The 55,734-nt window shown below is 58.9% G+C and carries 54 protein-coding genes, 1 other RNA gene, 1 pseudogene and 1 other annotated feature (1 of these 57 only partly in view); of the genes and pseudogenes, 33 read left to right on the top strand and 23 right to left on the bottom strand.

Translation table 11 applies throughout. The annotated features are described in order from the left end of the window. Positions 1–270, bottom strand: the 5' portion of a protein-coding gene (locus ACN0RV_RS13610; RefSeq protein ID WP_417348315.1) for a type II toxin-antitoxin system RatA family toxin. Its footprint begins 165 nt before the window's first position; 270 of the gene's 435 nt are visible here — the first part of the coding sequence; its start codon is at positions 268–270; its stop codon lies beyond the left edge, outside the window. A gap of 94 nt (positions 271–364) precedes the next feature. On the opposite strand from ACN0RV_RS13610, the gene smpB reads away from it, so the two are divergent. Continuing rightward, the gene (gene smpB / locus ACN0RV_RS13605) at positions 365–853 is read left to right on the top strand and encodes an SsrA-binding protein SmpB (RefSeq protein ID WP_286341746.1); all 489 of its coding nucleotides are present in this window, start codon (positions 365–367) and stop codon (positions 851–853) included. A gap of 66 nt (positions 854–919) precedes the next feature. After that, positions 920–1,282: a transfer-messenger RNA gene (ssrA, locus tag ACN0RV_RS13600) on the top strand. A gap of 61 nt (positions 1,283–1,343) precedes the next feature. Here ssrA and ACN0RV_RS13595 read toward each other — a convergent pair. Beyond that, the gene (locus tag ACN0RV_RS13595) at positions 1,344–4,070 is read right to left on the bottom strand and encodes a cation-translocating P-type ATPase (protein ID WP_417348371.1); all 2,727 of its coding nucleotides are present in this window, start codon (positions 4,068–4,070) and stop codon (positions 1,344–1,346) included. A 189-nt stretch (positions 4,071–4,259) separates the two neighbouring features. On the opposite strand from ACN0RV_RS13595, the gene acsA reads away from it, so the two are divergent. From acsA to ACN0RV_RS13525, 14 genes are all read left to right on the top strand, one after another. Then, complete coding sequence (gene acsA / locus ACN0RV_RS13590) at positions 4,260–6,020, top strand: acetate--CoA ligase (protein WP_417348313.1); 1,761 nt, start codon at positions 4,260–4,262, stop codon at positions 6,018–6,020. Then, positions 6,017–7,012, top strand: a complete 996-nt coding sequence (pdhA, locus tag ACN0RV_RS13585) for a pyruvate dehydrogenase (acetyl-transferring) E1 component subunit alpha (protein WP_417348311.1) — start codon at positions 6,017–6,019, stop codon at positions 7,010–7,012. Before acsA ends, pdhA begins: the two co-directional genes overlap by 4 nt. Then, entirely contained in the window at positions 7,009–7,992 is a 984-nt protein-coding gene (locus ACN0RV_RS13580) for an alpha-ketoacid dehydrogenase subunit beta (RefSeq protein WP_417348309.1), read from the top strand. The genes pdhA and ACN0RV_RS13580 overlap by 4 nt, the downstream gene beginning before the upstream one ends. Continuing rightward, positions 7,989–9,164 carry a dihydrolipoamide acetyltransferase family protein gene (locus tag ACN0RV_RS13575; RefSeq protein ID WP_417348307.1) on the top strand — a complete coding sequence of 392 codons (1,176 nt, stop codon included), beginning with the start codon at positions 7,989–7,991 and terminating at the stop codon, positions 9,162–9,164. The genes ACN0RV_RS13580 and ACN0RV_RS13575 overlap by 4 nt, the downstream gene beginning before the upstream one ends. Then, entirely contained in the window at positions 9,161–9,409 is a 249-nt protein-coding gene (locus tag ACN0RV_RS13570; RefSeq protein WP_417348305.1) for an acyl carrier protein, read from the top strand. Before ACN0RV_RS13575 ends, ACN0RV_RS13570 begins: the two co-directional genes overlap by 4 nt. 370 nt (positions 9,410–9,779) lie before the next feature. After that, positions 9,780–12,680 (top strand): TonB-dependent receptor domain-containing protein, encoded by a 2,901-nt coding sequence (locus ACN0RV_RS13565; protein ID WP_417348303.1) that lies wholly within the window; start codon positions 9,780–9,782, stop codon positions 12,678–12,680. Between the two features lie 398 nt (positions 12,681–13,078). Next, the gene (locus ACN0RV_RS13560; RefSeq protein ID WP_417348301.1) at positions 13,079–14,434 is read left to right on the top strand and encodes a Na(+)-translocating NADH-quinone reductase subunit A; all 1,356 of its coding nucleotides are present in this window, start codon (positions 13,079–13,081) and stop codon (positions 14,432–14,434) included. Then, positions 14,434–15,633 carry an NADH:ubiquinone reductase (Na(+)-transporting) subunit B gene (locus tag ACN0RV_RS13555; RefSeq protein WP_417348299.1) on the top strand — a complete coding sequence of 400 codons (1,200 nt, stop codon included), beginning with the start codon at positions 14,434–14,436 and terminating at the stop codon, positions 15,631–15,633. The genes ACN0RV_RS13560 and ACN0RV_RS13555 overlap by 1 nt, the downstream gene beginning before the upstream one ends. Next, positions 15,623–16,387, top strand: coding sequence for a Na(+)-translocating NADH-quinone reductase subunit C (locus ACN0RV_RS13550; RefSeq protein ID WP_417348297.1), 765 nt, complete (start codon positions 15,623–15,625; stop codon positions 16,385–16,387). Before ACN0RV_RS13555 ends, ACN0RV_RS13550 begins: the two co-directional genes overlap by 11 nt. Before the next feature lies 1 nt (position 16,388). Further along, positions 16,389–17,012 carry an NADH:ubiquinone reductase (Na(+)-transporting) subunit D gene (locus tag ACN0RV_RS13545; protein ID WP_028108627.1) on the top strand — a complete coding sequence of 208 codons (624 nt, stop codon included), beginning with the start codon at positions 16,389–16,391 and terminating at the stop codon, positions 17,010–17,012. Between the two features lie 9 nt (positions 17,013–17,021). Continuing rightward, positions 17,022–17,630 (top strand): NADH:ubiquinone reductase (Na(+)-transporting) subunit E, encoded by a 609-nt coding sequence (gene nqrE, locus ACN0RV_RS13540; protein WP_417348295.1) that lies wholly within the window; start codon positions 17,022–17,024, stop codon positions 17,628–17,630. 32 nt (positions 17,631–17,662) lie between these two features. Further along, positions 17,663–18,883, top strand: coding sequence for an NADH:ubiquinone reductase (Na(+)-transporting) subunit F (nqrF, locus tag ACN0RV_RS13535; protein WP_417348293.1), 1,221 nt, complete (start codon positions 17,663–17,665; stop codon positions 18,881–18,883). Between the two features lie 42 nt (positions 18,884–18,925). After that, positions 18,926–19,156 carry a (Na+)-NQR maturation NqrM gene (gene nqrM, locus ACN0RV_RS13530; RefSeq protein WP_028108630.1) on the top strand — a complete coding sequence of 77 codons (231 nt, stop codon included), beginning with the start codon at positions 18,926–18,928 and terminating at the stop codon, positions 19,154–19,156. Between the two features lie 133 nt (positions 19,157–19,289). Beyond that, the gene (locus ACN0RV_RS13525; RefSeq protein WP_417348291.1) at positions 19,290–19,646 is read left to right on the top strand and encodes a hypothetical protein; all 357 of its coding nucleotides are present in this window, start codon (positions 19,290–19,292) and stop codon (positions 19,644–19,646) included. Positions 19,647–19,705: 59 nt separating this feature from the next. Here the strand turns inward: ACN0RV_RS13525 and ACN0RV_RS13520 are convergent, their stop codons facing one another. Then, a complete protein-coding gene (locus ACN0RV_RS13520) occupies positions 19,706–23,176 on the bottom strand; it encodes a zinc-dependent metalloprotease (RefSeq protein ID WP_417348289.1) in 3,471 nt (1,156 codons plus the stop codon). Positions 23,177–23,199: 23 nt separating this feature from the next. Then, positions 23,200–23,829, bottom strand: a complete 630-nt coding sequence (locus tag ACN0RV_RS13515) for a hypothetical protein (RefSeq protein ID WP_417348287.1) — start codon at positions 23,827–23,829, stop codon at positions 23,200–23,202. 1,074 nt (positions 23,830–24,903) lie between these two features. On the opposite strand from ACN0RV_RS13515, the gene ACN0RV_RS13510 reads away from it, so the two are divergent. Continuing rightward, positions 24,904–25,248 carry a hypothetical protein gene (locus ACN0RV_RS13510; RefSeq protein ID WP_417348285.1) on the top strand — a complete coding sequence of 115 codons (345 nt, stop codon included), beginning with the start codon at positions 24,904–24,906 and terminating at the stop codon, positions 25,246–25,248. A gap of 56 nt (positions 25,249–25,304) precedes the next feature. On the opposite strand, the gene ACN0RV_RS13505 is transcribed toward ACN0RV_RS13510, so the two are convergent. Then, entirely contained in the window at positions 25,305–25,694 is a 390-nt protein-coding gene (locus tag ACN0RV_RS13505) for a hypothetical protein (protein WP_417348283.1), read from the bottom strand. A gap of 207 nt (positions 25,695–25,901) precedes the next feature. Between ACN0RV_RS13505 and ACN0RV_RS13500 the strand changes: the two genes are divergently transcribed. Genes ACN0RV_RS13500 through ACN0RV_RS13480 form a run of 5 tightly spaced genes read left to right on the top strand, consistent with a single transcriptional unit; the run spans position 25,902 to position 29,539 of the window. Next, positions 25,902–26,228: an HMA2 domain-containing protein gene (locus tag ACN0RV_RS13500; protein ID WP_417348281.1), complete on the top strand. Its 327-nt coding sequence runs from the start codon at positions 25,902–25,904 to the stop codon at positions 26,226–26,228. A 13-nt stretch (positions 26,229–26,241) separates the two neighbouring features. Next, entirely contained in the window at positions 26,242–26,919 is a 678-nt protein-coding gene (locus tag ACN0RV_RS13495) for a hypothetical protein (protein ID WP_417348279.1), read from the top strand. Then, the gene (locus ACN0RV_RS13490; RefSeq protein WP_417348277.1) at positions 26,912–27,223 is read left to right on the top strand and encodes a hypothetical protein; all 312 of its coding nucleotides are present in this window, start codon (positions 26,912–26,914) and stop codon (positions 27,221–27,223) included. Before ACN0RV_RS13495 ends, ACN0RV_RS13490 begins: the two co-directional genes overlap by 8 nt. Next, entirely contained in the window at positions 27,207–27,479 is a 273-nt protein-coding gene (locus tag ACN0RV_RS13485) for a YtxH domain-containing protein (RefSeq protein ID WP_417348275.1), read from the top strand. Before ACN0RV_RS13490 ends, ACN0RV_RS13485 begins: the two co-directional genes overlap by 17 nt. After that, entirely contained in the window at positions 27,479–29,539 is a 2,061-nt protein-coding gene (locus ACN0RV_RS13480) for a heavy metal translocating P-type ATPase (RefSeq protein WP_417348273.1), read from the top strand. Before ACN0RV_RS13485 ends, ACN0RV_RS13480 begins: the two co-directional genes overlap by 1 nt. 46 nt (positions 29,540–29,585) lie before the next feature. On the opposite strand, the gene ACN0RV_RS13475 is transcribed toward ACN0RV_RS13480, so the two are convergent. Continuing rightward, entirely contained in the window at positions 29,586–31,256 is a 1,671-nt protein-coding gene (locus ACN0RV_RS13475; RefSeq protein ID WP_417348271.1) for a methyl-accepting chemotaxis protein, read from the bottom strand. Positions 31,257–31,547: 291 nt separating this feature from the next. On the opposite strand from ACN0RV_RS13475, the gene ACN0RV_RS13470 reads away from it, so the two are divergent. Further along, a complete protein-coding gene (locus ACN0RV_RS13470) occupies positions 31,548–31,799 on the top strand; it encodes a hypothetical protein (protein WP_417348268.1) in 252 nt (83 codons plus the stop codon). On the opposite strand, the gene ACN0RV_RS13465 is transcribed toward ACN0RV_RS13470, so the two are convergent. The 7 genes from ACN0RV_RS13465 to ACN0RV_RS13435 all read right to left on the bottom strand — a co-directional run bounded on the left by ACN0RV_RS13465 (position 31,792) and on the right by ACN0RV_RS13435 (position 36,846). Next, complete coding sequence (locus tag ACN0RV_RS13465; protein WP_417348250.1) at positions 31,792–32,982, bottom strand: methyltransferase; 1,191 nt, start codon at positions 32,980–32,982, stop codon at positions 31,792–31,794. The genes ACN0RV_RS13470 and ACN0RV_RS13465 overlap by 8 nt on opposite strands. 63 nt (positions 32,983–33,045) lie before the next feature. Then, positions 33,046–33,417: a glutaredoxin family protein gene (locus ACN0RV_RS13460; protein ID WP_417348249.1), complete on the bottom strand. Its 372-nt coding sequence runs from the start codon at positions 33,415–33,417 to the stop codon at positions 33,046–33,048. Between the two features lie 144 nt (positions 33,418–33,561). Continuing rightward, entirely contained in the window at positions 33,562–34,395 is an 834-nt protein-coding gene (locus ACN0RV_RS13455) for a mechanosensitive ion channel family protein (protein WP_417348248.1), read from the bottom strand. Between the two features lie 5 nt (positions 34,396–34,400). After that, the gene (locus ACN0RV_RS13450) at positions 34,401–34,913 is read right to left on the bottom strand and encodes an OmpA family protein (RefSeq protein WP_417348246.1); all 513 of its coding nucleotides are present in this window, start codon (positions 34,911–34,913) and stop codon (positions 34,401–34,403) included. A gap of 53 nt (positions 34,914–34,966) precedes the next feature. Beyond that, positions 34,967–35,563, bottom strand: a complete 597-nt coding sequence (locus ACN0RV_RS13445) for an SOS response-associated peptidase (RefSeq protein WP_417348244.1) — start codon at positions 35,561–35,563, stop codon at positions 34,967–34,969. Between the two features lie 25 nt (positions 35,564–35,588). After that, entirely contained in the window at positions 35,589–36,194 is a 606-nt protein-coding gene (locus ACN0RV_RS13440; RefSeq protein WP_417348242.1) for a DUF924 family protein, read from the bottom strand. An 82-nt stretch (positions 36,195–36,276) separates the two neighbouring features. Next, positions 36,277–36,846 (bottom strand): DUF4136 domain-containing protein, encoded by a 570-nt coding sequence (locus ACN0RV_RS13435; RefSeq protein ID WP_417348241.1) that lies wholly within the window; start codon positions 36,844–36,846, stop codon positions 36,277–36,279. A gap of 217 nt (positions 36,847–37,063) precedes the next feature. Here ACN0RV_RS13435 and ACN0RV_RS13430 point away from each other — a divergent pair, with 217 nt between their 5' ends. Continuing rightward, entirely contained in the window at positions 37,064–37,603 is a 540-nt protein-coding gene (locus tag ACN0RV_RS13430; protein WP_417348239.1) for a YSC84-related protein, read from the top strand. 58 nt (positions 37,604–37,661) lie between these two features. Here ACN0RV_RS13430 and ACN0RV_RS13425 read toward each other — a convergent pair whose 3' ends face one another. Then, the gene (locus ACN0RV_RS13425) at positions 37,662–38,423 is read right to left on the bottom strand and encodes a sporulation protein (RefSeq protein ID WP_417348237.1); all 762 of its coding nucleotides are present in this window, start codon (positions 38,421–38,423) and stop codon (positions 37,662–37,664) included. A gap of 71 nt (positions 38,424–38,494) precedes the next feature. Between ACN0RV_RS13425 and yciH the strand changes: the two genes are divergently transcribed. Genes yciH through ruvX form a run of 3 tightly spaced genes read left to right on the top strand, consistent with a single transcriptional unit; the run spans position 38,495 to position 39,814 of the window. Next, positions 38,495–38,824 carry a stress response translation initiation inhibitor YciH gene (gene yciH / locus ACN0RV_RS13420; RefSeq protein ID WP_417348236.1) on the top strand — a complete coding sequence of 110 codons (330 nt, stop codon included), beginning with the start codon at positions 38,495–38,497 and terminating at the stop codon, positions 38,822–38,824. Positions 38,825–38,834: 10 nt separating this feature from the next. Beyond that, complete coding sequence (locus ACN0RV_RS13415) at positions 38,835–39,398, top strand: YqgE/AlgH family protein (RefSeq protein ID WP_417348234.1); 564 nt, start codon at positions 38,835–38,837, stop codon at positions 39,396–39,398. Next, positions 39,395–39,814 (top strand): Holliday junction resolvase RuvX, encoded by a 420-nt coding sequence (ruvX, locus tag ACN0RV_RS13410; protein WP_417348232.1) that lies wholly within the window; start codon positions 39,395–39,397, stop codon positions 39,812–39,814. Before ACN0RV_RS13415 ends, ruvX begins: the two co-directional genes overlap by 4 nt. A 56-nt stretch (positions 39,815–39,870) precedes the next feature. On the opposite strand, the gene thrC is transcribed toward ruvX, so the two are convergent. From thrC to ACN0RV_RS13390, 4 genes are all read right to left on the bottom strand, one after another. Next, positions 39,871–41,142, bottom strand: coding sequence for a threonine synthase (gene thrC, locus ACN0RV_RS13405; protein WP_417348230.1), 1,272 nt, complete (start codon positions 41,140–41,142; stop codon positions 39,871–39,873). Between the two features lie 5 nt (positions 41,143–41,147). Next, positions 41,148–42,083 (bottom strand): homoserine kinase, encoded by a 936-nt coding sequence (gene thrB, locus ACN0RV_RS13400; protein ID WP_417348228.1) that lies wholly within the window; start codon positions 42,081–42,083, stop codon positions 41,148–41,150. 1 nt (position 42,084) lies between these two features. Further along, positions 42,085–44,535 (bottom strand): bifunctional aspartate kinase/homoserine dehydrogenase I, encoded by a 2,451-nt coding sequence (gene thrA, locus ACN0RV_RS13395; RefSeq protein ID WP_417348226.1) that lies wholly within the window; start codon positions 44,533–44,535, stop codon positions 42,085–42,087. A gap of 242 nt (positions 44,536–44,777) precedes the next feature. Next, a complete protein-coding gene (locus ACN0RV_RS13390; RefSeq protein WP_417348224.1) occupies positions 44,778–45,458 on the bottom strand; it encodes a tRNA/rRNA methyltransferase in 681 nt (226 codons plus the stop codon). 198 nt (positions 45,459–45,656) lie between these two features. On the opposite strand from ACN0RV_RS13390, the gene aceK reads away from it, so the two are divergent. After that, on the top strand, positions 45,657–47,354 hold the full coding sequence (gene aceK / locus ACN0RV_RS13385) for a bifunctional isocitrate dehydrogenase kinase/phosphatase (RefSeq protein WP_417348222.1): 1,698 nt from the start codon (positions 45,657–45,659) through the stop codon (positions 47,352–47,354). 99 nt (positions 47,355–47,453) lie between these two features. Then, entirely contained in the window at positions 47,454–48,029 is a 576-nt protein-coding gene (gene slyD / locus ACN0RV_RS13380) for a peptidylprolyl isomerase (RefSeq protein WP_417348221.1), read from the top strand. A gap of 69 nt (positions 48,030–48,098) precedes the next feature. On the opposite strand, the gene ACN0RV_RS13375 is transcribed toward slyD, so the two are convergent. Beyond that, a complete protein-coding gene (locus ACN0RV_RS13375) occupies positions 48,099–48,953 on the bottom strand; it encodes a universal stress protein (protein ID WP_417348219.1) in 855 nt (284 codons plus the stop codon). Positions 48,954–49,062: 109 nt separating this feature from the next. Between ACN0RV_RS13375 and ACN0RV_RS13370 the strand changes: the two genes are divergently transcribed. Continuing rightward, complete coding sequence (locus tag ACN0RV_RS13370; protein ID WP_417348217.1) at positions 49,063–50,286, top strand: cation:proton antiporter; 1,224 nt, start codon at positions 49,063–49,065, stop codon at positions 50,284–50,286. A gap of 9 nt (positions 50,287–50,295) precedes the next feature. On the opposite strand, the gene ACN0RV_RS13365 is transcribed toward ACN0RV_RS13370, so the two are convergent. The 3 genes from ACN0RV_RS13365 to trpR form a co-directional block, all read right to left on the bottom strand. Further along, on the bottom strand, positions 50,296–50,532 hold the full coding sequence (locus ACN0RV_RS13365; RefSeq protein WP_417348215.1) for a hypothetical protein: 237 nt from the start codon (positions 50,530–50,532) through the stop codon (positions 50,296–50,298). 143 nt (positions 50,533–50,675) lie between these two features. Continuing rightward, positions 50,676–51,932, bottom strand: coding sequence for an amino acid permease (locus ACN0RV_RS13360; protein ID WP_417348213.1), 1,257 nt, complete (start codon positions 51,930–51,932; stop codon positions 50,676–50,678). A gap of 21 nt (positions 51,933–51,953) precedes the next feature. Then, positions 51,954–52,241, bottom strand: a complete 288-nt coding sequence (gene trpR, locus ACN0RV_RS13355) for a trp operon repressor (protein ID WP_417348211.1) — start codon at positions 52,239–52,241, stop codon at positions 51,954–51,956. Between the two features lie 180 nt (positions 52,242–52,421). Between trpR and ACN0RV_RS13350 the strand changes: the two genes are divergently transcribed. Beyond that, on the top strand, positions 52,422–52,877 hold the full coding sequence (locus ACN0RV_RS13350) for a c-type cytochrome (RefSeq protein ID WP_417348209.1): 456 nt from the start codon (positions 52,422–52,424) through the stop codon (positions 52,875–52,877). Between the two features lie 55 nt (positions 52,878–52,932). On the opposite strand, the gene ACN0RV_RS13345 is transcribed toward ACN0RV_RS13350, so the two are convergent. Further along, the gene (locus tag ACN0RV_RS13345) at positions 52,933–53,577 is read right to left on the bottom strand and encodes a cytochrome b/b6 domain-containing protein (protein WP_417348207.1); all 645 of its coding nucleotides are present in this window, start codon (positions 53,575–53,577) and stop codon (positions 52,933–52,935) included. Between the two features lie 274 nt (positions 53,578–53,851). Between ACN0RV_RS13345 and hpf the strand changes: the two genes are divergently transcribed. Together hpf and ACN0RV_RS13335 are read left to right on the top strand one after the other, a co-directional pair. Further along, positions 53,852–54,190, top strand: coding sequence for a ribosome hibernation-promoting factor, HPF/YfiA family (hpf, locus tag ACN0RV_RS13340; RefSeq protein WP_417348205.1), 339 nt, complete (start codon positions 53,852–53,854; stop codon positions 54,188–54,190). A 100-nt stretch (positions 54,191–54,290) separates the two neighbouring features. After that, positions 54,291–54,413: a sequence feature (Phe leader region), on the top strand. A gap of 39 nt (positions 54,414–54,452) precedes the next feature. Then, positions 54,453–55,592 (top strand): annotated as a pseudogene (locus ACN0RV_RS13335) (chorismate mutase); the annotation flags it as partial. Positions 55,593–55,734: the final 142 nt, after the last annotated feature.

Genomic DNA, 55,734 nt, shown 5'->3' with positions numbered 1-55,734 from the left:
CCAGGTCCCTTTCAGGGCCTGGAAGGGACCCTCTTTCAGGCTCATGGTGATCGCATCCGGTGCCTGCAAACTGTTTACCGTGGTAAAACTCTGGGCAATGCCAGCCTTCTTGACCGAGACGGTTGCTACCATCTCCTCTTCAGTATGGCTATGGACCTCTCCGCCAATGCAACCAGGCAGAAACTGCGGATATGACGCCACGTCATTGACCAGGTCATACATCTGCTGCGCACTGAAGCGGACCAGCGCGCTGCGGTTTATCTGCGGCATCGATTCACTCTCCCAACTACAATTCCCGGGCATTGTAACAATCCCTTGCCCAAGGTCATACCAAATCTACGGCAGACGGGTATAATACGCCGCTATGGCTAAGAAAAGTTCTAAAAAATCCAAGCCCACCTCCTCGACCATCGCCCTGAATAAGAAGGCGCGCCACGAGTATCACATCGAGGAGAAGATTGAGGCAGGTCTGTCCCTGATGGGATGGGAAGTGAAATCCCTTCGCGAAGGCAAGGTAAACCTCACCGAAGGCTTTATTCAAATTAAAGATGGCGAAGCCTACCTTCACGGCGTCACCATTACTCCCCTTAACACCGCCTCCACCCACGTGGTGGCCGATCCCCTGCGTCTGCGAAAGCTGTTGCTTAAGCGCCGGGAATTGGATCGCCTCATTGGTCAGGTGGAGCGCCAGGGCTACAGCATGATCCCCACCGCCCTCTATTGGAAGAAGGCCTGGGTGAAGCTGGAGTTCGGTCTGGGTAAGGGTAAGAAACAACACGACAAGCGCGATGATGCCAAACAGCGTGACTGGGACCGTGAAAAAGCCCGGGTCATGAAGGGTTCCAAGCGCTGATCGCCTAATGCTTATCCACACTGGCCTTGGCGTCCTCTGTGGATAAATGGTATAGTAGTTCTACCTGGGGTCGATTTTGGATTCGACGGGATTCTCGAAACCCAAGGTGCATGCCGAGGTGCGGTTGGCCTCGTAAAAAAGCCGCATTTTAATAGTCGCAAACGACGAAACTTACGCAATCGCCGCCTAATAAGCGGTAAGATCGCCTACCTCCAATCCCCCGCCTATTGGGAAAGGGTCAAGGTAGTCAAGCCATATAGGATCGCGCGGCGTCTTCTCCAGTAGACAAAGCGTTAAACTCAATCTGGATCGCCCAGGTGAAGCCTGCCGCTCGGCGCCACTATGGGTTAACTAAAAGAGCCGGCTAAGCATGTAGGACCGAGGATGTAGGTTTTTCGGACGGGGGTTCAACTCCCCCCGACTCCACCAAACATCATTAAAAGCCCACCGCAAGGTGGGCTTTTTTGTGCCTGGTCGATGGTGCGTCGTCCTACCTTTGCCGCCAGAGCAACCACCCCTTATGCATCTCCATCACCACCAGCAACAGCAGCGCCGCCAGTAGCAGAGATGTCCACTGGTCCAAGGTGACCGGTGCAGCCTGCAGAATTCCGGCAAGCCAAGGGGTATGCATCGCCCACAGGTGGACCAATTGTGCCGCCAGGGTGCCAAACACCAGCAGAGGATTGCCCAAGATGGGATGACGGAACAGCGACAGAGTCTCTGAGCGACTGTTGAACACCTGAACATTCTCAAACAGGACCATCATCAGCAGAGTGAGATTTCGTGCCTCATCCACACTGGCACCCAGAGCCAGTTGCCACTGGAACAGCAGGAAGGCCATGGGCCCTATGGTTAACGCCGACAGAATCACCCGTTCAAGCATCAACCGGTTGAAAATGGTCTCTTGGGGATCCCTGGGAGGGCGTATCAACTCGTTGCCCTCCGCCGGCTCGAACGCCAGAGCCACATCCTGGATGCCGTTGGTGACCAGGTTGAGCCACAGTAACTGCACCGCAGTCAGGGGCAGAGGCAACCCGGCAAGCAGAGCCAGGGTAAACAGCACCAGCTCGGCGGCGGCAGTGGAGATCAGCAGGAACACCACCTTACGCACGTTGGCGTAAGCCACCCGGCCCTCCTCCACGCCCGCCAGTATCGAGCTGAAATTGTCGTCGGTAACAATGAGATCACTGGTTTCCTTCGCCACCTCGGTGCCACTTTTGCCCATGGCCACGCCCACCTCCGCCGCCTTGAGAGCAGGAGAGTCATTGGCACCGTCACCGCTGACCGCCACAAAATGGCCCAGGCGCTGCAGTGAGTGAACGATGTCCAGCTTCTGTACCGGCTCCACCCGGGCAAACACCCGTCCCCGGTCGACGATGGCGTCCATCGCCTGCGCCCCACCTGCTTGCCTCAGTGACTCGCCGGTCACAATCTCATCGGCCCGCTCCGCCAGCTCCAGATTTCTTGCCACCGCCAGGGCGGTAATGGGGTGATCCCCGGTGACCATCACGACCCGGATCCCCGCCCTCTTGCAATCGGCCACCGCCTGGGCTGACTCCGGCCTGAGGGGGTCCACCATCCCCACAAGGCCCAACAGGGTCAGCCGATTCAGGCTGGCATGCTCCAGTTCACCATCACTGTGCAGCTGCGACGGCGCGGTTCCCTCCGCCACCGCCAGCATACGAAAACTCTCCGAGGCCAGCGATTCCGCCACCCTGCGCAGCTCCTCATCTTCCAGAGGCACATCCCCTTCCGAGGTCGCCATGGTGGCGCACATGGGCAATATTCGCTCTGGCGCCCCCTTTACCGACACCTGAACCCGGTCACCGCAACGGTTGGCACTGGCACAGAACATCCGTTCAGACTCGAACGGCAGGCTGGCCACCTCCGGGCATTGCCCAAGTAGGGCTTCCTTCACCAACCCCAGTTTTTTGCCCATCACCAGCAGTGCCACGTCGACCGCGTCGCCCTGTCCCTGCCAACTGCCGTTGTGATGAAGCAGATGCGCGGGGTTGCACAGGAGTGCCGCCCGCGCCAGTCGCTGCAGCCTCTGCTGTTGGTTTTCGGTCAAGGGTTCCTGGCCTTCGACCCTTCCCGTCGGCTCCAGACCCTCACCGCTGACCGTCAGGATCTTATCTCCGGGCAGCACAACCCTTTTGACCGTCAGGCGATTGACGGTCAGGGTGCCGGTCTTGTCGGAAGCGATGCAGGTGCAGGAACCCAGCGCCTCCACGGAGATCAGGCGCCGGACGATCACCTGCCGTTTGGCCATACGCCCCTGACCAATGGCCAGTGCCACAGTCAAGGCTACGGGCAAACCTTCAGGAATCACCGACACAGCCAGAGCCACAGCAAGGAGAATAATCTCCATCAGGCCAGCCCCTTGATAGAAGGCCACCATCGCCATCAGCGACACCGTCCCTGCCACCATCAGCGCCACACGGCGGACAAAGATTTCCATCCTCACCAGCAGCGGCACCTTGGCGTCGGGGTCCCCCATCACCTGGGCGGCAATCCGCCCGATCTGGGTGTCCAGGCCGGTGGCCACTACCACGCCCCTCGCCCTCCCCCTTCCAACCAGAGTACCGGCAAACACCATATTGCGACGGTCCCCCAGGGCTGTCTCTTCCGGTAGGGTGGTGTCATGCCGCTTGGTCACAGGCAGAGATTCTCCTGTCAGCAAAGACTCGTCGATGGCGGTGTCATGGCAGCTCAACAGCCTCAGATCCGCGGGAACCCGGTCTCCCGATTCCAGCAGCACAACGTCCCCGGGTACCAATTCCTCGGCCAGCAAATCGTAGGGTTCGCCACTTCTGAGTACCCGGGTCCGGGTTGCGACGACCCGCTGCAGCGCCTCGGTGGCCCGCTGGGCGGAAAATTCCTGAACCGTGCCAATGGCAGCGTTGATCATCAGGATGGCGGTGATGAATAGGGCATCGGTCAACTCCCCTGTCAGCAAAGACAGCAGAGCCGCCAGCATCAGAATGTAGATAAGAGGGCTCTTGAACTGGCGAAGGATGATCTCCAGCACCCCAGGTGATGGGGGTTTCGGCAAACGATTGGGGCCATAGCGGCGCAATCTCAGCGTCGCCTCATCAGACTCCAGTCCGGTGGTGGAGGTTTCCAGGCGAACAAACAGGGCCTGGGTCTCTTCCGCCCAGGGGCAGGCGTTGGCGGCACCTCGGTTCCCTTCCCTCTCCCTTTGCTCAATAAACATGTTCACCTTCAGCCCTCCCTCACCTCCTAGGTATAGGTCAGAGGCGATGACAGCAGCCAGTGACTTCGGCAGAAAATCACCGTGAACCACTGATCTAGGTCAAATAACTTCCAGACAGGCCCCTGCAACACTTCGGGACAACTATGCTTTGGAAGACCCGTAGCCAGGTGTGGGAGGGACAGGCCTGTCATGAGCACAGATAGCGGCATCATCAGCAAGGTGGGCCAGCCACCGTCAGCCAGCAACCTGGGCAACTACACCGAACAACGCCGCCAGTTCAGCTGGCGATCGCCGCCGATGACCCCCATGGGGCTGCCCGAAGGGGGACTCAACATCGCCTACGAGGCCCTGGATGCGCACCTTTACGATGGCGAAGGGGAGCGCACCGCACTGCGTTGGCTGGGTAAGTCGGGAGAGCAACTGAGCCTGAGTTACCGTGAACTGATCCAGCTAAGCGCCCGCTTTGCCAGCGCCCTGCCCACCATAGGTGCCGGCCGCAACAGCCGGGTGTTCAGCCTGCTCGGTCGCCGCCCGGAGCTCTATTACACCGCTCTGGGCACCCTGCGTGCCGGTGCGGTGTTTACCCCGCTGTTTTCCGCCTTTGGTCCTGAGCCGGTGCGCGCCAGGATGGAGATTGGCCAGGCCAATCTGCTGCTGACCACCGAAAAGCTCTACCGCAAGAAGGTGGCCTCCTGGTGGCGGGAGTTGCCCCAGATGCAAGGGGTGATCCTGGTGGATGTCGACCACACAGAGGAGCCGGGCTGCATCGCCCTTGGTCCGCTGCTGGCCCAAGGGGACCCCAACAGCCCCTGCGCCAAAACCGGACCGGAAGATATGGCATTGCTGCACTTCACCAGCGGCACCACGGGCCAACCCAAGGGGGTAATTCATGTCCACCAGGCGGTGCAGATGCATATGCTCTCTGCCCACTTTGCCCTGGATCTGCGCCCCGGCGACATCTATTGGTGCACCGCCGATCCCGGCTGGGTCACCGGCACCTCCTACGGCCTGATAGCCCCCCTGTGCCTGGGGGCAACCCTGGTGGTGGATGAAGCGGAATTTGATGCCCTGCGCTGGTACCGCATCCTCGAGGATCTCAAAGTCAACGTCTGGTACACCGCTCCGACCGCCATCCGGCTGCTGATGCGAGCCGGTGCGCCTTCGCCTCAGTGTGACCTGTCGGCACTGAGGTTTATGGCCAGTGTCGGTGAGCCGCTGAATCCTGAGGCGGTGGTGTGGGGCCAGCACAGCTTTGGCCAGCCCTTCCACGACAACTGGTGGCAGACCGAGACCGGCGCCATCATGATCGCCAACTACGCCGGGGAAGCGGTCAAGCCCGGCTCAATGGGACGCCCCCTTCCCGGCATTGAGGCTGCCATCCTGTGCCGCCGTGTCGATGGCACCCTTGAAGAGTCACACCAAGCCGGTGAAGTGGGGGAACTGGCCCTGAAGGTGGGCTGGCCCTCCATGTTTCGTGGCTACCTCAATCAGGAGGAGCGCTATCGGCGCTGCTTCGAACAGCAGTGGTACTTGAGTGGTGATCTGGCCAGCCGGGATGAGGATGGCTACTACTGGTTTGTGGGGCGAGCTGATGACCTGATCAAATCCTCCGGCCACCTGATCGGCCCCTTCGAAGTGGAGAGCGCCCTGATGGAACACGAAGCGGTGGCTGAAGCTGGCGTCATCGGCAAGCCAGACCCGGTGGCAGGCGAGGTGGTTAAGGCGTTTGTGCTGCTTAAGCCCGGTGTCGAAGCCGATGAGACTCTGCGCCTCGCCCTGATGGGGCACGCCCGCAAGCGCCTGGGCGCCGCCGTGGCGCCCAAGGAGATCGCCTTTTGCCAGCAACTGCCCCATACCCGCAGCGGCAAAATCATGCGCCGATTGCTGAAGAACCGGGAATTGGGCCTTCCCGAGGGAGACACCTCGACCCTGGAGAGGGAGGAGCGATGAGCAACAAACTTCATATCGGTCGGGATCACCTGATGCGGCAGCTCAGGGAGATGATGCGCATCCGCCGCTTCGAAGAGCGCTGCGAAGAACTTTATGGCCAGGAGAAGATCCGAGGCTTCCTGCACCTGTGCATCGGCGAGGAGGCTATCGCCGTTGGGGTAATGGCGACGCTGCAACAGAGCGACTCTGTGGTTTCCACCTATCGGGAGCATGGCCATGCGCTGGCGCGGGGCGTCCCCATGGGCTCCGTGCTCGCCGAGATGTATGGCCACAGCAACGGCTGTTGCCGGGGCCGCGGCGGTTCCATGCACCTGTTCCATCGCCAGCACAACTTTTGCGGCGGCAACGCCATCGTTGGTGGCGGTCTGCCCCTGGCGGCAGGACTGGCAATGGCCGCCAAACGGCAGGAGCGCCGTGACGTCGCGGTCTGTTTCTTCGGTGAGGGCGCCGTGGCTGAAGGGGAGTTCCATGAAGCCCTCAACCTGGCTGCCCTTTGGCAACTGCCGGTGCTGTTTGTCTGTGAAAACAACCAGTACGCCATGGGTACCGCCCTGAGCCTCTCCGAATCAGAGACCGACATCGCCCGCAAGGCCACCGGCTACGGCATTGTCTCTGCCAGGGTAGACGGCATGAACGTAGTCGATGTGGAAACCGCCGCCCGCACGGCGGTGGAAGCGATCCGTTCTCAGGGCCAACCCAGATTCCTGGAGTGCCTGACATACCGTTTCCGGGGTCACTCCAGCTTCGACGGCCAACTCTACCGCGATAAGGCCGAGGTAGAACAGTGGAAAGAGAAGGGGCCGGTGCGACGCCTGGTCGGTTGGCTCAGGGAAAACAATCACCTCCAGAGTGAGGAGCTGCGGCAGATGGAGCAGGAGGTGGACCAGGAGATTGACGATGCCGTCCGCTTTGCCGAAGCCGGAGAGCCGGAGGCAGTGAATGACCTCTATCTCGATCTCTACAGTCCGTCTCAGCAGGGAGAGAGCCAATGAGCGAACAGCTGACCTATCGTGACGCCCTGAGAGCCGGCCTGGATCATGCCCTTTCTACCGATTCCCGGGTCCTGCTGATGGGAGAGGACGTGGGCCGCTACGGCGGCTGTTTTGCCGTCAGCAAGGGGTTGCTGGAGCGGTATGGACCCGAGCGGGTGGTCGATACCCCCTTGTGCGAGTCCGGGTTTGTTGGAGTGGGAATCGGCGCCGCCATCGGTGGCCTGAGGCCCATCGTCGAGGTAATGACGGTCAACTTCAGCCTGTTAGCAATGGACCAGATCGTGAATACCGCCGCTACCCTGAGACACATGTCCGGGGGCCAGTACCATGTGCCTCTGGTGATCCGCATGTCCTGTGGTGGCGGCCGCCAACTGGCGGCGCAGCACTCCCATAGCTGGGAAAACCTCTATGCCCACATCCCCGGCCTCAAAGTGATTTGTCCCGCCACCCACACCGATGCCCGCCATATGCTGGGCCAGGCCCTGGCGGATCCGGATCCGGTGATCATCTTCGAACACCTGATGCTGCTTAACGACAGTGGCGAGGTGGCCCCCGAGCCTGAGGCGCCCATGGAGCAGGCGCTGGTGCGCCGACCCGGCCGCGATCTGACCCTCATCAGCTATGGAGGCAGCCTGCCCAAGACAATGGAAGCCGCCCTTCGGTTGGCCTCAGAAGGGATTGAAGCAGAGGTGATAGACCTGCGTTGCCTACGGCCGTTGGACCGGGAAGCGATACTGCATAGCCTCAGTCGCACCCATAGGGCCGTGATTGTCGACGAAGGCTGGCAAAGTGGCAGCCTGGCTGCCGAGATCAGCGCCAGCATCATGGAGCAGGCCTTTTGGGAGCTGGACGCCCCCATCCGAAGAGTGTGCTCCGCCGAAGTGCCCTTCCCCTATGCCGCCCATCTGGAGCAGGCCTGCCTGCCTCAGGTAGCCGACATCCTTGAGGCCGCCAGAGCCGTGATGGAAGCCCGCCCATGAACTCACATCACATCGACATCACCCTACCCTCCTTCGGAGCCGACATGGCAGAAGGTCAACTGGTCAAGTGGCTGGTGAAAGAAGGCGACAAGGTCCACCGTGGCGATGTGGTGGCGGTGGTCGAAACCCATAAGGGGGCCATCGATCTGGAAGTATTCCAGGATGGGCGCATCCTGGAGTTGCTGCACCAGCCCGTGGCCACCCTGCCAGTGGGCACAGTATTGGCAAGGATGGAGAGTGACCAGCCAAAGAAGAGCGTCGACGTCCCGCCCCCAGGGATATCAGCACCATCGCCGGTCAGGGGTGAATCAACACCAGCGCCACCACCTGTGGACGCCTCCCGCTCAACTCCCAGAGTGATCGCCACCCCCCTTGCCCGCCGCCTGGCAAGACAAGCCGGTATCAACCTGGCCGAGGTGCACGGAAGCGGCCCCAAAGGAGAAGTGCTACAGCGCGATCTGGCGGATACAGAAGGCACCCGCCAGCCAGTCGAAAAGAGCATGATGGAAGCGGACCCAATGCGGGCAGCGATCGCCACCGCCATGACCCGCTCCAACCGGGAGATCCCTCACTACTACCTCTCCCTTGAGCTGAATCTGGACCCTTGTCTGACCTGGATGGAGCAGCGCAACGCCGAGCGAGAGCCCGAGCAGAGGCTGTTGTTGCCGGCCCTGCTGATGCGGGCCTCCGCCTTGGCACTGGTGGACTTCCCCCAGATGAATGGCCATCTGTTGCCACAGGGCTACCAGCCATCGAACCAGGTCAACGTGGGCCACGTCATCAGCCTGCGCCAAGGGGGCGTAGTAGTACCAGCCATCCGTGGGGTGGAATCTCTGTCGCTGGATCAGGTGATGGAGACTCTAAGGGACCAGGTGCAACGGGCTCGCGGCGGTCACCTTCGCAGCTCGGAACTCAATTGCGCCACCGTGACAATCACCAGCCTGGGAGATCGGGGCTGTGACAGTGTATTCGGGGTGATCTATCCCCCCCAGGTGGCCTTGCTGGGGTTTGGCCGCGTGCGTCAGCAACCAGTGCTTCAGGAAAATCAGTGGCGTCCCGGCCGAATACTGACCGCCACCCTCAGCGCCGACCACAGAGTCAGCGACGGCATGAGCGGTGCTCGCCTGCTGGCGGCCCTGGCAGACCGCCTGTTGAAACCGGAGGAGTTATGAGTGCAGACAACATCGAACAATGGATCTTTAATGCTCTGGCTCGGGTAGCCCCGGAGGTAGAGGGGGACCAGCTGGATCCAGAAGAGGACATCAGAGAGGCGTGCGACTTGGACTCCATGGACTTTTTGATCCTGCTCACCAATCTCAAACAGGAGTGCGGCATCAGCATACCGGAGCGGGATTACCCTCAGGTGATGACCCTCGCAGACATGCGTCGCTACCTGGCCCGGCACCTGATCCGCTGATCCCGCCGGAAGTTTTAGCCATAACCCGCCAAATCACCATTTCTTACCGGTATCTACCCCAAATACCGCGTGATCTTGCCCACATTTTCACCACTTGGATAAAGGTCACTTTTTAACCTTGAAAAATCTTCATTGTTAACATAACCCCAGCTTACAACGCCTGCAGCACGGGGGATTGAACGTATAGGGAGAGTAAACTCCTTCAATTAACGTCAATTTTCCATCACAACTCTAGATATGAAATCAACAACGAGTTAACATCCGGAGTGTCAGGAGCAACACACATTAACAGCCCCTAAACAAGGTTCAATTGCTCTTATCTCTGCCTGGGGCTGCAATCCAATAATAAATCGACTTTAGGGAGAACAGAATGTTCGTGAAGTCTAGCTTGGCCAAGTCCGTTAGGTTGGCTGTAGTATTTGGCGCAGCCGCATCTTTGGCTCAGCCTGCTGTAGCCGCCGAGGAAGGCAATGACGAGGGAAGCGAAATAGAGAAGATTACCGTTACCGGTTCTCGTATCGCCCGTCCTGAATTTACCCAACCCGCCCCAATCGTAAGCATCGGATCCGACGAAATTGCCAAATTTGGTAACGTCGACCTGGGTTCTATCCTGGCCGAACTGCCTGCAGTGGGTGCAACCGACACCATCATTGGTAACAACAACAGTAACGCCCTGGCCGGTATCAGCTCCGCTGACCTGCGCCGCCTGGGTGCCAACCGTACTCTGGTACTGGTCAACGGCAAGCGTCACGTAGCCGGTGCCCCTGGCTCCGCTCAGGTTGACTTGACCACCATCCCCGCCTCCCTGATTGAGCGCGTGGAAGTGGTAACCGGTGGTGCGTCTGCGATCTACGGTTCCGATGCGGTATCCGGTGTTGTAAACATCATCCTGAAAGACAACTTCGAAGGTTTCGAGCTGGATGTGGGTTACGGTAACTCCATGGAAGGCGTGGACACCGAAGGTCACGTGATCAGCCTGCTGGGTGGTGCTGACCTGTCTGACGGCCGTGGTAACGTGACTTTCTTCGCCAACTACGACCGCACCAAAGAGGTGATGTCCACTCAGCTGCGTCAGCTGGATGGCTGGGGCACAGTGGGCAACCCTGACAACACCGGCGAAGAAGACGGGATTCCAGATCGTCTGCGTGTACCCCGCGTATACTCAGAGATGATCAACGACACCGGTGTGATCAACCCCTTCGGTGGCGATGCTGGTCGCTGGACCTTCGATCAGAACGGCAACCCCATGTTGCAAACCGAGCGTGACCTGTCTAACAGCTTCGCATTCGGTAACTTCCCCAACGGTTGTGACACCTGCTTCAACCCTGAAGAGTACGAGAACTACATCCCGGGTGTTGAGCGTATCACCGTAGGTTCTACCTTTAACTACGATCTGACCGACAACGTTCAGTTCTTCTCAGACTTCAAATACGTAAGCTCCGAGATCAAGCAGCAGTTCCAGCCCTCCTTCCGCTTCGGCAACATCACCATCGATGTAGAGGACAACCCATTCCTGGATGAAGGTCTGCGTACCACCCTGCTGGATGCCGGCCAGACCAGCGTCAGCATGGCCAAGTTCTTCGACGAACTGGGCAACCGCTCTGCCGACAACCAGCGTGACCTGTTCCGCTTCGTTGGCGGCTTCAAGGGTGACTTCACCCTGAGCCAGACCGACTTTAACTGGGAGGTGTTCTACGTTTGGGGCGAAACCCGCAACGAGCGTAAGACTCTGAACGACCTGATCCCCGACAATCTGGTTGCAGCCATTGATTCAGTGATTGATCCTGAGACTGGCGAAGCCGCCTGTCGCAGCCAGGTGCCCAGCGAACAGGGCGAAGGCTACCAGGATCCAGCCTCTGTTAACGGCGATCAGTGTGTGGCCTACAACCCCTTCGGTTTCGGTCAGGCTTCTGAAGCGGCACGTGACTTCGTCTCTGCCGACGTAACCCGTAACGACAAGATCACTCAGCAGGTGATGGGCGCCACCCTGGCTACCGACTCTTCCGAGCTGTTCGAACTGCCTGGCGGTCCGGTAGACGTGGTTGTGGGTTGGGAATATCGTGAAGAGACCTCCGAAACCACCACTGACGAGTTCACCAAGGCTGGCTTCCTGACCAACGCGGCAACTCCGGACTCCTACGGTGAGTACGACGTTACCGAATACTTCATCGAAGTTAACCTGCCCATCATTCAGGGCATGACCGGTATCGAAGAGCTGACTCTGGACGCCGCCTTCCGTGGCGCGGACTACTCCCACGCCGGTAACGCCGATGCGTGGAAAGTGGGTGCCTTCTACTCTCCATTCGACGGCCTGAGCTTCCGCGGTACCATTGGCGAGGCAGTACGTGCGCCTAACGTCGGCGAAGCTTTCGATCCTCTGTCTCCTGGTTTTGCCCGTGTATCCGATCCATGTGACGCGGACAACATCAGTGACGATCCGGATCGCGCCGCCAACTGTGCTGCCCTGGGCATGCCTCCTGGCTTCGAAGCCAACGACAACGTGAGTGTGGACCTGCTCTCCGGTGGTAACCCCAACCTGGAGTCCGAGACCTCCAAGTCTAAGACTGCTGGTATCGTGTGGAGCCCCAACTTCATCGAGAACCTGTCCATCACCGTTGACTACTACGACATTGAGATCGAAGACGCGATCATCTTCGTAGCAGCTCAGGACGTTGCCGACAACTGTGTTGACGCCACCGGTGGCCCAGACGCCAACTTCTGTTCTCAGGTTGACCGTGACCCCAACACCTTCGACATCACCCTGGTGCGTTCCGGTTACCTGAACGCCGCTGCCTACAACACCCGTGGTATCGAGCTGCAAGCCAGCTACTCCATGGACCTGGGCCCAGGTGAACTGGACCTGAACCTGGTTGGTAACCAGCTTCTGGAACTGGAACAGTTTGAGTTCCAGGATCGTCCAGACGAGGTGAACGACGAGAAGGGTGAGGTTGGTGATCCAGAGCTTCAGTTCCGACTGAGCGCCAACTACCGCTGGGATGACATGACCGTAAACTGGGTGACTCGCTTCATCGATAACTCCGTTACCTATGATGTGTCCCCCAACGGCGGATCTCCAGAGGACGTAAGCCCTCACTACGTACCAACCATCGTTACTCATGACCTGGGTGGTACCTACAACTTTAACGACACCGTACAGCTGCGTGCCGGTATCCGTAACCTGTTTGACAAACTGCCCCCAGGTTACACCGTTAACCCGATCTACGATCTGGTTGGCCGTCGCTACTACGTAGGCGTTAACGTTAGGCTGTAATCTCCCTGCCTAAACTTGAAAGGCGCAGCTCAAGCTGCGCCTTTTTTATCTTCTGGCGATCCAGCTCTCATCCACCGCCTCCTCCCTGTGACACCGCATCACGAACATCACTACGAAAGTGGCGGATTTCCATACAGAAAAAGTCATTTGCTGATCAAGTAACAATGGTCAGACCTGGACGGCCGCAATAGAGCTCGCCAAGAAATAACGAAAAAATATATATAATTCATGCGCATGACAAAAAACAAACACCTTTTGGGAATATGCTGCATGTAACTTTATTCCGTTTTATTATTAGAATTTGCTTCACCTTTTACTACAAAGTGTGACCTCCCTAAAGGAAGTTGAAGCGATGAAGTTCTATCCTTGTCACAATTTTTTTGTAATCGAAGACTGCAATGGCGACGACAACTAAGGTAACGACCGTAAAACGGGGGCTGGATGTGCCCCTGGCCGGTGAACCCCGGCAAGAGATCGACGGCCGCCTGTGTCCCTCCCATGTAGCCCTGCTCGGCGAAGAGTACGCCGGCCTCAAGCCCACCATGCTGGTGGAGCTCGGGGACAGGGTGAAGAAGGGCCAGCCGCTGTTTGAGGATAAGAAGCAGAAGGGTGTGCTGTACACGGCCCCCGCCGCGGGGGTGGTCAGCGCCATCCACCGGGGCGAACGCCGAGTGCTGCAGTCCGTGGTGATCGACATCGAAGGGGACGAACAGATGCTGTTCGACTGCTTCGACGATCTCGACGGCCTTACCCGGGAGCAGGTACAGACCAATCTGCTGGCCAGTGGCCTGTGGACCGCCCTGCGCACCCGTCCCTTCTCCCGCGCTCCTAAGCCCGGCAGCACCCCAGCGGGCCTGTTCATCACCGCCATGGACACCAACCCGGTGGCGGCAGACCCCAGGGTCGTCATCGCCGAAGAGGCCCAGTCCTTCGCCGACGGCCTCAAGGTGCTCAGCACCCTGACCGACGGCAAGCTGTACCTGTGTCACGATGCTGGCGAGGATCTGCCCGGTGCCAACCTGCCCCAGGTAGAAACTCACCGCTTCGACGGTGTGCATCCTGCAGGCCTGGTGGGCACCCATATCCACCACATTCTGCCGGTCAGCCTGGAGCGTCAGGTGTGGCACATCGGCTACCAGGATGTAATCGCCGTGGGCAAGCTGTTTACCACAGGTGAACTGTACACCGACCGGGTGATTGCGCTGTCCGGGCCGGACATCCTCGATCCCCGTCTGGTGCGCGTCCCCCTAGGGGCAGAGCTTACTCGCCTTCTTAGGGGCGAGCTCAAGCCCAGCCACTCTCGCGTGGTCTCCGGTTCCGTGCTCTCCGGCCATACCGCCGACGGACCCCACGACTTCCTGGGTCGCTTCCACAATCAGGTGACCGTGCTCACCGAGGACAGTGAGCACGAGCTGCTGCCCTGGGAACGGCCTTCTCGGAAAGCATTCTCCATCGCTCGCAGTCTGGTCTCCCTGTTTGCCGGCAAACAGAAGTTCGACCTGACCACCCAGACCGGGGGCTCCAAGCGCGCCATCGTGGCCTTTGGCCAGTTTGAGAAGGTGATGCCGCTGGATATCCTCCCCACCCTGCTGCTGAGAGATCTCATCTGCCAGGACACCGATGAAGCCCAGGCTATGGGCGCATTGGAACTGGATGAAGAGGACTTGGCACTGTGCACCTTTGTCTGCCCGAGTAAGTATGACTTCGGCAAGGAGCTGCGCACCTGTCTGGACATTATTGAGAAGGAGGGCTGATGAGCGGTTCCAACCCCAAAAAACGCCAAGAGGCGTATTACGCCCACGGCAACTCCATGAAGGCCTTCATGCGGTCGCTGTTTGTTGCCCATGCCCGTCCGACTTCGGGTAAGGTACACATCCGCGACGGCATCGATGTAAAACGCACCATGTGGGTGGTGATGTGGTGCCTGGTGCCAGCCATGCTGTTTGGCCTCTACAACCAGGGCCTTCAGGCGCAGATCGCCATAGCCAGCGGTGCCGAAGCGGCCAATGGGCTGTTCAGCGCCCTGTTTGGCGGGCTGAACGCCGACAGCGGCGTCCTGGCCAAGTTTACCTACGGCGCCTGCCTGTTCCTGCCCATCTACGTTACCGCTCTGGCGGTCAACCTGTTCTGGGAAATAGTCTTTGCCCGAGCCCGTGGTCAGGAGCTGCATGAGGGCTTCCTGGTCACCTCCATGCTGTTCGCCCTGATCCTGCCCATCTCCACCCCGCTGTGGATGGTGGCCCTGGGCGTCACCTTCGGTGTGGTAATGGCCAAAGAGGTGTTCGGTGGCCTGGGCTGTAACTTCCTCAACCCGGCTCTGGCGGGCCTGGCGTTCCTCTACTTCGCCTACCCCACGGTGTTTGCTGCCCCGGAACAACTGGTGGCCGTAGACGGCTACACCGGTGCCACTGACCTGGCTCTGGCCGCCAAGGGCAAGCTCGCCTTTGCGGATTACCCCTGGTACCAGGCGTTCACTGACTCAGCCTGGTGGGATGCGTTCCTGGGACTGACCCCGGGCGCCATTGGCGAAACCAGCACCCTGGCCCTGCTGATTGGCGGCGGTCTGCTGATGCTCTCCAGCCTCTCCTCCTGGCGAATCGTTGCCGGCGTGTTCATCGGCATGGTGGCCACCGCCACCCTGTTCAATGTGATCGGCTCCGACTCCAACCCCATGTTTGCCATGCCCTGGACCTGGCACCTGGTGACCGGCGGCTTCGCCATCGGCATGCTGTTTATGGCCACGGATCCTGTGACCAGTACTTACACCCGTAAAGGACGCTGGGCCTACGGCATCCTCATCGGTTTCATGGTGGTTCTGGTTCGTGTGGTCAACCCCAAGATGGCCGAAGGGATGATGCTGGCAATTCTGTTCAGCAACCTGTGGGCACCGATTTTCGATTATCTGGTGGCACGCGCCAACATCAAGCGGAGGCTGTCACGCAATGGCATTTAATAAAGATTCCGTGCTGGGAACCATGGTCTTCAGCGTGGTTCTCTGCCTGCTCTGCTCCTTCATGATCACCGGCACCGCCGAGGTCCTGAAAGAGCGCAAACTGGCGAAGAAGCGCAGCGAACTCAAGCGCTACGTGCTGGTCGCCGCCAATATTCAAGGCGACAACATCGAGGAGCTGTTCGACAGTCGTGTCACCCCGATGCTGGTCAACCTGGACAGCGGCACCACTGAAGATCTCAGCGCCAACGAGATTCTGGACTTCGACGACCGCATGGCGGCCATCAACCCTGAGACCTCCATCAAACCGAAGAAGGACACCGCCCGCATCAAGCGCCGCGCCAACCAGGCCCGGGTGTTCAAGGTTACTGACGAAAGCGGCCAGCTGGCCAGTGTGGTGTTCCCCATCCATGGTAAGGGCCTGTGGTCCGTGGTGTATGGTTATGTGGCCATTCAGCCAGACCTGAACACCATCGAAGGACTGGTGATCTCCGAGCACGGGGAAACTCCGGGCCTGACCGATTTCCTGAAAGACACCAAGTGGCTCTCGGGTTGGCACAACAAGCAGATCTTCGACGACAGCGGCAAGCCTGTACTGGCGGTAGTCAAAGGCGGCGCCAAGAAGGGCGACGTTCACGGTGTCGATGGCGTCAGTGGCGCCACCAAGACCGCCCGGGGTCTGCAGAAAGCGGTGAAATTCTGGTTCGGTCCAGAGGGCTACCAGAACTTCCTGAACACCATTAAGAAGGAGGCTTGAGATGAGCAGTCGCAGTAATGCAGCCAAGCAGGTGCTGACCTCTCCCATCTTTGCCAACAACCCGGTCGCCATGCAGGTTCTGGGTGTCTGTTCCGCCCTGGCGGTGAGTAACTCCATGGAGACCGCAGTGGTGATGACCCTGGCGGTGACCTTTGTACTGGTGTTCTCTAACCTGTTTATCTCGCTGATACGCAACTTCATCCCCAACAGCGTGCGCATCATCGCCCAGATGACGGTGATCGCCTCTCTGGTGATTGTGGTGGACATGGTGCTGCAGGACGTGGCCTATGAGCTGTCCCAGAAGCTGTCGGTGTTTGTGGGTCTGATCATCACCAACTGCATCGTAATGGGACGGGCGGAAGCCTACGCCATGAAGAGCGGACCGCTGATGTCGGTCATCGACGCCCTGGGCAACTCCCTGGGCTATGGCGTCATCCTGGTTGGGGTGGGCTTCGTTCGCGAACTGTTGGGCGCAGGCACCCTCTTCGGTCATGAGGTGATCACCACCACAGAGAATGGCGGTTTCTACCTGGCCAATGAGATGTTCAAGATGGCCCCCAGCGCCTTCTTCCTTATCGGCCTGATGATCTGGGGCCTTCACGTGATTCAGAAGCGCAAAGGCTAAGGAGCGAATATGGAACACTATATCAACCTGTTCGTTCAGGCTGCCTTTATCGACAACATGGCCCTCTCCTTCTTTATGGGGATGTGTACCTTCCTGGCGGTGTCGAAGAAGGTCTCCACCTCCTTCGGCCTGGGCGTCGCGGTGGTGGTGGTGATGGCCCTGGCCGTTCCGGTTAACCAACTGATCTACGTGAACTTCCTTAAACCTGGCGCCCTGGCGTGGGCGGGGATGCCGAATCTGGATCTCAGCTACCTTAAGCTGATCACCTTCATCGGTGTTATCGCCGCCCTGGTACAGATCCTGGAGATGGTGCTGGACAAGTACGCCCCGGCGCTCTACCAGACACTGGGGATCTTCCTGCCGCTGCTGACGGTAAACTGCGCCATCTTCGCCGGGGTGATCTTCATGGCTAACCGCGAATACAACATGACCGAGTCCGTGGTGTTTGCACTGGGCTCCGGCTCCGGTTGGGCCATGGCCATCGTACTGCTGGCCGGCCTGAGAGAGCGGATGAAGTTCTCTGCCATCCCCGAGGGGCTGCAGGGTATCGGCATCACCTTTATCTCCACCGGACTGATGGCACTGGGCTTTATGGCCTTCGTGGGCATCGCCCTGTAACCCAATTTGTGACGATTTAAGAAGGTAACGCGATGGAAATGGCAATCGGCATCAGCATGTTCACCATTGTGGTGTGTCTGCTGGTCGCGGTGATCCTTATCGCCAAAAGCAAACTGGTCGCCTCTGGCGACGTCACCATCGGCATCAACGGCGACCCGGATAAAACGGTCAATACGCCAGCCGGTGGCAAACTCCTGGGTGCCCTGGCGGGCCAGGATATCTTTATACCCTCCGCCTGCGGCGGCGGCGGCACCTGCGGCCAGTGCCGGGTGCATGTGAAGTCCGGTGGTGGCGAGATCCTGCCCACCGAGCGGGACCACATCACCAAGAAGGAGGCCAAAGAGGGCTGTCGTCTCGCCTGCCAGGTGGCGGTGAAGGACGATATGGAGCTGGAGATCGAAGAGGAGATCTTCGGGGTGAAGAAGTGGGAGTGTGAAGTTATCTCCAACGACAACACCGCCACCTTCATCAAGGAGCTGCGCCTCAAGGTGCCCGAAGGGGAAGAGGTGCCCTTCAAGGCCGGTGGCTACATCCAGATTGAAGCCCCGGCCCACAAGGTGAACTACGCCGACTTCGACATCCCGGAAGAGTACCGCGACGACTGGGAGAAGTACGAGCTGTTCCAGTTGGAGTCCGTGGTCGAAGAGGACGTACTGCGCGCCTACTCCATGGCCAACTACCCGGATGAAAAGGGCCTGATCATGCTTAACGTGCGTATCGCTACGCCACCGAGCAACGACCTGCCCCCGGGCAAGATGTCCTCCTACATCTTCAACCTCAAGGCCGGTGACAAGGTGGTGATCTCCGGGCCCTTCGGCGAATTCTTCGTCAAAGAGGAGAGCGAGGCGGAGATGATCTTCATCGGTGGTGGTGCCGGCATGGCGCCCATGCGCTCCCACATCTTCGACCAGCTTAAAGCGAAGAAAACCAAGCGTAAGATGAGCTTCTGGTACGGTGCCCGCTCGGTGCGGGAGATCTTCTACCAGGAGGACTTCGATGGCCTGGCAGCGGAAAATGACAACTTCCACTGGAACGTGGCCCTGTCCGATCCCCTGCCCGAGGACAACTGGGATGGCTACACCGGCTTCATCCACAATGTGCTCTACGAGAACTACCTGAAGGACCACAAGGCCCCTGAGGATTGCGAGTTCTACATGTGTGGCCCACCGGTGATGAACGCCGCGGTGATCAAGATGCTCAAAGACCTGGGCGTCGAAGACGAGAACATCCTGCTGGATGACTTCGGTGACTGATTAGGGGGCACCCTGCTGGGTGCCCGGATTTGGAGACAAGCTATGACCGCCTTTGCCACCACCTTTGCCATCATGCTGCTGGTGATCCTGATGATGTCCGTCGGCTACCTGTTCAGGCGCAAGACCATTGCCGGTTCCTGCGGTGGCCTGGGAGGCGTCGGTATCGACAAGGTGTGCGACTGCCCTGAGCCCTGCGACAAACGCAAGGCGAAGATGGCCAGGGAGGCGGAACTGGCGCGCCGGGAGCGCTTCCTCAAGGAGCGCATTCTCTGAATCTGCCCCGAATGAAATAAGGCACCTTGCGGTGCCTTTTTTATTACTTAATCAATGGACTTCATTTCTGACGTCGATGGATTTCTGATACCCTGACCTCTGATTTTCGCCACCTTTGTCCTCTGGAGACCCAATGAAGTTTGCTGTGCCCCTGCTGTTGTCGCTGACTGCCCTAAACGCTGCGGCCCAGGTGCTGGACCTCTCCATCGAAGTGGTGCTTCCCGGTACCCTACCCATGCAGCTGGACGCCCGAGTGCCCATCAATCAGTGGAGCGATCACCAGTTGGGCGACTACCGCCTCTCTCTGCAACCCAGCACCCACAACGAACAGATCACCGTAGACGCGGTGCTGACCAGTGGCGAAGGCGAACGCCTGAACCAGCTGCTGATGCCAGCGGTGGTGATCAAGGTGGGCGAACAGGGGAAGATGGAGCTGGGTGAACCGCCCAGGATGCTGAGCTTCAGTGTCGGTGCCGAACTGGCGGAGTGATTCAACTGACCAGATAAAAAGGGCCGCATCATGCGGCCCTTATCATTAGCGAGTGTTCTTTACAGCACTGGCAGGTAGGTCAGAACGCGGTAGTCGCGCTCCAGTTGTCCATCCAACAACTGTTGTACAGTTTCACCACTGCCCAACTTCTGATCCATCAGTGCCGCATGATCTGTCTTAAACGTCTCGATCTGCATGATCCGAGTCATCAACTTCATAGCTAAAACGTTTTGAGAAGTTGCGGCATAGATACGACCGTTATAGGCAACTTTGGCTTTTACATCCAGGTAGGAATCATCCCAGTGCACACCCACATATTCACGCCACTTGCGCGCCTTCTCATAGCCCTGGTAATCACTATCACGTGACGCGTGCTTGACTTGGCGTAGTATCATCTCCAAAAGATTGCTTTTGCCCTTGGGGTATCCATAGCGATCGGTGTTGAAGCCGAAGTAGCGAGCGACGCTGCGAGCATAGTTGGGCAGAGGCTCAATGCTCTGGTCGGCAAAGTCAACAAACTCAGGCAGGTACTTGTCCAACTGGCCGCTGGCGCCACAAAACTCGGTTGCTACAGGCTGGCCACCGTAGGTCAAACCTGGTCCATCGGCCATAACCATCTTACACAGCATGTCCTCAAACACAGGTTGTACCGCAGGCAGGTCCACCAGAGCCTTATAGCCGCGGCTGGTGCTGCTGCGTGGCGTAGTCCGGGACACCAGGGCGCGCACCGCCAGCAATTTGTCCGGCCATACCCCCAGGACATCACGCTCGTTCACATAGGGGTGATTGGGTGAAGACTTGGGGGCCTTCATACCGTTGAGCAGGCGACCGGAGAACTGTACGTCGCTGATGTACAGCTGAGTCTGGAAGTTGGGATTGATCTTGGACTTGAGGATCAGCTCCTTCAGCGCCTCGGGAGAGTCGGAGTACTGACTGATCACTTCGCCAGGCTGAAGCTTGAACTCCAGGTCATTGGAGTTGAAACGGTAACTCTCCAGCACATCGGCAAAGTTGTAGCTGGTTTGCAGGGCGACGGCATCACCGTCGATCCAGTTGTAGGTTACCTTAACCGTGGCATCGTTCTCTCCCATCAGGGTCAGGAACAGGTCACTGGCGTGGTCTACCGCGCGCTGACGCTCACAGTACCAGGCGTCCTGACCGGCAGCGGCTTTCTCGGCGCAATCCTTGGCAAAGTAGTTCTCTGGCAGGCTGAAAATCTCTTCCAGGAAGCTCACATCCTCGACGAACTGACGAATGTCATCAAACAGACGCTTGCGACGAACCGCGTAGCTCAGAGAATGATCCTCATAGAGGTACTGGCGGTTATGACGCAGGTTGCTGGTCTCGTAGCTGTCCTGATAGCGCTCAATGTAGAAGTCGGCAATCTCCTCCAGGGTACCGCCAGCGTCGCTGCGGTTACAGTTGGAGTTGAGGGTGACGTGACCATCGGTACAGAAGTTGTAGCTGCGCAGGTCGTACTGCTGAGCCACATTGTACAGTGCACCGAAGCGGGTTTCGCCGTTGACGATGCCCTGGGCCAGCTCATCACGTCGCTTGGCGTCCTCCTCTTTGAGGGAGACAAACTCGCCGTCCTTCTTCTCCACCTCACGAGCGTAGGCAAAGCGCAGGGCCGCCAGATCGTAGGGCTCGAAGGTAGTGGCAAAGCGGTTGACGTTGTAGTCCATCTGGCTGGAGAACTCGGCATTCACCGTCAGGTCCGGGTAACCGGCTGCGGTAAAAGCCTCATCCATCATCGCCATCTGCTCTTCGGTGAACAGATTCTCCTTGTCAGTGCTGCCGGAGAAGTTGTGGCGCAGACCAAAGTTGTGACCCAGTTCGTGGGTCAGGGTGCCGGCGAAGGCCTGAGCCGCCAGCTTGGTGGTCAGCTCATTCTGCAGGCCCACAGGCAGGGTTTCGAAGGCAACCAGCTTGCTGCCCACTTCACCGTTCTCCCACAGCTCGGCGCGCTTCCAGTCGATTTTGTGATCCTTGATGCCCGCCGGCAGCTGACGAGCGGCTCCGCCCACAGCATAGACATTGTCCAGGTGCATCATGGTGTTTTCAGACCAGTAATCCCGTGTTTCGCGATCGTAGTCCACCAGCTCATCGAACTCCTGGCTCTCCTTCACCAGCTTGGGCAGAGTGGTGGCCTTGGCCAGCAGAGTCTCCTCGGGCTGTTCGAAGTTGGCGGCCTCAACCTTATCCGCAGGCGCCGGCTTGCCAGCATCAACGTCGTTGCTGTTCTTGTACTCAACACCGGTCAGGGCGGTGGCGGTTTCCGCGTCCAGGCGGCCACGGTTGTAGTCCAGACGCACCTGGCGGTAGTAACGCACCGCACCCTGCTTCAGGTTGGAGCTGTACTGGTTCACCCGGCCACTGACGATCTCACCGGTCAGGGGGTTGGCCGCAGAGGGGCCGTAACCGGCCAGACCGTTGTCCAGGGGCTGATCGAACAGGGTGATGTGGCTGTAACGCAGGTCGCCGTGACGCTTGTCATTGGCCTGCTCCAGCTTGATCTCCGGGAAACCGGTCTTGAACAGCTTGTTCTGAATGTTGATGGCGGTGACACTTTCGTTGGCCGCATCCAGATACGCCTTGTTCTTGGCATCGAAGAAGTTGTTGCTCAGGTAGTAGGTGATGCTCTCCTTGGCAGGGTTGAAGCGATTCATGTAGGTGCGGACATAACCATCCACACCATCGCTGTCGGTGGCATCACGATAGTGATGATCCGAGGTGAAGTAACCGTAGGTACCCCGCTCATCCTCACTGTAGGGAATAGCCTGATAATCAGGACTGGCCAGCTTGTCCACCGCCACAATGGAGATGTACTCGGTGGTGGTGAAGGAGAGGTTGTCCAGGCTGCCGTTGTAGAACTGGTTGATACAGGACATGGTGGCCTGATAGGTGTGCTCAACCTCAAAGTTGATCACACCGGAGTCCAGGTCCATCTCATACCCTTTCCAGCCATCGGCACGAACCAGGCGAGGGTCCTCTGTTTCGGTCACGCACTCACCGAAAGTGAAGATATCCTCGATGTTCATCTCGGCCACTTTGGCATCTTCAAACTGAGGAATAAAGTAACGCTTCTTGTCCCAGGTCAGGTCAGCGTCCTTGTTCTCTTCCTCTTCGTTGATGCACTCGCGCCACTTGTCCTCGGTGCACTTAAAGTCGATGTACTTACCAGGGATGGTCAGCACTGGCGCCTGGTTGATGTCGGTCTGCCAGCGGCTGTCGTGCCCCAGACCAATGCTGTCACGATCGATCTGACGAACCTGGATGCCGTTTTCGGTTTTTGCCAGGCTCACCAGTTTTGGGTCGCCCTGGGTAAATCCGCGGATAGCGGCAGCATAGCGAGGGGCCTGCCCCACGCTTCGGATGTAGAGATACTGGCGCTCACCGGCTTTTTCAATGGCCGCAGTGGTTATCTGCTTCTCATCTTTGGGCAGCTCCTTGTAGGGCTCCTCGCCCGCCCCGCAACCAGACAGCGCCAGGGCACTGGTGATCGAGAGGCACAAAAGAGATTTATTCATCATATCCTCTTAGCTTGATTGCCTTAGAAATATTGTGTTATCGAAAGAGTGAAAGTTGAGCTTCGTTTATTGAAGATCTCAAACTCCTGAGAGGGCCCCCTATCGGGGTTATAGAATCGGCCACTGTTGTTGTGAGCCACAGCAAGAATCAGATTCTTATTAATCTCCCAACCTAACTCCTGAGCGAAGAAGAACTGATCATCCAGTTGCCTGCCATAATAGTTCTCACTCCAGATATGCTGATAGGTCATCTCCAGGTACCAGTCAGGGTGGAATTGCCATAGGGCGTCTGCCACAACATCATAGCGATGCTCGGTTAAAACCCGCCCGCCTGAGGTCTTATATTTGTAATCGTTATACCTGTATCTTGGAGAGACATAGAGATACCAGTTATCACTGGGATTCCAATATAAGTAACCGGCAATTCTGAATGCGTATTCAAAATGATCCAGTTTGGAATAGTGGTTACCGGGAAGAATCGCAGCAAGACTTCCTCTTAGAGACCACTTATCATCAAACTCATATTTGTTGGTCCGAAACTCGATCATCGGGTCATAGAAAGTCGACTCCTGTCCATGCAGAGTTTCCTGCTCGCCGCCCACGGTAAGGCGGTACTGGCCATAATCTGTCTTATAGCCCAGCCTGGCGTTCATATAGAAGGACTCATACGCATGGTATGAGTCTGAGCTATATACGTTTCTGGTGTATCCACCACCAACATATCCGGACCATCGAGAGGGCTCATCCTGAGGCAGGTCATAATCAATGGCCGCGGAGACTGCGGCCGTCCAAAGCAGCATGGCTCCAGCCAGCAGTCGGCCCCCCACAAGGCTCCGGCGTCTGGCAGAGACGAGTAACTGTGTTGATTGCATAGCTCAACCTATTATTGTGAATATTTAGTACAAACAGAACCGTCAAAACGCGATGGCAAGCCTTCAGTTGACAGCAAATTTGATATTTTTTGGGCGCAAAAAGCCGGGCAGCAGCCCAAGAAAGACCACTGTCTAAAATATGATTTATCTTCATTTATGAATCAGCAACCCAATGAGGACAGCGAGACCACAAGATAAATATTATCGTGTGGCTGACCAGTTGAAGATCGTCGAGCGTTCAGCCTGACTAAGCCGATTACTATTTGAAGCTCAAACAAACAGCGCAGACAAAATTTCGCTCCACGCCTACATTAATAAGATTTTTCTAAACAACATTAAGATTGATTATCTGAATCTAATTTATTGGCTGGGGAATATATCATTGTTACCTTTATTAACATTTTATCTTATGTAATAAGGTAGACCATCTGTTACTCACCAATAATTAAATTCATTTCAATGCTTTTTTAACCTCAAAAAAAACAGCAGTTTTGAATTCTAGTTTGCTGCACAACAAAGCGTCAAGACAACTGCATCCCCTGCCGCCTTTATTTCACATCAAGTTCCAAATAATGTGAGCATTCGCACCAAAATACCGCAACATAGTAAGAGTTGGTAAGGGGCAGGCAACATCGAGGACACCCAGCCGCAACCAAAAACAAACATGAGAGATGGAAACACCGGATCAACATACGATTTTCGAAGGAAAAGCGGACGACCGCTTTCTCACCTTAAGAGCTCGGACCTTTGTCAGGGCCCCTCCCTTCCCCTTGGGTGGATCACTCTGGAAAACCAGCACGAAAGCCCTTAAGATAAATGAGAATCAATATCACCTGGGCATGTACAGTGTCATCATTGAAGAAACTAAAGAAGCTGGTCAAAGCGGGTAAGTTTCAGAAACGCATCGCCAGGGCCGAACAGCCTCTGCGGAAGCTCCATCCCGAGCTCAGGGCGATCACCCTGCAAGCTGGACAAAGCGCAGTGCGAGAACTGATGGCACCACTGACCCCATTGCTCAGTTGGTTTGATGAAGGAGGCACAGGCCGCTCCTTTGCGGACTCACACTCTCCTCGAATTCAGTCAATACAGCAGCCGGCCCGTACCCTGTCCATGCTGCCGCTGAAATCTCCGCCCTGTAAGCACTGTCCCGCGCTGATGGGTGGGCATTGCAAATGTGCCGTCAAGAAGTTTGCCGGCTAAGATAGGAGCAGGCACAAAAAAACGCGCTACTCGGAGCGCGTTTCTTCAACTCAGTCTCAGGCAAATGCCAGGGCCTTTATCATGCCCGGCCCCACCAGGCGTTTCAGCGCCAGAACCGCCACCCCTTTCATCAGGGAACGTGACCCACTGCGCACCGCATTCTCCACAAAGGCGTTGCGACTGTCTGAGCGCAGCCACCCATGACTCTCCACCGTCTCCAGCAGATCATCTGCGGTCAGCTCGTTGTGATCGAACATCAGGGTCACCGAACCGGCATAACGACGATGTCTAACCTCAAGCACCGCATCGATCTGACGCAGTTGATCTGCCAGCGCCTGCACTTCGGCAGGGTTGTTCAGAATATAGTCTGAGCGAATTCGCAGGCGACGATCCGTTTTGTGGATATAGGTCGACATCACAACACCATGAATGAGACTGATTTTCATTTAATGTATCTCATCATTCCCTGAAACTCAAAGAAAAATCGACAGCCTTGGGGCAATATCACAAAGCCAGTGATGAGATTGATTTTTATTTGCCATTCGGCCTTGTTTGCAGCAAAACAAGAGGGTCTTTTTGACCTCGCGCAATTTTCTCTGGATATCCACATGCCAGAATCGAGCCCTTGCCACTAGCGAAAGTGATTGAACATCATGCCTAACACGGCCACAGAAATAGTAAAGCTCAGGCAGTGGGTCCACGTCGCCCACCACATTCCTGGCCGAATTCGGCTTAAGTTCAACTCGGCACTGGTCACCCAAATGGCCAGGTTTAAAACCGAGCAGATTATGGAGCAGGCGGATCGCCTGCCCCCACTGAAACGGTTCCAGCTCAATACCGGCTCCAACAGCCTGATCCTGGAGTATGACCACAGCACCATTCATCCCGGTTTACTGGACAGGCTCTTCGGCGAATGCCAGATGGGCGCCGAGCAGGCGTGCCAGGAACTGATCGACCTTTTAGCGCCACACTACCAATAAGGATGGTTGCATCATGAATAACAAAGACGAGCAAAACATGGCTTACCCCCCATACGGTTATCCTCCTGTGTGGCCCCCTCATCCCATGCATGGCTACCACCCCCATCCCATGCACGGCTATCACCCCCATGCCATGCCACCCCAGGGCTATGGTGTGCCGCCTCAGGGCCAGCCACAGATGCCCCATGGCTATCCGCCGCACCACCATGGCATGCCTCCACACGGCGGCCACCATGATCACCACCACAGCGATCCACTGATGGCTCAGTCTCAGCAGATGCTGGAGGGGCTGATGGGTGACCAGGCAGGCATCTTCAAGGATCTGCTGCACAAGCTGGGTGTGGACGACAAGGAGTTCTGGAAAGGGGCGATGATTGGCGCCGCCGCCGCCCTGATCCTCAGCAATGAGAACGTCCGCGGCAATCTGATGAGTATGCTGGGTAACGCCGGTGACCTGCTGAAAACCGGCACCGACAAGGTAAAGCAATCCGCTACCCAGACCGCCTCCAATGTCAGCAGCAACGTCTCCATGGGCACCGATGTATTTAAAGACACCCTGGCCGCCGGTAAGGCTGGATTCAAAGAGTCCGTCGAGCGCCACCGTTCTCCCGAGCCTCAAGCCGCACCGCAGCATGAGCCTGCCCCTGAAGCCCCTGCGGAGCCTCAGGTAAAGGCTGAAACCAATGAGTAACAGCTCTCGAGAGCTGAGTCCCGCCAGCCGGGCGATGATCGCCAGCGCCCTGCTGGGAGGCACCGCCTCCGCCGCAGGGCAGTGGAGCGCCTATCAGCGCGGCGAGCTGCAAGTGAATGAGCTTGCCGCCAAGACGCTGAAAGATGCCGCCAAAGCGGGAGTTGCAGGAGGCATGGCCACCGCCGTTGCCGGTCACATGGCCGGACGCCCCCTGTTGTCGCTGGCCACTGTATTGTGTGCCGGGGCCGCCAGCCTCTACCTCATCGATGAATTAACGGACAACTCCAATGAAGAAAGTGCCTAACCCTTACTACCCCTACGGCTATCAGCCGCAGCAGCCCTATCCGCAGCAGAACACTCGCACCCACTTCGTCTCTGGCCTGGTGGCCGGTGCCGCCGTGGCCTACCTGCTCTCCAACAAGAAGGTACAACAGGGCGTGGCCTCGGCGGGCAACCGTGCCTGGTCCACGGTGCGTGGCGAAGTGGAAGAGCTCAAGGAGCGCCTGGAAGACACTCAGGCAGAGCTGGAGTACTACCGCAACCTGCACAAGGAGCAGTGATGACTCAGTTTGTGGTCAAACACCACATACCTGGACGCATCCGCCTCAAGATTGAGCTGCTGGCTTCCCTTAAAGGGTGCGGCGACTGGCTGAAAAGCGGACTGCTCTCCCTGCAGGGGGTGCACTCTGTCCGCCTGAATGAGTATGCCCGCTCCCTGGTGATTGAGTACGATCATCAGTTGCTGGAGCCCGCCGACATTCAGAGCAGGCTGGAATCCCTGGACTGGCAAGCGGTGGAGCGCATTGACGACGAGCACCAGTACACCCGCGGCGACATCGCCCTCAACCTGATGGGCTTTCTGGCCGCAGGGCTGCTGCCTAAACGCTACGCCTCCCTGAGCACCGCCGCACTGATCACCCCAACCCTGGAGGCGGGGGTGGCACAGCTGAAGGATCGGACCCTGGGCGTGGAGGTGTTGGATGCCTTTGCCATCGGCCTCTCAGCCTGGCGGGGGGATCACAAAACCGCCATGCTGACCCAGACCCTGCTCTCCACCGGCGAGTACATGGAGCAACTCACCAGTCGCAACAGCGACAAGTTGCTGGCCGAGCTGATGCAACCCAAGCACACTCAGGTGTGGGTCATCCGCGACGGTCAGGAGATACAGGTCAGTTCCGAGTCCCTGACCGAGGGCGAGCTGGTTCGCCTTGGCCCGGGGGAGATGGTGCCCGCCGACGGCGTGATCACTCAGGGAGAGTGTCTGGTCAATCAGGCATCGCTCACCGGAGAGTCGGTTCCCGTGCGCCGGGAGGACAGTGCCTACCTCTACTCAGGTACCGCCATTCACGAGGGGAATGTCACCCTTAAGGTGGAGAAGGTCGGCTGTGACACCACCACAGCCCGCATCGCTGCCATCATCGCCCAGTCTCTGGGAGAGAAGAGTCAGACTCAACTTGCAACTCAGGAGATGGCCGAGCGCCGGGTGAAGATCACCCTGGCCATCGGCAGCGCCGTCTTTGCCATGACCGGCGATCTGGAACGTCTGGCGTCGGTGTTCCTGGTGGATTACTCCTGTGCCCTGAAACTGTCCACGCCGGTGGCCTTCAAGTCAATGATGTACCGCGCAGCCAAACAGGGGCTGCTGCTTAAGGGCGGTCGGGCCATGGAGAACCTGGCAGAGGTGGATACCGTGGTGTTCGACAAGACCGGAACCCTGACCTACGGGGATCTGGAGGTGACCGACGTCATCTGCCTGCGCGAGCAGGAGAACGCCCGGGAACTGCTGGCCATCGCCGCCTCAGTGGAGGAGCACTGCAACCATCCCCTGGCCCAGGCTGTGGTCAATGCCGCCAAACATCATGCCCTGCCCCACATTGAGCATGGCGAGGTGGAGTATGTGATCGCTCACGGCCTGAAGAGCTCCATCGATGGCCATCCCCTGGTGATTGGCAGCCGCCACTATCTGGAAGTTCACGAGCAAGTGGACTTCAGTTCCCTGGAGCAGACCATTGCTCAGCTGGAAGCGGAGGGCAAGCACATGCTGTTCCTCGCCAGCGGCAACCTGCCCATGGGGGTCATTGGCCTGCGCGATACCCTGAGGGAAGAGGTCCACGATGCACTCAAACGGCTGAGGGACAGCGGCATCCGCAACCTGGTTCTGCTCACCGGAGATACCACGGCCAAGGCCCGTCAGGTCACCGAGGAGTTGGGTTTCGATCTCTTCTTCGCCGAAGCCACCCCAGACTCCAAAGCCGATGTGGTCACCAAGCTGCAGCAGCAGGGTCATAAGGTGTTGTTCGTCGGAGATGGTGTCAACGATGCGCCCGCCTTATCGGCGGCCGACGTGGGCCTGGCCATGGCTACGGGCACCGATCTGGCGCACCTGGCTGCCGATGTGGTGTTGATGCAGGACAGCCTGCTGGGCATTGCCCAGGCCAGGGAGCTGTCTCAGGAGGCGATGGCGCTCATTGACAGCAACATCCGCCTGGCGGAGGTGGTCAACAGCGGCATCATGCTGGCCGCGGCCATGGGCTGGTTACGCCCCGCCACCAGTGCCCTGCTGCACAACGGCACCACCCTGGCCGTCATCAGCCGGGCCATTGCCGCCCGCCAGGGATAGCATCAGGGCAACACAACAAGGCCGGAGCTGTGACTCCGGCCTTTTTTCAGCCCGCTTCCGGCAACCTGAAATGATCGATGGCGTTTCTCAACTCACTGGCGGTGGCCGTCAGTTGCTCACTGGCCGCTGCAACTTGCTGAATCTGCTGGACATTGCTCTCTGAGGCGTCACTGACCCGGACCACATTGACGTTGATCTCCTCCACTACGCCACTCTGCTCCTCTGCGGCGCTGGCGATCTGGATGTTCATCTCGTTCACCCGCTGAATGGCGTCATTCATCTGAGACATCAGCTCGCTGAATCGACCGGAAAGCTCTATGGTGCGGCCACCAAGATCACAGCTGCGCTGTATGGTCTGCACTGCCTCTTGGGTGCCGGAGCGAAACTGCTCAATCATCGACTCAATCTCTGTGGTGGACTCATGGGTGCGCTGAGCCAGATGCCGCACCTCATCGGCCACCACCGCAAACCCCCTGCCCTGCTCCCCGGCCCGGGCCGCCTCGATGGCCGCGTTCAGCGCCAGCAGATTGGTCTGCTCGGCGATCCCCTTGATCACCTCCAGCACAGTACCGATATTATGACTGTTCTGCTCCAAGGCTCCCATCACCTCGCCACTCTGATTCAGACTCTCCACCAGCTGTTCCGTATGCCCCATGGCCTCCAGGTTGGCTTGCTGACTCTGCTGCGACCTCTGGGTCGCTTCCCCGGTGGCCGCCTGGGTCGCCGACGCACTGCGAGCCACCTCCTGAGCGGTAGACGCCATCTCGTTCATCGCCGTGGCCACCTGGGTCACCTCATCGGTCTGACGACTGACGTTGTTCTGCACTTCGCAGCTGCACACTGAGAGGGAATCAGAGGCTTGTGCCACCTCCTGGGTGGAGTGCCTGACACCGATGAGCAGCTGGGCCACGGTGCTGCGGGTCTTCTCCATGGCACAGAGCAGGTCTCCCAGCTCTCCGGGTTCATCTTTGGCCACGGGCCGACTGAAGTCGCCACCGGCGAGATCTCGCAGAGCTGACAGCCCCTTGTCCAACCCTCGCATTATCGCCTTGGAGAACCACAGCACCATGGCGCAGGCGATCAACAGAGAGACCAGTGACGCGGACACCGAAATGTATTCCAGGCTGGTGGCCTCCCCCTCAATGTCTGTCAACGCCGACTCGGTCAACCCGGCCAGCTGATGGAGCAGCTCCTCCACTTCCGTGGTCAATGCCTGGGCCTCCTGCTCTACAGGACCGGAAAGCACTTCCGCCTGGCTCTTGGCCCCCTGTTCCAGGTGGCCAAACACCTCCTCAACATGCTCGACCCAGGTCTGATGGTGAGCGCGCAGTTTCACCAGGGAGGTGCCAAGGGCCGCCATCTCCCCCGAGCTGCCCTCGAAAAACTGACCGGCGCGGCTGAACTCCCGCTCGATCTCTTCATTCATCACCCAGAAAGCCGCAAGAGAGGATTGATAGCCCGACACCGCCCCCTCTTCAGAGGAGAGCTCCAGGGCATATCGGAACCCGCGCTCAAACATCACCTCCTGCTCCAGCTGCAACTCGGTGATGCGCGTGGCCGCCGCCACCACAGGCATATTCCGGTGAGCCACCTCTGCCAGGTGCCCCTCCAGATTGGTCAGTTTGACAAAGACGGTAGAGGTGGTGAGAAGCTGGATGCCGCAGATCACCACCACCAGCAGCACCAGACGCTGACGAATGCTCAGGGAACTAACCATGGGAACCTCCCCGTCCGGGGCGACCCGTCACTGCGTGTTCTGAAGGAAGGGAAGCGGGGGCAGGCATCGCCATCCGCCCTGAGGGGATATTTCTGTGCAACATACGCCACATCCTTGTGATTCTCTGCGCTGATGACCTGGCACTCCCGCCAAGCCTAAAAAAACCGAACTGCCCGCTCGGTATATCAACAAGATTAGCAGAGCCGTCAGAAATGCAAGGCGATTTTCCTCTTCGTACCGCGCCCGCCTCTGGGATACACTGATTCTTCGTTCAGCTAGCTCGCGGACTCCATGGCCAGACCCAATAGCAAACTCCCGGACCGTTCAGTTCAGATAAGCTGCAGCCGCTGCCGAACCCAACTGCTGCGTTATCGAAAAGGGGGAAATGGTGCCCTGGTGAAGTGCTTTATCGAACGGATTACCGAAGATCATACCCAGCAGCCGGGAATCTGCCCCGGCTGCGGCAGCCAGTTTGGCCGTCAGACCCTGATTCGTGGGGTACCCGCCCTGAAGATGGTGGGGGGCAAGGTGAGGGTCAAATAGCCCGATCCAGAGTCGCCTGAAGCAGCAGGTTTCTCGGGGTGGCACTGCGTTCACAGAACTCGGTGAGAGACACCTCATACCCCTGCTCCTCTAGAAACAGCACCCTGTCCAAGGCCAGCCAGATCTCCAGGGGGCGACGAAACAGCTGACGCACTGTCTCCATCTGCTCCACCAGAGTGACCCTGTCCTCGCCGGTTGCGAGAAAATCACCGGCCTGAGTCAAATCCAGCTGCAGCCCCTTGCGCTCACAAGCCCAGTGGCAGAAAGCCTCAAATCCCTGGTCCAGCACCGCCTTAGGCACCGTTGGCAGAGGCTGGTACCCCCCACCTCGCTGATTGCGTTGAAGGGAATCAAACCCAAGCCGGTAACTCAACTCCAACCCGCGGCGCCGGCGCACCTGGGGCGGGGCGGTGACCGTCTCCTGCAGGGGCAGCTTCAGATCCATCTTGCTCAAGCTCAGACCCGTTGCCTGAGCCGCCCGGGATTGAGGCTGGTAGCTGTCCTGAGGGATCAGGTGATAACAGCAGGGTGACAGGGAGATGGATCGGGTGCGACGTTCTGCGCCATGACGCATCAGGGACAGGTGAAGCTCACCACAGGCGTGCAGGGCCACCGCATGCTGATCGGCAGACAGCAAGGATGCGGCCTCCGCCGTCAGGGCATCCCCCTGAACAAAGCGCTGCGGCTGACCGCTTCTGGAGGCCAGCGCCTCCCCCTCATCGCACAACCTCTGCTGCCACTCCAGGCTGATCACCTCATGACCGCTGGACGCCGCCAGAACCCGCCCCAGGTGCCCCTTGCCCGCACACCACTCCAACCAGGGCAGATCCTGGGCCTGCAAGGTGGAAGCAAAAGCGGTGATCTGCTGCCATTTTCGCCCGGGCACACCGGTGTCCAGGCGAGAGGGATAGCAAATCTCACGCCCCTCGCTGGACGCCAAAGAGGCCAGTGAGCTGAGCTCAGACACGAAGGGCAGATAGGGGGAGAGCAGAGACTGCAGCGTCGGTGCGTCCTGGCGCAGCGCCACCAGGGTCTCATCGGGCTGGTTATCCAACCAGGCACACAGGTCTGGCGCGGACTCCAGCCAGGGCAAACTCAGTTGTTCAAAGGGAACAAACTGCCACCAATGGCGAGTGGCCTGCAGCAGTTCAGTGAGCCGATGAAACCTTTGATGATGATTCATGAAAACCCAGGAGCGCAAAAAAGCGGCCATTGTAGCCAAAGCCCCCGGGTCAGAAAAGGACTATCAGGCACTGCCGTATCGCTTGTCCAGATAGGCGATGATGTTTCCGGACTCCAGCATCCACTGGCTGCCATCATCGCCATCGATGCGCAGACAGGGCACCATCACCTTGCCGGCGTTCTGCTCCAGATCCGCCCGGTATACCGGATGACGATTCACATCCCGAGTCTCGATGGGCAGGTTCAGCCGATGCATCGCACGACGAACCTTAATGCAGAAGGGGCAGGCATAAAACTGATAGAGGGACAGGCTCTGTACCTCTTTGGCGACTCTGGCCTGCTCTTCAGGAGGACGTTTAACCGGTCTTGGGCGGGTCAGAACATCACCCAGGGCGATGGTGCGTCCCAGGCCTTCACGTACAATTTTCAACAGCATTTGCGGGTCCTGTAGTGGTTGCTTGGCGCCATTGTACCTAAGGCGCGCCCAAATGGGCAGAGATCACACCGCCCCCAACAAACGTGAAACGGGTCGCCATCGCGACCCGTTTTCCCTCTTCCCAAGCCTCTTCAGGACACAGGATTATTGATGATCTGCCGGTGACCGCGCAGGCAACTGCTGAACGTGCAGATCCAGCTGTGGATAGGGGATGCCAATACCAGCCTCATCCAAGGCAACCTTGATGTTGGCCATCAGCTGGAAGTAGGCGTCCCAGTAGTCTGCGCCCTTCACCCAGGGGCGGACCACGAAGTTCACACTGGAGTCCGCCAGCTCAGACACCTCAATGGTTGGGGCCGGATCATCCAGCACATACTGGCAGGCGTTGACGGTTTTGGTGAGCACTTCCCGGGTCTGACGCAGATCCGCATCATAGGAGACGCCAATCACCAGATCCACCCGCCGGGTGTCCTTGGCACTGTAGTTGACGATGACGCTGCTCATCACCGCCGCATTGGGGGCGATGATCTTCTTGTTATCCGGGGTCACCAGGGTGGTGGAGAAGATGGAGATCTCTTCAACCACACCGGCCACACCGGCGGCTTCCACATAGTCGCCGGCCTTACAGGGGCGGAACACCACCAGCAGCACCCCCGCGGCAAAGTTGGACAAGGAGCCCTGCAGCGCCAGACCCACCGCCAGGCCCGCGGCACCCAACACAGCAATCAGAGAGGCGGTCTGCACCCCTAGCTGAGCCAGGACCACCACCAGGGTCACTGCCATGATCATGACTGACACCAGGGCCCCGACGAAGCTGACCGCGGTCTTCTCCACGTTGCGCCGGGTCATCACCGCTTCCACAAGCTTGCGCACCAACTTGCTGATCCAGCGACCCACAATGAAGATCACCAGGGCAAATACGATATTTATTCCATAGGCCATCGCCAGCTCAGGCAACTGCTCCATCCATGCTTCCATGTTCCCTAGTCTCCCTTAATCAGTTTTAGGGTTACGGGCTGGGCCACCACCTCCACACGTCGGTTGGCAGCCAGTCCCTGGTCATTTTCCTTCAGTGGTTCGCTCTCCCCCAGTGCGTGGAGGGAAAGCGATCGGCGATCAACGCCAAAATTCAGTTCCAGTACGTCGGCAACCGCTTCTGCCCGGGCCAGGGAGAGGGTCTGGTTGGTACCGGTGCCACCACGCTCATCGGCGTGTCCCTTGACCACCAGTTGATGCCCCTGCCACTTGGTCATCCAGGGCTGGAGCTTCTTGAGCTGGTCCTGGCGCACCACCGACGAGCCGCTGTCAAACAGTAGCACCACAGTGCGCGCCTCCTGAGCCGCTTGGGCCGGGCAACCATTGCCGCTGGCCACAGTGGCAGAAGTCCTGGGGCAGGCGTCCTTGCTGTCAGGTACCCCATCCCCGTCTCTGTCCCCGGCAACAACCGGGGCCGACAACACCAAGGTACAGCACAAACATCTGATAAAGAAAGTCATATCTCGCTCCTGGCTCCACCTCAAAGATAGACCAAGCTGACGCAAAAGGCAGGTTAAAACAGCTGTCCTTGGGCGGGGCCACCGCCGGGATGAGCGGATACGTCAAAGAGGGAGAGCCCACCACCGAGCTCGCCTGTTTGTAACCAGGCTCTGGCCGGTGCTCCCAATAGGGCCACAGGCATCCTGTGATGGTATTCGGAGAGATTGGGCGAGGCCGCTTGAGTCACCAGCACCACGGCGCCGTTGGGCAAGGATTCCGCTGGAGGCCACCAGAGCCCGGCAAAGCTGAACAGTGGCGCAGGACCAGGCGCAGAGAAGCGGTATGCCTGTTTGCCACTCCCCTCCTTGCGCCACTCAAACCAGCCTGAGGCGGGGATCAGACAACGCCTGTGAGCAAGCGCCTGGCGAAACATCGGCTTTTCCGCCAGGGTCTCGCTACGGGCATTGATGACCGGTCTGGACAGCCCGGGATGGGGCAGGCCCCACTGGAACTGCCTCAGGCTGAGCTGGCCATCGAGCTCCAACACCGCCGACACCAGTTGGGTGGGACGAATCTGCTCTTGGGGCACCAGTGCAAAGGTGCCCCCATCCATCCCCAGTTGATCTCTGGTGTCATAACCGTCACAAGCCTGAAAAAAGCGGCCACACATAGCAATCCACTAACTGAAACTGGAGTTACTGACCAAACCTGGGGGCGCCATCGGCAAGGTAGAGGGCCTCTGCGGCACTGTTTTGCCGCCCCAATACCTGATTCCGGTGGGGAAAGCGGCCAAAACGCTCGATGATCTCCAGATGAAGCTGCTGAAACTTCAGGGTGCCTTCGGCTTCGGTGAGTGCCCTGTCGGTCAGCCCCTGGCTCAAATCGGTCAACATCTTCACCCCGAGGCGCTGGTCTTCCAGGGATTCGGAGTGCTGCAGCGGCATATAGAAGAACTGCTTCTCCGACAGACTGAGCTCGCCATCCATGCCAGCGGCGATCCCTTCCCGGCAGAGTGTCACCGCTTTGGCGTCCCCGGAGAAGGCCTCGGCCCGGCCCCGATAGAGGTTGCGGCTGAACTGGTCCAGGACGATGATCAGAGCCAGGCGCCCCCTGGGCTGCTCGGCCCACTCCTCCAGCTCCCCGGCCAGGGCCCGCTGATGAAGCTCACCAAAGTGAACCCGGATCTCCTCGTCGATCACCTCTCCGGCGCCAAACCACAGCTTGCCTTTCGGCTCTTTAGGCAAGCCCTGCTGCAGCTCTCCGAACCAGAAAAACAGCACCTGTTCGACTTCTGGATTCATCCCATCTCCTTGTTCAATGGCCAAAGTCTGGTTCTGTATTCAGAGCAAAAAACAGGCCGACTTTCAAGTCGGCCTGGGTGATTCACTTCTCTTTGCCTGGGGGGTAGCCTTCAAAAATGGCGGCAACCACCTTCTGAACCTGCTCGGTGCGCTTCTCCGGCGTCAGGTTCTTCTTCAGGGTGTCGGTGCCGCTGCCACGCCACAGCAACTGCTTGGTGTTGGCATCGATAATATCGACAATCAGGGTGCCCTCCTTGTATTCCCGAACCCGGGTGTCCGCCTGAACACCCGTACCCCAATAGCCATGGCGACTGTGGTAGTAGGGATAGTAGCCAAAGCTGGTGTAGAAGGTGTCGACGTCGATCTTCTTCTCGACCTGAGTCAGATAGTTCACCAGTACCTGGGCATCACTGGCAGGCACCTGAGACAAACCAGCATTGGTCAGCTGGGAGGTGAGAGCATCGCGAATGCGGCGATCGTTGAGCCCGTCCATCTGGTATTTGGCAGATCCGCTGTCCGGGGTGGCTTCCACCCAGGCCCACTTGGTGAAGCCATCGAACGCCACCTTCTCGTCGTAGTCGTACTCGGTACTGACCGAGCTGCAGCCCGCCAGCGCCAAAATGCCAATCCAAAGAAACGCGCGCTTCAACATGTTGGGATCCCTATCCGTTAATACACTGTTTATGACCTTAACACAGGGATTCAGGTTCCCTAAAGCCCTTCCGACCTCTCAGCCAGCCGGGGTTCAGCAAGGGGCTGCCACTCTAGAGCCTTTCCCCGGATGTCCCCAAAAACCCAATTAGTTGTCTATACTTTTTAACAACTTATTGGGATAACACCCGGATCATTGCCCTTAGGAGTAACAGAGAATGAGAGCGCTGAAGATATGGCTGTTCGCACTGATGACCATGATGCTTGGATTTGGTGCCCAGGCCGCCTCAAAAACCGAGATCGACGCCAAGGTCAAAGGCGCCCTGCAGCAACTCTACAAGGAGACGCCAGCGGCGAAGGAACTGGTGGCCAAAGCGAGGGGCGTACTGGTACTGCCTGAGGTGTACAAGGCAGGGTTCGGCATCGGCGGCGAATATGGCGAAGGGGCACTGCTGATCAATGGGGCCCCGGCAGATTATTACGCCACTGCGGCGGCCTCGTTCGGCCTGCAGGTCGGCGCCCAGGTAAAGAGCCAGGTGGTGCTGTTTATGACCTCAGAGGCCCTGGACAACTTCCGCAACAGCCAGGGCTGGAAGGCCGGCGTGGACGGCTCCGTGGCTCTGGCTACCCTGGGGGCGGGCGGCACCTTCGACAGCAATACCCTGAGGCAGCCCATCATCGGGTTCATCTTTTCCAACAAGGGGCTGATGTATAACCTCACCTTTGAGGGTTCCAAGTTCACCAAGATCGATCGCTGACGACCAGAGCGCCTGACAGGCTAATTCAACCAACATCAGGGCTCGGCACACTCCAGTGTCAGTCGACCAGCAACTGCTCGATGTACTGCTGCAGGTTCTCCACCAGTTCCGGGGTGAGCCTGCGGCGCTGCCGGTCTCCGCTCTCCTCCAGAATACGACTCACTGCCGCCGCCATCCCCCGCCCGGTGCGGGTCACCTCCGCATGCAGGTAGAGTCCCCCCTCTGCCGGGACCACCGCCAGCTCCATCTCCTCAATCCGCCCTTTGAAGGGCCCCTCGCCCACACTGTAATGGAACATCTGCAGGTAAGGCGCCGTCACCCTGGCCATGGAGGAGACCGCTTCGGTGTGCACCAGATCCTGGATAAAGCCCAGCCGGGTGATAGCCACCAACAACTCCGCGACCAGAGGCTGGGGCACCACCTGAAACAGATCCTTATCGCTGGGGTCGCGGGCCTGACGGATATCCAGGCCGGTAGAGAGCCACACCTCGGTGTCGCCCAGAGTCAGGGGAGTGAACTCCGGCAACTGAAACTCTATGGGGATCTCCAGCTCCTCCCGGGCACCGACGGTCATCGCCACAGGCAGCTGAAAATGCGCCAGCTCTACCTCCTGGGTCTGCACATGGCCATCCTCCCTCTGCTGATAGCGGCAGTGAAGTGAGAAGTAGACTCCATGGATGTGCTGACCTATGGAGCCCCCCTTGGCCAGCACTCGGGCGGCCACCCGCTGACCGGGCGAGAAACTGTCGGAACTCAGCAGGGTATCCACCTCGCAAGAGCCCATGCCCATGGAGGAAAGCAGTCGATTGAAGAGGGACATCGGCGCGGATTTTCCTTTTTCTTCTGTGATTTTGGTAAACTGACAGGCCCATACCTGATAAGCCGCAAGATATGATCTCTAATCAAGACTCGCAACTGGTATATAGCACCGACCAGGGGCGCATTACCCAGGAAGAGACAAAACCCCAGCCTCCTCAAGGCGATGGTTGGGTTCGCATCCACCTGGATAGAAAGGGCCGAAAAGGCAAAGGAATGATGGTGGTGAAGGGGCTAGGCTTAGAGGATAAGAAGCTCAAGAAGCTGGCCGCCACCCTGAAGAAAAAGATGGGCGTCGGCGGTGCCGTCAAGGAGTTCGACATCGAGATCCAAGGCGACAAGAGGGACCAGCTGAAGCAGCTTTTGGAGCAACAGGGCTTCAAGGTCAAACTGGCTGGAGGTTAAGGAGTTACCCATGCAAAGCCTGAAAGATCACCTGTTGATCGCCATGCCCTCACTGCAGGACAAGGTGTTCAAACGCTCGGTTACCTACCTCTGTGAACACGACGAAGAGGGGGCCATGGGGCTGATCATCAACCACCCCATTGGGCTGGCGCTGGACGAACTGCTGCGAAAGATGGAGCTGCAGGAGGAGGGGTTTGTCCTGCCCGCAAGCCTGGCCAATCAGGTCCTGCTTGGCGGGCCGGTGACGCCGGATCGCGGCTTCGTGCTCCACAGCAGCGAACGCAACTTCGCCAACAGCCGCCGCATCAATGACGAACTGACCGTCACCTGTTCCAAGGATGTCCTCGACAGCCTGGGCCAGGGCCAGGCTCCGGACCACTACCTGGTGGCCCTGGGCTACGCCGGCTGGGAAGCAGGCCAGCTGGAACAGGAGATCCTAGAGGGATCCTGGCTGACCATTCCTGCCACTCCTGAGCTGCTGTTTGAAGTGCCCCACAAGGAGCGCTGGGCCGCTGCCACCCGGGCCCTGGGCATCGACGCCTGGCAACTTTCCGGGGAGATTGGCCACGCATGAGTGACACCATTCTCGGATTCGATTTCGGCACCAAGGCCATCGGCGTGGCCATCGGCCAGAGCATCACCGGCACCGCCCAGCCCCTGTGTGGCCTCAAGGCCAACGACGGCATTCCCAACTGGGATGAGGTCGCCAAGCTGTTTGCCGAATGGCAACCCAGCCTGGTGGTGGTGGGCCTCCCCCTGAATATGGACGGCACCGAGCAGGAGCTGACCCTGAGGGCGCGCAAGTTTGCCAACCGCCTCCATGGACGTTTCGGGATCAAGGTAGTGACTCAGGATGAGCGCCTGACCACCACAGACGCCAAGGCGCACCTGTTTGAGCGCCGCGGCTTTCGTGGCCTGAAAAAGTCCGCCATCGACGCCACCTCCGCCGCCCTGATTCTCGAGGGCTACTTCGAGTCCCTCTATGGGTGACCCCCCCGGAATCAAAAAGAGGGCGCCACGGCGCCCTCTTTTCATATCCAAATCACTCAGAGCAGCTTGGCTCTCAGATCCTCGAAGGAGTTCGCCAGGGACTCGCTGAGCAGAGGCTTGACCGCCGCCTGGGCCAGAGCCTCAGGCAGGGGCAGATCCAGGCCCAGCAACTCATCCACCGACTCCTTGAACTTGGCTGGATGGGCAGTGCCCAGGAAGATGCCGCACTCCTCCGGATTGAGGGAGAGGGACAGGGCCCGGCTGGCCACCGCCGCATGGGGCTCTGACAGGTAGCCTCCCTTATGCAGGGCGGTCAGCTGGGTCTCACACTCCGCCTCGGAAACCGCCATCCCCTCCAGCTGAGCCAGGGACCAGCCCTTGGCCTGGCACAGGGCCTCGACCCTGGGCCAGTTGTTGGGGGCAGACACGTCCATGGCATTGGAGCGGGTGGCCACCGTAGGACGCACCTCCCACTGACCGTTGGACAGGTAGCGGGGCACGGTGTCGTTACTGTTGGTGGCGGCGATGAAGCGTTTCACCGGCAGGCCCATCGCCTTGGCCAGCAGTCCGGCGGTCAGGTTGCCGAAGTTGCCGCTGGGTACGGAGATCACCGCCTGATGACGGCGCGCCTCCGGCAACTGAGCCACCGCCTCGAAGTAGTAGCAGATCTGTGCCAGCAACCGGGCGATGTTGATGGAGTTGGCGGAGTTCAGACCAATGGCCTGCTTCAACGGCTCATCCTCAAACGCCAGCTTCACCAGGGACTGGCAGTCATCGAAGCTGCCCGCCACCGACAGGGTTTGAATGTTGCCCCCCAGGGTACAGAACATCTTCTCCTGCAGGGGGCTGATGCGCCCCTCGGGATAGAGGATCACCACCTTGATGTTGTCCAAACCGTAGAAGGCATCGGCCACGGCGGCGCCGGTGTCTCCCGAGGTGGCGGTAAGAATGGTCAGGGACTCCTCCCCCGCCAGGTGAGAGAGGACCCGAGCCAGGAAGCGTGCACCGAAATCCTTGAAGGCCAGGGTGGGACCATGGAACAGCTCCAGGCAGTACTGGCGGTCGCACACCTGGGCCAGGGGCGCGTCGAAGGTGAAGGCGTCACGCACCAGGGCAGCGACCGTCTCCTCACCCAACTCCTCGCCCAGCCAGGCATTCAGAATGGCGACGGAACGATCCACAAAAGGCATGGCCAGCAGCTCGTCGACGTTGTCCAGCTTGGGTAAACTTGAGGGGAAAAACAGCCCGCGGTCCCTGCCCAATCCCTGGCGCACGGCCTGGGAGAAGCTGACGGTCTGATCGGGATGTTTCAGGTTATAGAGTTCCATGGTGATTACTTCTCGCTCTGGTAGATAACCCCATCCTCCGCCAGCCGGCAGATATGGGCGAAACCCCTGGCATTGGCCAGGTAACAGGTGTCCAGGTAGTTCTTGGCCCGTTGGGCGCTCTCTTTATCACGACAAACGGCAAACAGGGTCGGTCCGGACCCGGAGATCCCCACCGCGTCGGCGCCCAGTTCAGCCAGGGCAGACTTGGCGGCCACGAAACCGGGGATGTGCGCCGCCCGGTGGGGCTCCGCCAGCTCATCTTTGAGCATGGCCAGGGCTTGTTGCTGGTCCTGGCGGTAACAGGCATCCACGAAGGCCGCCAGGTTCTGGCCAAAGGCGATGGTGGTGCCCTTGTCATATTGCTCCGGCAACAGCGCCCGCATCTTGGCGGTGGACAGGCTGATCCCCGAGTAGGCCACCACCCAGTACCAGTCATCGAAGGCGGGTAGCTTGCGGGCAAAATCCGCCACCATCAGTTGCAGCCCTCCCAGGTAGCTGGGCGCCACATTGTCGTAGTGAATGGACCCGGAGATCTGACCCTCCAACTCCCCCATCAGCCTGAGCAGTTCCACCTCATTCAGGGGATCATCGAAGAAACGATTGAGGGCGGCACAGGCAGCCACCACCGAGCTGGCACTGGATCCCAGACCACTGCCCACCGGCAGGTTCTTCTCCAGGGTCAGCGACAGCGGTTGCGGAGCCAGGCCACTGGCCTCGAAGAAGGCCTCCACCGCCTTGAGCACGATGTTCTGTGCCGGGTCTCTGGGCAACACATCCTCATAGGGGCCACAGCAGGCGAACGCCGGCGCTTCGGCATCCTCCACGCTGACCCTGTCGCCAAGGCGGCTGCCATCCAAAGGTTGCAGGGCGGCGCCAAGCAGATCGAAGCCCACGCTGACGTTGCCCATGGAGGCTGGGGCATAAGCGGTTACTTTGGCCATATCAGCCCTCCTTCTGCCAAGCCTGAGTACGCAGGATATCGGCGAAGACCCCGGCGGCGGTCACCGCGGTGCCGGCGCCGTAGCCGCGCAGGACAAAGGGCAGTGGCTGATAGTAACGACTGTAGAAGGCCAGGGCGTTTTCCCCACCCTTGATGGCATACAGTGGGTGCTCCGGCCCCACCGCCTGAACCGCCACCTTGCAGCTGCCGTCCGCCTCGATGGCGCCCACATAACGCAGCACCTTGTTGTCGGCCTTGGCCGCGGCAACCATCTGAGCCACTTCGGCGTCCGCCTGGGACAAATTGGCCATAAAGGTGTCCGTATCACCGGAAGCATCAAAGGAGGCAGGCAGCACACTCTCCACCTGAATATCGTCCATCTCCAGCTCCAGACCGGCTTCCCGCGCCAGGATCAGCACCTTGCGCGCCACGTCCATGCCCGCCAGATCCTCGCGGGGATCCGGCTCGGTAAAGCCCTTCTCCCGCGCCCGGGTGGTGGCGTCAGAGAGCGACACCCCCTCCTCCAGCAGACCAAAGATGTAGGAGAGAGATCCGGAGAGGATGCCGCCGAAGCTGTGCAGCTCGTCACCGGCACGCAGCAGCCCTTGCAGGTTATCGATCACCGGCAGGCCAGCGCCCACGTTGGTTTCATACAGGAACTGACGACGCTGGCGACGGGCCACCTGACGCAGCTCACGGTAGTAGGCCATGTCGGCGGTGTTGGCCTTCTTGTTGGGAGTGACCACATGCAGGCCGGCGTTCATGGCATCCAGGTAGCGGGCCCCCAGGGCGTCACTGGCGCTGCAATCCACCAGCACCGGGTTGGTCAGCTTGGCGTCGTGGGCAAAGGCAAACAGCGCCTCCAGGCACATGGGCTGCCCCTCGACCTCAAGCTGCTCCCGCCAGTTGTCCAGGTTGAGACCTTGAGGGGCCAGCAGCATCTGCCGGGAGTTGGCCACACCACAGACCCGCAGCGCCACATGGTGGTCATTGAGGGCCTGCTGCTGCTGGTTGATCTGACTGAGCAGCTCGGCGCCCACCTGACCACAGCCCACCAGCAGCACATCCACGTAGAGCCGGCTGTCAAAGAAGTTCTGATGGCAGATGCGCAGGGCGGCGGCAGCGTCATCGTTGCGGATCACCGCAGAGATCGCCCGCTCGGAGCTGCCCTGGGCGATGGCGGCGATGTTGATGGAGGCCTGAGCCAGGGAACGGAAGAAGCGGGCAGCCACCCCCTTGCGGGTCTTCATGCCATCGCCCACCAGAGTAACGATGGCCATACCGGGCATCAGCTCCAGGGGATCGAGCATCTCGCTCTTGAGCTCCAGGGCAAAGGTCTCCTCCAGGGCCTGCACCGCCAGCTCCTGATCCTGCTCCTCCACACAGAAGGAGATGGAGTACTCGGAAGAGCTCTGGGTGATCAGGCTGACGGACACACCGGCCAGGCTCATGGCATCAAACACCCGGGCCGCCATGCCAACCATCCCCTTCATACCAGGCCCGGAGACGCTGATCATGGTCTGCTCAGCCAGGTGGCTGACCGCCTTCACCGCATCGCTGCCCGCCCCCTCCTGATGGATCAGGGTGCCAAGGGCTTTGGGGTTCAGGGTGTTACGGATGCGGCAGGGGATCTGATGCTGGGCAATGGGAGCAATGGTTCTCGGGTGCAACACCTTGGCCCCGAAGTAGGAGAGCTCCATCGCCTCCTTGTAACTCATCTCTTCCAACAGACGGGCATCCGGTACCAGGCGGGGATCCACGCTGTAGACGCCGTCCACATCGGTCCAGATCTCGCAGCTGTCGGCGTGCAGACAGGCGGCCAGTGCCGCCGCGGAATAGTCTGAGCCGTTGCGACCCAGGGTGACGGTCTGCCCCTCCTGGTTGCAGGCAGTAAAACCTGGCATCACCCAGAACCGGTACTCTCCCACGGGCAGAGAGGCCAGACGCTGGCGGGAAGCCTCGATGTCCACCTGGGCATCCAGGGCTTCCCCTCTGGCCATCAGGTAACGCCTTGGCTCCAAGAAGGCACTGCGCTCGCCCCGGGCAGTGAGCAGGGCCATCATCATGTGCACCGACAGGCGCTCCCCCACCACCATCACTTCCGCCACCACTTCATCGGGGCAACGCCCCAAAAGCGCTACCCCTTGAAGCTTCTGAGCCACCTGAGCCAGCTCCTGCTGCCAAAGGGCCACCAGTGCTTCACGAGCCTCCAGATCCAGTTCGGCGCTGCCACTGAGCTCGTCCAGAGTCTGACGGACCGGGTCCAGCAGCTCATCACTGTAGCCGGCCACCGCCCGATACACCGCCGACTCCAGGGCATTGGTGACCCCCTTGGGTGCCGACAGCACCAACGCCAGAGAGAACCCCTCGACGCTCTCCTGTGCCAGAGTCGCCACCTGGGCAAACCGCTCTGCACTGGCCAGGGAAGAGCCCCCGAACTTCATCACCTTCATCTCGTCTCTCCTGTTGTGCCCTGCCCAAAACGAAGAAAGCCCGCTTTGGGAGCGGGCTTTCTGGTAACTGAATCTGTGGTTTCTTCAGATACTAGCAGCCCGCCCCGCGACCGGTGGTACCGGTGCCGGTAATCACGATAATGGTGGTGATTACAGCGTGCATATTTAGCATCGAATTATGAATAAACCTTTAAATTTGTCGTACCTGTTACTTGAACTGAAAGGCGCGCAAGAGTCAAGGACTATTTTTTCAGCGCCTTTTCGATGTCCCCAACCAGGGTGTGAGCCATTGACACATCCCTTTGATTTAAAAGGGCCAAACGATCTTTGAGCCAAATGCGCAGGGGGTCATTCTCAGCGACATTCAAATCATTCATCAAGGTTATGGAGCGCTGTTTCAGTACCGAGAGTTGCCCGGCACCGGCGGCATCAGGTTGTGGCGCCTGAGGCACCCGGGAGAACTCGTAGGCATAGAGCATGGCCGCCTGGGCCAGGTTCAGAGAGGGATAAGGGTTGGCCAGGGGAATGGTGGTCAGCAGATCCGCCAATGTCAGATCAGCGTTGGACAAGCCTGACTCCTCGCAGCCAAAGACCAGGGCAACCCTTGGAGCCGCCTCTCCCAGGGCCCTGACCTTCTCCACGGCCTGGGCAGGGGAGTGAAGCACCCGTTTGTCGCCTCGGCGACGGGCGGTGCTGGCTATGACCAGGTCTTGGTCAGCCACGGCGTCCGCCAGGGTGGCGAACCCCTGGGCCTGACTCAGCAGCTCCTGGCTGCCATGGGCCACCCAGCCCGCTTCCTGACTCAGATGCGCTTCGGAAGCCACCACCCTCAGCCGCTCAAACCCCATGGTCTTCATGGCACGGGCGACGGCGCCCACGTTTTCTCCCCGGGCGGGGGCCACCAGAATAAAGGTCAGTTCCACAATCTCTCCTCGTGTACGGGGGCCACATCAGGCAAGCCCTGGCGCAAACAGGCCACCAAAGCTCGGTACACCTTAAAACATTTGCGGCCAAGGGTAATGAAATCCCATTGAGAAGCAAGGTTGGTGACGGTAGGTTAGAGGGTGCAGGGGCGAGGACCACACGCCCCAGGTCCCGCAGTCAGGTAAGGAGTACCACAGATGGACAAGGGCACCCCAAAACGGCTCGCCTACCGTATTCTCACCGGGTTTGATCAACACTACCGGCTGTTCTCCCGGGTCAACGCCGGCGCCCCGGAGCGGTTTCTCAGTGCAGACTGGGCCGGTGTTCAGCGTGCCCAGAAGCAGCGAATCCGCTTCTACAGCCAGCGGGTATCGGAGACCGTCGCCGCCCTGATGGCCAGGCTGGACAGCCCCACCATCTCCACCGAGCTGTGGCGCGCCGCCAAGAGTGAATACAGCGAGCTGTTGCAGGGGCACCCTCAGGCAGAGCTGGCGGAAACCTTCTTTAACTCGGTGTTCGCCAGGCTGTTTCGCCACCGGGGCCTGGACAATCAGCACCTCTATATCCACACCGCCAGTGCCCGGCGCGCGCCCTTCGCCCCCCACAAACTCTGCTGGCGATTCAATCTGGGAGAGCGACCTAAAGAGGCGTTCCGTCGCGCCCTGGGCTACGCCAGGCTGCTGAACGCCTTCGAGGATATTGACCTGGACCTGGACAAGCTGCATCAGCGACTCGAGCCTGTGATGACCCGGCTGAACGCCCACGATGTGGAGTTTCTCAAACCTGTGTTCTACCGCAACAAGGGGGCCTACCTGGTCGGACGGCTCATCGGCCACCGGGGAGAGTCCCCACTGATTCTGCCCATCCGCCACGGAAAAGCCGGCCTGGCCCTGGATGCGGTGATCACCCGCCAGGATGACTGCTCGGTGATCTTCAGCTTTACCCGGGCCTACTTTATGGTGGAAACCGACCGACCCGCCCTGCTGCTGCGCTACCTGCGCCACCTGATGCCCAACAAGTCCTGGGCGGAACTCTACACCGCCATCGGTCTGCAGAAACACGGCAAGACCGAGTTCTACCGCTCCTTCCTCAGCCACCTCAACACCAGCAGCGACCAATTTGTCATCGCTCCGGGGATCAAGGGGATGGTCATGAGCGTGTTTACCCTGCCCTCCTATGATGTGGTGTTTAAGCTGATCAAGGACAGCTTCGCCCCGCCCAAGGAGAGCAGCAAAGCCGAGGTGATGGAGAAATACAACCTGGTGAAGGAACACGACAGGGTGGGCCGGATGGCCGACACCCAGGAGTTTCGTAACTTCGCCTTTCCCCGCCACAGATTCAGCCCGGCCCTGCTGGATGAACTGATGACCTGCGCCCCCTCAGAGGTGGAGCTGGATGGCGACCGAATCATCATCCGCCATCTCTACATCGAGCGGCGCATGACTCCTCTGAACATCTATCTGGATGGTGCCGACGACCTCCATCTGCACCGGGCCATCGGCGAGTATGGTAACGCCATCAAGCAACTGGCCGCCGCCAACATCTTCCCTGGTGACATGCTGTTTAAGAACTTTGGGGTTACCCGACATGGCCGCGTCGTGTTCTACGACTACGACGAGATCGATTATATGACCGACTGCAATTTCCGGGTGATCCCCCCGCCACGCTACCCGGAAGATGAGATGGCCGCCGAGCCCTGGTACTCGGTGGGTCCCAAGGATATCTTCCCGGAAGAGTTTGGTCGCTTCCTGCTGGGGCGGGCGGAGATCCGCAAGAGCTTCATGGCTCAGCACAGGGATCTGCTTCAGGCCAGTTACTGGCAGGGGCTGCAAAGCCAGATCCGCGACGGTATCTACCCGGATATCCGCCCCTACCGCCAGGAGTGTCGACTCTGATCCCCCTTTGGAGGTAAAAATGTTGCCTCAGTCATGGTGCAGCAAGGGTGAAAGCCGTATGATTTGGCCTTTTACACTCATCTGTTTTTGGAGTTCCGGATGAAAATTGCTGCTAATACCGTCGTTACCATGCACTACCGTCTGCGTGACGGCGAAGGCGAACTGATCGAAGACTCCTTCGGCGGTCAGCCTATGCAGTACCTGCATGGGGCCAATAACCTGATCCCAGGCCTGGAAGCACAACTGGCTGACAAAGCTGCCGGCGACAAGCTGGACGCCTCTGTGGCCCCTGAAGAAGCCTATGGTCCATATCAGGAGGGCCTGAAACAGGAGGTACCTCTGGCTGCCTTTGGTGACATCGAAGACATCACCCCCGGCATGCGCTTTATGGCGGAAACCGATCAGGGTCCGGCTCCTGTGGTTATCGCTGAAGTACGTGATGACACCGTAGTGGTCGACGGCAACCACCCTCTGGCTGGCGTAACCCTGCAGTTCGAAGTGGAAGTGGTTGAAGTACGTGCCGCGACCGAAGAGGAGATCGCTCACGGTCACATCCACGCAGCCGGCGGCTGCGGCGGTGGTTGCAGCGACAAGGGTGACGACCACGAATGCTGTGGCGGCACCGGCGAGTGCGGTGACCACGGCGAAGGCAAGGGCGGCTGCGGCTGCCACTAAGGGTTGATTCCCACCTTCAGAAAAAACGGCAGCTTAGGCTGCCGTTTTTTATTGCCGGTTTGTACAGGGTTACTGATCGAACTGGGGCACCACAAGCAGATGGCTGTGCATCTTACTGAGGATCTCCTCGGCAGTATTGCCCATGACGTACCCCAGAATCCCCTTGCGCTGACGTGCGCCGATGACGAAGTACCCCACCTGCAGCTTATTGGCCAGTTGAGGCAGGCACTGAGTCTCATCCCCCACCATCACATGCACCTGGTCCTTAGGCAGCCCCAGGGACTCCAGCAACAGGCCGTTGTTGCGATAGACATCCTTGACCAGTTGCCGGGTATCCACCACCTCTAGATCCCGGATCACCCTGGAAAGATGGACCACATAGGCCAGATGAAGCTCGCCCCCGGTAGCCTTCACCAGTTGCTTGGCATGGTGAAGCAACTGCTGATTCAGCATCTGCTTGGAATCACTCTTGCCACCGAGGTCCAGCGCCACCAGCACATCCTGGGCCCTGGCCCTGTGGTTGTCGGTAAACAGCATCAGCGGCACCCGGGTCTGGCGGATCAGGTGCCAGTCGGTAGGCAGCAGGTGTTCGCTCTTACGGTAGGATTTGACGATCATCGAGGCCCCCTGATCGCCGAGGGCGGCCACATCTTCGGCCAGATATTTAGCCCAGCGAACCGACACAGGGACGCCGCTCCCGAGCTGAGACAACCGGGTGTGAAGCTTGTCGTCCAGATCACTCATCAGGCGGTTTTTGATCGACTCCACCAGCTCCGGAGTCATCCCATCCGTGGTCGGCATCGACTCATGGCAGTACCCCACCACCTCCGCATCCATCTTCAATGTTTGCGCTAATTCCACTCCCTTGGCCAAGGCATCGAATTGGTCATCGTCCCTGGGAGCCACGATCAAGATCTTGCTCATAGTCCCTCCCCTGTCGCATTCAAGCACCAGAGTTCCGAAGAAATTCTATGATTTAAACATAGCCTAACCAGAGCAAGCCCACCTAGCTTTGCCCTAAAAAGGAGCCCACATGCATCTGGACACCTTCCTGCTCAGCCTGCTGTTGATGTTGTTGCTGGCCAAGGTCCTGGCCCAGTTATGCTGGCGTCTGGGGCTGCCTGCGGTGGTGGGAGAACTGAGCTCGGGCCTGATCCTCGGTCCCTCCCTGCTGGGGTGGGTTACCCCTCATCCCCAGTTGCACAACCTGGCCGAGCTGGGGGTGGTCACCCTGATGTTCGTCATTGGCTGCGAAACCTCCACAAAACGCCTGCTGAACAGTGGCCCCAGGGTGCTCACCGTGGCCCTGAGCGGGGTGCTGGTGCCCGCCCTGCTGATTCCCCCTTTCGTCCACTGGTTACTGCCTACCCCGCCCCTCGAGGCGCTGTTCTTCGGCGTGGCATTGACAGCCACCAGCATCGGCATCGCCATGCGGGTGCTCAGGCTCAATCACCAGGACAAGGGGGTGATGGGACACACCATCCTGGGGGCGGCCATCATCGACGACGTCTTGGGGGTGTTGCTGCTGGGACTGATGTTCAGCTTCTCCAATGGCGACATGGAGCCCATAGGCGTACTGCTGCAACTGGTCACCATAGTGCTGTTTCTGATTCTGGCGCCGATCGCCACCCGGTTGCTCATCTATTTGCTCAAACCCCTGACCAAGCAAGATATGTTACCGGGGTTCTACGCCAGCACCGTCCTGCTGCTGATCTGCCTGTTTGGCTGGCTGGCCTACCTGTGTGGCACACCACCACTGCTGGGCGGCTTTGCCGCCGGCCTGGGGATCTCCCGCCACTTCACCTCTCCCTGGTCCAAGTGGCTGGTTAACCCCTTCCCCTTTACCCGAAAACTGGAGCAGGCTTCGGGGCCGCTCAATGACGTGCTGGCACCGCTGTTCTTCAGCTATGTGGGATTGAGCATCAATCTGACCCAGCAGTCCCTGACCCCTACCACCATGGTCATTGCCCTGGTACTGACCACCCTGGCAGTACTGACCAAGCTGCAGTGTGGCTTATGGCTTACAGGAAGTCGGCGACAAAAGCTGATGGTGGGCAGCGCCATGGTACCCAGGGGGGAAGTGGGACTGGTGTTTGCCGAGATGGGACGGCAGGTGAACCTGCTTGGGGATGAGAGCTTTGCCCTGCTGGTGCTGGTGATCACCCTGACCACCATAGTGGGCCCTGTGGTGCTCAAATGGGCCTGCACCCACCCGGAGCCAGGCGAAGATACCAGGGGGCAGTCGCCCCCTGGTTAAGATTCAAGGTCACTCTTCGCCTTTACGAGCCTTCACCACCTTCTCCACCGCCTTCAGGGCGTGAGCTTCGGTGGGCACTTCTCCAGAAGCAAGATCCAAGGGGACCTTCTTGTGCATACCGGTGATGTCCTCTGCCAGGTGCAACCAGTCCGGATGCCAATAGAGAGTCACTTCAGAATCCACCTGCCAGCGGTGCACACCGCTGTCCTGTCCCTGATAATTGATGTTGCCAGGTTCCCAATCCATCACAGTCTCCTCACTTGTCACTCTATCTCAACTTCACTGTACGCTCAGCTTGGCTTAACAAACCTGAGATAGCTCAAAAAGCAGAAGGTAACAAGGTTCGGCACCACTGCTGTGGTGCCGGCAGGTAGGAAAATGGAAGGGAATCAGGGGTAGCTCGGCAGCATTCCCAGCAGCGCCAGGCTTTCACAGACGATCACCAGCAAGCCGAAGCCCAGCACCAGGTAGAGACGCAGGTTGCCGCCGCAAACCCGATACTCCTCACTGGCACCTCGACGACGCAACACCAGGGCGATGGAACAGGGCAGCACCAGAACGAAGATGCTGGCCAGCAGAGAGGCATAGCCGATGGCCACAATGAAGCCATCCGGAATGGCCACACCCAGGACCAGCGGCGGCAGGAAGGTAACCGCCCCGGCGATGGCGGTATCACGGTGACCGTCACCCAGCCCCATCTGATCCTTGATGAAGTCCAGCAGTCCCAGGGCAACCCCCAGGAAAGAGCTGGCCAGGGCGAACTTGGCGAAGAAGCTCAGCAGGGTATCGATTAACTGACCGTCCACCGCATCGCCCACTGCACCGATAAGGGCACTGACGTTGCCACCGGACGCCACCACCTGAGCAAAGTCGGTACGGGATACCGTCCCCAGGATAGCAAACTGCCACAGTGCATAGATGGCCAGGGCCAGCAGGCTGCCGCCGAGGATCGCCTGACGGGACTTGCGGATATCCATGCCATAGTGTTTAACGATGCTGGGCACCGTGCTGTGGTAACCGAAACTCAGCGCCAGCACGGGAATGCCCAACCACACATAGGGCAGAGTCTCCCCCATGCCCACTTCGGGGAACAGGTTGGTGGCGGTCACCTCGGCTGAAAGCAGGCCGGTAGAGGTGATGAAGGTGATCACCATGGCACCGATCATGATGGTGCTCACTCGATCCACCGCCCGTGATCCCAGCAACACTATGGCCCCCAGGACGATGCCAAACACCAACCCTGCCTGCCAGTTGCTCAGGCTAAGGCCAAAGCCCGCTTCCAGGCTGGAGGCCAGTACTGAGGAGCCCCCGGAAATGTAGGCATAACAAAGGATATAACTAACGAAACCCACGGTACACAGGGCCACTAGGGCGCCGGTACGACCCAGGGTGTCCCGGGCCATGGTGGCATAGCTGGCCCCGGGGTGATAGTTGAGGTTGGCCTCGGCCAGATACATGGCGGAGCTATAGCAGCAGTAGCAGCAGAGGGCAAGGATGATGGTCGACCACCCAAACCACATGCCGGCACTCATCACCGGCAGTGACAGCATGCCGGCGCCGATGGCGGTCCCGGCAATGATCATCGCCCCACCCAGGATACCGGGTGAGGCCTGTTTTGCTGATGTCTCTAATACTACTTCTGACATCGATGTCTCCGTCTTAACTCGTTAACTGGTCCCCAGCAGCATCTCCTGCATTCGGGCGCGCTGGGGGTCGGGCAGATGTTTTAATGTGTTTGAACAACGAGTGATGGTGGCAATGCTGACATTCAGCGTTGAGGCAATCTGCCTCTGGGTCATCTCCCCCTGCATCAGGGCGCGAAACACCGCCAAACGGGCGCCTATGGCTTCCCGCTCATCCGGGGTCAGCAGGAGAGAGCACAGAGGATCCAGTGACTCCTTACCACTCAGTCCGGCGATGAGGTCGAGCGCCCCATCCCAATACTCAGATTCCATATCGTTTTTTGTCTCCACATGTAATGCCGTAGCATTACACCGTTACAGCAAGACAAAGGCGAGCGCTTTTTTCCCTCATGAGAACCTGAGCCATTTTCAGAAACATTTGTGAGCTTGGTCACGGACACATTTGCACGTTACTATTCACAAGAGCAAAACAACAACAGGGAAACCGCAACAATGACAAGAAGTTCTATGCTGTTGGCCGCACTGCTGGCCATGAGCGGCTCAGTCGCAGCCGAAGGTGCCTTCAACACCCCAGAGGATGCCATCAAATACCGCCAACACGCCTTCCAACTGATCAAGGAAAATTTCGGCGACATGTACGCCATGATTAAGGGCAAGAAGGAGATGGATGAGGCGGCATTCCAGCGCCGGGCCGAACACCTGGCCATGCTGGCCAACATCCCCTTCGATGCGTTCAAGGTGGCCGGTTCCAACAAGGGCGATACCGAAGCCCTGGCCTCGGTTTGGAGCGACAACGCCAAGTTCAACGACATCGCCAAGGAGTTTCAGCTGGCCTCCTCCAAGCTGGCGACCGCCTCCGCCGGTGGTGACGCCGGAACCATCAAGAAGGCGTTTGGCGCCACAGGCAAGACCTGTAAAGGCTGTCACGACCAATTCAAGCAGGAGTGACATCCGGACACAGAAAAGGGCTGCAGAGGCAGCCCTTCTTCGTCACTGACTCTGACTACCAGAGAGGAAGAATCAGGCCAAACACCACCCCAGAGGTGGTCAGGGTCAGTGGCAACAGCCAACGTATGGGGGTGCGGGCATTGCAGCGACGCCCTTCGGCGGTAAACCCATAGCCGGTGAGCATCGCTTCCACCAAATTCACCCCATTGAGCCGATAGAAGAGAATGGCGGTCAGATGCAGCGCCACACTGGCCAGTATCAGGTTAAAGAACAGATGGTGCAGGCTGGTCATGCTAGAGGCCAACTGGCCACTGACATAGGGGTTGAGGGGCCCCTCAGCAAGGATGTCATCGGTGGCAAACAGGCCGGTGAGCACCTGCGCCATCAACAGCAGCAGCATCACCAACACCATGTAGCCACCCGCGGGATTGTGGCCGAAGTAGGGACGTTTGTGATGACGCCAGTGGGCCAGGTAGTGGATAACGGCGCCGGGGCGGCGCAGGAAGTGATCGAATCGTGCGGTTGTGGTGCCGAAAAAGCCCCAGAGCACTCTCATCAGCAGCAGGGACATCAGCAGATAGGCACAGGTCATGTGCCACTCCATCATGCCCTGGTCTGCGGTATACCAACACAGGGGCAACAGCAACACCGTCCCCCAGTGAAACAGGCGGACCATGCCGTCCCAGATCTTCACCTTCACCTTAAACTCCTTGGAATCCGGTCTGGGCCAGGCACTTTTAAGGCGGTTATTTCCTATACGAACCGCAGCACTCCCTCGCCCTAAATCCCACCCATAATGCGCCGGTTTTGATTATCCCACAAGCGAAAATCTGTGTTTTTTTAACCTGAGTTGAACCGTTTGCGCATCTTTCCGACATCCGACAAAAAGGTGATCAAGATCACTTTACCTGTACACGAAAGTGGAGTTAGTCTGAAGTTGAACCTGATTTTGGGTCATACAGAAGGGGAACTCTATGAGAATTGAAATCACCAGCAAACACCTCACCGTAACCGACCCCATCCGTGAACGCATCGAAAGCCGTTTTGAGAAACTGAATCGACACGACGTCGACCTCATCAGCCCCCATGTGATCATCACTCAGGAGGGCAACGACTTTCAGATAGAAGCGTCCATGGGCGTACCCAGCGGTAAACTGTTTGCTAAAGCTTCTCATGAGAACCTGTACAACGCCATCAACCAGATGGGACAGAAGCTGGAGCGTCAGCTGAATCGTCACGCTCACAAAGATCAGGCCAAGCGTCATGTCAAACCCGCCGCCGTCGAGGTGGAAGAGGAGGAGAGCGCCGCCTAAGACTCCCACGAACGTTCTGATGAGGAGTGCGCCGGCAAACGCCGGCGCTTTGCGTTGTTGACAAAAGCATTACCGAGCCGCTAGTGTAGCCCAATGATAAAAATTCAGATTCACAGGTTTTTTATTTTCTTTTTTGCACCACCCAGTTAGGGAGGCGAAGTGCGGGTGCCAAAACGAAAATTGATGACCCAGCAAGCCTCCCTCACCGGGAGGCTTTTTTGTATCCGGCGGGCCAGGCCCTCAGAGCAGCAACGAGGATAAGATGGACTTAAACAAGATAAGAACCGATATCAACCAGGTCGACAGTGATCTGCTTGCTTTACTGGCGAAGCGTCGTCAGCTGACCCTGAATGTGGCCAGAAGCAAGGAGATCGACCTTAAGCCGGTTCGGGATCAGGAGCGGGAACATCAGCTGCTGGAAAAACTGGTGGCCCTGGGCAAGGAGCAGGGTCTGGATGCCCAGTATGTGGTCCGTCTGTTTCAGACCATCATCGAAGACTCGGTGCTGCGCCAGCAGGCCTGGCTTCAGGGCCGGCACAACACCAGTCAGGATCTGGTGACCGTGGCCTACCTGGGCGCTCGGGGCTCCTACAGTCACATCGCCGCCCAGGGCTACTTTACCCGCAGGGAAAAATCGATGGTGGAGATGGGCTGCCCGGACTTCCATGAGGTGATCCAGGCGGTTGAGCAGGGCAACGCCGACTACGGCATACTGCCGATTCAGAATACCTCCTCCGGTTTCATCAACGAGGTCTACGACCTGCTGCAGCAGACCCACCTGCAGATCGTCGGGGAGACTACGGAAACCATAGGCCACTGCCTGCTTACCCTGCCCGGCGCCGAGCTGGACGCCATCGACACCATCTACGCCCACCCCCAGGTCCTCTCCCAGTGCAGCAATCACCTGCGCGGCTATCCCGGGGTGAAGCTGGAGTACTGCGCCAGCTCCGCCCACGCCATGGCCCTGGTGGCCGATGGCAAGGATCCCACCAAGGCTGCCATCGCCAGCCAGGCCGGTGGCGCACTCTATGGTCTGGAGGTTCGCCGGGAGAAGCTGGCCAACCAGGCAGATAACGAGAGCCGCTTCATTCTGGTGGCACGCAAGGCCAAGGAGGTGCCGGTCCAGGTGCCCGCTAAAACCACACTGATCATGGCCACCGGCCAGAAAGCCGGCGCCCTGGTGGACGCCCTGCTGGTACTGAAAAACAACGGTCTCATCATGAGCAAGCTCACCAGCCGTCCCATTCCAGGCAACCCCTGGGAGGAGATGTTCTACCTGGACGTGGAAGCCAACCTGAGCAGTGACCCCATGCAGAAAGCCCTGTCGGAGCTTGTTCCCATCACCCGCTTCGTCAAGGTACTCGGCTGCTACCAGAGCGAGCGCATCCTGCCCACCGAGTTGGAGTAATTGACACCGAACCCGGGCGCGGAGCTTCATCCTTGCCGTAGCCCTCCCTCGGGACACCCTGACCCGTCCTAAAATACGTTGACGGTTTTTGACTAAGCCAGTTGTCAGTGACAACTGGCTTTTCTATGCACCTCTT

The sequence above is a fragment of the Ferrimonas sp. genome, from assembly GCF_048263965.1.
In the GTDB taxonomy this organism is placed as follows: domain Bacteria; phylum Pseudomonadota; class Gammaproteobacteria; order Enterobacterales; family Shewanellaceae; genus Ferrimonas.
The sequence above is the reverse complement of the archived record's forward strand: the minus strand, read 5'-3'. Positions and strand labels throughout refer to the sequence as shown.

Excerpts from the sequence above, each read along its gene's own strand:
- trpR (WP_417348211.1), bottom strand. The coding sequence starts at position 52,241 with ATGGAATCTGAGTATTGGGATGGGGCGCTCGACCTCATCGCCGGACTG.
- ACN0RV_RS13470 (WP_417348268.1), top strand. The coding sequence starts at position 31,548 with ATGGCCAGACCCAATAGCAAACTCCCGGACCGTTCAGTTCAGATAAGC.
- ACN0RV_RS13570 (WP_417348305.1), top strand. The coding sequence starts at position 9,161 with ATGAGTGCAGACAACATCGAACAATGGATCTTTAATGCTCTGGCTCGG.
- ACN0RV_RS13440 (WP_417348242.1), bottom strand. The coding sequence starts at position 36,194 with ATGAATCCAGAAGTCGAACAGGTGCTGTTTTTCTGGTTCGGAGAGCTG.
- ACN0RV_RS13515 (WP_417348287.1), bottom strand. The coding sequence starts at position 23,829 with ATGAACGCCAGGCTGGGCTATAAGACAGATTATGGCCAGTACCGCCTT.
- nqrF (WP_417348293.1), top strand. The coding sequence starts at position 17,663 with ATGGAAATGGCAATCGGCATCAGCATGTTCACCATTGTGGTGTGTCTG.
- ACN0RV_RS13545 (WP_028108627.1), top strand. The coding sequence starts at position 16,389 with ATGAGCAGTCGCAGTAATGCAGCCAAGCAGGTGCTGACCTCTCCCATC.
- ACN0RV_RS13435 (WP_417348241.1), bottom strand. The coding sequence starts at position 36,846 with ATGTTGAAGCGCGCGTTTCTTTGGATTGGCATTTTGGCGCTGGCGGGC.
- ACN0RV_RS13485 (WP_417348275.1), top strand. The coding sequence starts at position 27,207 with ATGAAGAAAGTGCCTAACCCTTACTACCCCTACGGCTATCAGCCGCAG.
- nqrE (WP_417348295.1), top strand. The coding sequence starts at position 17,022 with ATGGAACACTATATCAACCTGTTCGTTCAGGCTGCCTTTATCGACAAC.
- ACN0RV_RS13450 (WP_417348246.1), bottom strand. The coding sequence starts at position 34,913 with ATGACTTTCTTTATCAGATGTTTGTGCTGTACCTTGGTGTTGTCGGCC.
- ruvX (WP_417348232.1), top strand. The coding sequence starts at position 39,395 with ATGAGTGACACCATTCTCGGATTCGATTTCGGCACCAAGGCCATCGGC.
- nqrM (WP_028108630.1), top strand. The coding sequence starts at position 18,926 with ATGACCGCCTTTGCCACCACCTTTGCCATCATGCTGCTGGTGATCCTG.
- ACN0RV_RS13375 (WP_417348219.1), bottom strand. The coding sequence starts at position 48,953 with ATGAGCAAGATCTTGATCGTGGCTCCCAGGGACGATGACCAATTCGAT.
- smpB (WP_286341746.1), top strand. The coding sequence starts at position 365 with ATGGCTAAGAAAAGTTCTAAAAAATCCAAGCCCACCTCCTCGACCATC.
- thrA (WP_417348226.1), bottom strand. The coding sequence starts at position 44,535 with ATGAAGGTGATGAAGTTCGGGGGCTCTTCCCTGGCCAGTGCAGAGCGG.
- ACN0RV_RS13505 (WP_417348283.1), bottom strand. The coding sequence starts at position 25,694 with ATGAAAATCAGTCTCATTCATGGTGTTGTGATGTCGACCTATATCCAC.
- ACN0RV_RS13370 (WP_417348217.1), top strand. The coding sequence starts at position 49,063 with ATGCATCTGGACACCTTCCTGCTCAGCCTGCTGTTGATGTTGTTGCTG.
- ACN0RV_RS13430 (WP_417348239.1), top strand. The coding sequence starts at position 37,064 with ATGAGAGCGCTGAAGATATGGCTGTTCGCACTGATGACCATGATGCTT.
- yciH (WP_417348236.1), top strand. The coding sequence starts at position 38,495 with ATGATCTCTAATCAAGACTCGCAACTGGTATATAGCACCGACCAGGGG.
- ACN0RV_RS13595 (WP_417348371.1), bottom strand. The coding sequence starts at position 4,070 with ATGTTTATTGAGCAAAGGGAGAGGGAAGGGAACCGAGGTGCCGCCAAC.
- ACN0RV_RS13455 (WP_417348248.1), bottom strand. The coding sequence starts at position 34,395 with ATGGAAGCATGGATGGAGCAGTTGCCTGAGCTGGCGATGGCCTATGGA.
- ACN0RV_RS13555 (WP_417348299.1), top strand. The coding sequence starts at position 14,434 with ATGAGCGGTTCCAACCCCAAAAAACGCCAAGAGGCGTATTACGCCCAC.
- ACN0RV_RS13415 (WP_417348234.1), top strand. The coding sequence starts at position 38,835 with ATGCAAAGCCTGAAAGATCACCTGTTGATCGCCATGCCCTCACTGCAG.
- ACN0RV_RS13480 (WP_417348273.1), top strand. The coding sequence starts at position 27,479 with ATGACTCAGTTTGTGGTCAAACACCACATACCTGGACGCATCCGCCTC.
- thrC (WP_417348230.1), bottom strand. The coding sequence starts at position 41,142 with ATGGAACTCTATAACCTGAAACATCCCGATCAGACCGTCAGCTTCTCC.
- hpf (WP_417348205.1), top strand. The coding sequence starts at position 53,852 with ATGAGAATTGAAATCACCAGCAAACACCTCACCGTAACCGACCCCATC.
- ACN0RV_RS13580 (WP_417348309.1), top strand. The coding sequence starts at position 7,009 with ATGAGCGAACAGCTGACCTATCGTGACGCCCTGAGAGCCGGCCTGGAT.
- ACN0RV_RS13350 (WP_417348209.1), top strand. The coding sequence starts at position 52,422 with ATGACAAGAAGTTCTATGCTGTTGGCCGCACTGCTGGCCATGAGCGGC.
- ACN0RV_RS13575 (WP_417348307.1), top strand. The coding sequence starts at position 7,989 with ATGAACTCACATCACATCGACATCACCCTACCCTCCTTCGGAGCCGAC.
- ACN0RV_RS13360 (WP_417348213.1), bottom strand. The coding sequence starts at position 51,932 with ATGTCAGAAGTAGTATTAGAGACATCAGCAAAACAGGCCTCACCCGGT.
- slyD (WP_417348221.1), top strand. The coding sequence starts at position 47,454 with ATGAAAATTGCTGCTAATACCGTCGTTACCATGCACTACCGTCTGCGT.
- ACN0RV_RS13445 (WP_417348244.1), bottom strand. The coding sequence starts at position 35,563 with ATGTGTGGCCGCTTTTTTCAGGCTTGTGACGGTTATGACACCAGAGAT.
- pdhA (WP_417348311.1), top strand. The coding sequence starts at position 6,017 with ATGAGCAACAAACTTCATATCGGTCGGGATCACCTGATGCGGCAGCTC.
- thrB (WP_417348228.1), bottom strand. The coding sequence starts at position 42,083 with ATGGCCAAAGTAACCGCTTATGCCCCAGCCTCCATGGGCAACGTCAGC.
- ACN0RV_RS13560 (WP_417348301.1), top strand. The coding sequence starts at position 13,079 with ATGGCGACGACAACTAAGGTAACGACCGTAAAACGGGGGCTGGATGTG.
- aceK (WP_417348222.1), top strand. The coding sequence starts at position 45,657 with ATGGACAAGGGCACCCCAAAACGGCTCGCCTACCGTATTCTCACCGGG.
- ACN0RV_RS13475 (WP_417348271.1), bottom strand. The coding sequence starts at position 31,256 with ATGGTTAGTTCCCTGAGCATTCGTCAGCGTCTGGTGCTGCTGGTGGTG.
- acsA (WP_417348313.1), top strand. The coding sequence starts at position 4,260 with ATGAGCACAGATAGCGGCATCATCAGCAAGGTGGGCCAGCCACCGTCA.
- ACN0RV_RS13460 (WP_417348249.1), bottom strand. The coding sequence starts at position 33,417 with ATGCTGTTGAAAATTGTACGTGAAGGCCTGGGACGCACCATCGCCCTG.
- ACN0RV_RS13520 (WP_417348289.1), bottom strand. The coding sequence starts at position 23,176 with ATGAATAAATCTCTTTTGTGCCTCTCGATCACCAGTGCCCTGGCGCTG.
- ACN0RV_RS13495 (WP_417348279.1), top strand. The coding sequence starts at position 26,242 with ATGAATAACAAAGACGAGCAAAACATGGCTTACCCCCCATACGGTTAT.
- ACN0RV_RS13365 (WP_417348215.1), bottom strand. The coding sequence starts at position 50,532 with ATGGATTGGGAACCTGGCAACATCAATTATCAGGGACAGGACAGCGGT.
- ACN0RV_RS13550 (WP_417348297.1), top strand. The coding sequence starts at position 15,623 with ATGGCATTTAATAAAGATTCCGTGCTGGGAACCATGGTCTTCAGCGTG.
- ACN0RV_RS13465 (WP_417348250.1), bottom strand. The coding sequence starts at position 32,982 with ATGAATCATCATCAAAGGTTTCATCGGCTCACTGAACTGCTGCAGGCC.
- ACN0RV_RS13525 (WP_417348291.1), top strand. The coding sequence starts at position 19,290 with ATGAAGTTTGCTGTGCCCCTGCTGTTGTCGCTGACTGCCCTAAACGCT.
- ACN0RV_RS13500 (WP_417348281.1), top strand. The coding sequence starts at position 25,902 with ATGCCTAACACGGCCACAGAAATAGTAAAGCTCAGGCAGTGGGTCCAC.
- ACN0RV_RS13490 (WP_417348277.1), top strand. The coding sequence starts at position 26,912 with ATGAGTAACAGCTCTCGAGAGCTGAGTCCCGCCAGCCGGGCGATGATC.
- ACN0RV_RS13565 (WP_417348303.1), top strand. The coding sequence starts at position 9,780 with ATGTTCGTGAAGTCTAGCTTGGCCAAGTCCGTTAGGTTGGCTGTAGTA.
- ACN0RV_RS13425 (WP_417348237.1), bottom strand. The coding sequence starts at position 38,423 with ATGTCCCTCTTCAATCGACTGCTTTCCTCCATGGGCATGGGCTCTTGC.